Here is a 57,671-nt window from a genome sequence, read left to right as displayed (position 1 = left end):
TTTCAAAATTTAGCAAAAGAATTGGCAAAATCTTTTCAAGTAGTTTTACTAGATTTAAGAGGACATGGCTATTCAGATAAACCAAGGCAAATTGATTTCAAAGAATTTGCCGATGATATCATACAATTACTAGATTATTTGTATATTGATGAATCAGCATTAATAGGTCATGAAATGGGCGCAGCCATAATTGCGGATTTGGCAGAACGTTATCCTAATTATGTGTCATCCCTCATAATGGTAACACCAACATCTATTGAGGGTGAATTACCTGAAGAACGTTTATTCAGAAAATATTCACATAAAATTAGAAACTGGGATGACGAAAAACAAAATAAGTTTTTAGAAAAGCATCGTTATCATAAGCCGAGAAAAGTTAATAAGTTTTTAAAACATGTTGAGGATACGAATGCAATTTCTACAAAAGAGGAGACACAAGCGATTGAAGATGTGTTCAAAGAAACTGCGATTTCAAGCGTATTTGAACATGTAACGAAACCGACGTTAATTATTGCGGGAGAACATGGTGAGCGTATTACAACACTTGAATCTAAAGAAGTAGCCGATTTAGTTAAAGAGTCACAATTTGATGTGTATGCTCAATCAAGTTTATATCCTTTTGAGGAAGAGAAAGATAAGTTTATTGAAGATGTAACACCATTTATTAAGAAATATATGCCTGAACACTAATTGTTGTTAGGATATCTTCAGTCGTCATCCTGATTTGTTACATAAAATAACTTATTTTGTAATATTTTCGTAACAATACTGTTATTTTAGTAATAAATGGGGTATACTATGAATAAGCACAAGACGAGAAACGAGATAAAGGAGAGAGTGCTTATGAAAAAATTAGTAGCGGCATTTTTAGTCTCTGGACTAGTAATGACAGGAGTAGGCGTTAATCATGCTGAAGCAGCTAGCGGTAATACAATTCAAACAGTTCAACAATTAACTCAAGGTGAAAAATCATTAGAAAATATTACACTTGGCGAATCAATCAAAAATGTTTCAAACAAATATGGTACACCGATTTATTCTAAAAATCCAAGCAACAATGAAGGTTATTATGAGTATCGCACAAATAAAGGTTTATTAGTTGTAACTGCAGTAGGTAAAAAGAACCAAGGTTATGTTACTAGAATTTCTATGACTTATAATGAAGCTAATGGCCCAACTTATAATCAAGTTAAGAAAAATTTAGGCCAAAATGCAGTGGCACGAGTTCAATATAATAAAGTAAGCGGCAATTTTGGATATATTCAAAAAGGTAAAACAAGCTATCAATTTGGCTCAAATTCACCTCAAGATAAAAACTTAAAATTATATCGTATTGATCTTGCTAAATAATAAAAATAACAAATTTTATAATTTCATCACTAGGAGCATGACGTTAAATTCTAACTTTTGAATAACGTCATGCTCTTATTTTTCGTCATTAAACAGAAAATAATGTCAATGTATGATAAAATTTTAAATTGAACAATTAACAATCGTATAGATGTTATTAAACTATAGCAAAGGAGTAACTCATGAGAACCAACGATAAAGTGTTACTTGAAAATATTAACGATTACTTTAGCCACAAAGGGATGGCACCTAATTTAATCGATGATATAAAAGAAAATTTGCGCAATGATTTGAAAAGGTCTGAATCAAAAGATGAAGATTATTTAGATTATCGTGGCAAATCTCCAGCACAAATTATTTTGATTATTCAACGAAATTTATTCGGTTTACAAACGAATCCTGTTATTTTCTTTATTATGAATTTTATCTTAATATCATATCTTTATGATAAGCAATATGTGCCATTTCAAGCGGCTACAGCAATTTCTATATTCTATTGTATAATCATTTTTCCATTATCGATTTTTATTAATATTCGTATTGATAAGAAGAAGTTTCTATATAGCAATCGTTTTGAAATGATACTAGGATATATCGTTGCGATAATTGCACTAATTTTAATCATTATGCGTGCTTTTAATCTAAATTGGGGAATCATTCCCATCACTATTTATAGTCATCAAGTCGTTTTTTTTATAGGTATTATACTAAGCTTGATCGGTGTCTTTTTTAAAAAAATAGAGTACACAGCAATTGGTTTATTATTCTGTCAAAAGACGATTGATGCAGTAGTGACAAAACCTGAAATTGCACAAATCATTTCTCTTATTATATGGATCATGATAGTGGCATTGATCGTTTTTTATACAATTAAATTATCATCAAGGACGAGGGTGTAACGCTTAATTAACATAAGCTTGAAATAAATATTATTTGAGTTTACATTCCCAGTTCAAAATAGATAAGCAAATTAACTTGAGAGTAGGGCCTGGGACATAAGCAATGTCTCAGGAGTTATTATATTGGCAGTCATTGACTGAGTTAAAAAGCACTTGTAACAAGTGCTTTTTTAATTTAAAAAATATTTATATAATAATGATTTTAATAAAGTTAAGAACATTCATAGCGTAACTTTTAATGAAGTGGGTATAGTAACAATTAAGGGAGGTGCCAATATGAAAAAAATCGAAACGTTAAACCAAACAAAATTAGCTTATCAAGATGAAGGACATGGCAGCCCCGTTATCTTAATTCATGGCTTAGATGGTAATTCGGCAGCGTTTGATTTATTAAACAAACAACTCCAACAAAACTATAGAGTGATTGCGTATGATGTTCGAGGACATGGTAAATCGTCACGTCCAGATTCATATAACTTAGAAGATCATGTGAAAGATTTATATGTACTTATCAATAAATTAAACTTAAAGAAAGCGCATCTATTAGGTCATGATATGGGAGGGGTTATTGCTAGAGAATTTACCGAAAAACATGAAAATCATTTATTATCTTTAACAATTATCTCTTCAAAAGCTGAGGATATCGTTCATGGTTTTACGAAATTAATGATTGAGCACCAAGACGAAATTGCAGGGTTTAATAAATCTGAAGCATTACTTTTATTATTCCCGTATATCTATAAAGAACAAGAATCAGCAATGAAATGGATTCAACGGCAACGCTTATACAGTAAACAAAATTCCGAGGATAGTGCTATAGCAAGCAGAGCACTTTTAGATACGGCTTATGCGAATAAAGGGTACACACATTATGTTAAAGTTCCTACATTAATTATAAACGGACGCTATGATCCAATTATAAATGATAAGAATCATTATAAAATAGAAGAGCGTTATCAAAATGTTGAGAAGGTTTTATTTGAAGAATCTGGACATGCACCCTATGTTGAAGAAGAAGATAAGTTTCTAGTCTTATATTTAAGTTTTTTAGAAAATGTTGAACAGGTAACAGAAGTGAATCATTAAATGATATTAGTTATTTTTATAAGTGGATGCCTGTTTGATGAATCATGATATAAAGCTTTTACATTAATATATTAGATGGAAATATTATAATTTAAAATACATTTGTAATACGACATATGATATACAAAAAAGCCAGTAAGTGAAATTTACGGATTTCATTTATTGGCTTTGTTATTTAAAAATAATATCTCAGGGTTATAAATTCATATCGAAACGAATAGAATTAGAAAAGCCACAAAGAAATTATAATTCAGTTTCTTTGTTAGCTTCTTCGATACGAGTATTTACTTTATTTAATAATGAATCGATTTTTTTACGTTGTGTACTATTTACAAGAATTAATACAGTTCTTTCATCGTGTTCATTACGTTTTTTATCAAAATAATCTTCTTGAGATAAATTTTTCACTGCTTTAACTACTTGTGGTTGTTTGTAGTTTAAGTGATTAATGATATCTTTTAAATAATATGCCTCTTCTTTACTTTGACTAATATATGTTAAAACTGCGAATTCTTCAAAGCTAATTGAAAATTCTTTTTTGATGATGTTTTTTAATTTATCTGCGTATGTGATCATTGATAATAATTCGAAACAATCATTGATTTTTGAAATTGCCATTTTGAAACCTCCCCAACTAATTGTGCACTTTTTCTATTTTGCCCGTTAAATTATATATAACGTCTTATAATAGTTAAAATTACTTAAATAATTTAGATTAAAAGAATTTTATTAAATTAATTTAATGCTATATTATTTAGTTAATTATAACTAAATAAAATTAAGAAGTAAACAAAGAAGTACTTAATAAAACAATATTTTGATTATTATATTCTTTGTTTGAATTTCAAAGCAATTTATAAAAATCAATTAATTAAGAACAATTATTATTTCGCTCTATATAATAAATTTTAATATGAATATACAATTGCAAAAAATCACTGCTATTTTTGTAGAAGTGATGATGAAGGATGCACAATCACTTTATCTCCAATATTTAATCCATTGGATACCATAATATACCCATTTTTTTGACTTTTAGTATATTCTATTCTTCTTTTAATAATTTTGTTATTTTGTGTAATTAAAACATAATAATTTTCATAAATTGCACTTATAGGTAGTTCTATTTTAGAAGTTCCAACATCGATATCAAAGTGGCGTCCAAGAGGGTATTGATCTTGAGTCGAAATATCTACTTGATAAATTGATTCACCTTTTTCTACTTTATAAGGGATTTGAATGATAGAAAGAATTTTACCAGTAAATAATTTGGAGTGATTTCTTGTAACGTTTACATCTTGATTCGCTTTAATATGTTCCAATTGAGATTCAGTTATACTAGCACGAATAATATGTTTTTCGCTATTAATTTGCATTATTTTTGTATTTAATTTAGAAGGATGTGCTTCTAGGATAGTTACTTTTCCAGGAATAGGGGAATTAATGCGTGTTTGAAGTCGAGTTTGGAGTTCTAATATTTGGCTGTTTAGCGTTAACTGTTGACTAATTGATTGTTTCGGTGAATGGTTGATAAGTGAGGATAGGGCCTTCTTTTTATCTACAATAAGCTTTTCAAGGAGCGGATTATAATACTCTAATAAAGGTGTATCAGAATGGATGATTTCATCATTTTTGACAAGTAAGGAAGAAACATTTCCTAAAGATGGATTGAAATATAAAGTGAAACTTTCTTGAGGTTGTTGTTCGCCAATGAATGAAAGAGAGTATTGAGGTTTTGCAGTAATGGTTTCTATTTTAGATGTGTCAGGTTCTGTTGGAATTTTTGCATAAATATGACATACAAAGGATATGACGAGGAGGATAAGTGTGGCAATTAAAATTCTTAACGGGGTAAAAAATGTCTTCAATAAGATCACCTCTATAAAATTTTTATACAACTATTATACAATGGAGATATAACGAATAAGTGTAATATCGTATAAATAAAAAAATGTCTTCTCAATTACTAAGAAAAGAAGACATTTTAAATAAAGATATTAATATAGTGTTGTAAAAACTAAAAGAGGCGTAACAAAATAATTCCTATAGCTATGGCAATTAGCCCACTAAACTTGCGAAGTGTTATTGGATTCTTGCGAACGCCTAAACCGAAATGATCAATGATAACGCCCATTAACATTTGACCTAACATTGCGACGATAGTTGTCAGTGCTGCACCTAAAAACGGCATCAGAATTATATTTGATGTGACAAATACAACGCCTAGAACACCACCAATAAAATGTATTGGCTTGATTTTACCGATATCAGGATGTGTGATTTTAATTTTGAGACTTCTGTTAAATATTAACGTTAAAATGAATAATGCTAATGTACCAACAGTGAAAGATACGAGTGCGGCAAATAGCGAATTATGCATTTGCTGAGCTAGACCACTGTTAATTGTAGTTTGTAATGGTGGCGCAAACCCAAATATAAAGCCGATGATAAGCCAAACATAAAACATATGATTTGTTTTTTCTTGGAGTTTATTTTTAGGTATATAGTTCATTAATAAGATACCGAAGAATAGGATTATGATGCCTACTGCTTTTAGGAAAGTGAATGAATGATTGCTTGCGCCAAGTAGACCGAAAGTATCTATGAAGACCCCCATGATGATTTGACCAGCTACTGTCATGACAACAGTTAACGCTGCGCCTAAACGAGGCAGTAATAATAAGTTTCCTGTTAAGAAACAAACACCTAGTAGACCACCAACCCACCAATGATAGTCAATTGTATGTCCACTATAAAATGAAGCGTCAAATAATTTAGGATTAAAAATCATATTTAAAATAAATAAAAATAGTGTACCTACGAAAAATGAAATGGTAGATGCATAAAAAGATGATTCTGTATATCGTCCTAGGCGAGAATTGATTGAGGTTTGGATTGGGACCATCATACCAGCCACAATACCGAGTATAAATAAAAATGCCACGATAGACCCCCTATATTTTCTTTCATAACTAAAACATCATTATTATACGCATTTTAGTTTCCAATTTCAAAATACGAATATCAACGCATTTTACTAATGGTGGACTCAGAATATAAATTATTGAAGTATTAATTATAAAAAAAGAAGCTAGGACAGAATTCTTTTCGAATTCTTCATCCTAGCTTCGCAAGGTTGACTAGAAGTGAGAAAAGCTTGATTTAAGCGTCTTGTCAGCTTAGTCAACTATTACGAATATACGCAGTAGTCATGAAACATTTTTTGTCTCACACTCATTGAAACATCAGAATGTGTTATTTAGTTTCAAATAGAGTAGTACTCGTAACGTCTATTAATTTAGCATAAGTGGCTTTAATAGGTGTGCCAACTGTAGGTTGTAGAATATTAAGTTTAATAATATTATCCATAGCAGCTTTAGCATCAGCCTCAGACACAGCAACGTTAACTTGTGGGAATTGCAATTTAGCAGTTTTATTTAAATTTGTTTTAAAAGCAAGTTCTAAAGTCTTTGACATGTAGAATACCTCCTTTCTTAATTTTTAAGTTAAATTAGGCTAAAACTTGTGTTTTAACCACCTCAACTTTATCGAATGTTTCATTAATCAGATGTGCAATGATATTGACGAATGATCTGATTTCTGAATCTGTGGCTTTAGTGTTTAAGTTAGTAAAACGACGTTTTGTTTCTTTCGCTTTACCACTTGCGTCGTGAGTGATATGCGTGCAAACAACAGATAATTGTGAAATTTCATTCATATGTTTGTCACCTCCTTTCACTCTATATATCGAAATCCATTCATAAAAGGGACACATTTATATAAAGAAATTTGAGCAAAAACATTTAATGTTACTAAAATATGGTTTATCATTAAATAAGAAACTTTTATGAGGTGGATAAATGAATCAAGTTGAACCGATCAGAAATAAAGATGATATAAAAAAGATGTATGATGTATTAAAAAAGAAATCTGATAGAGATTATCTTTTATTTAAATTAGCTATACATACGGGTATACGTTTAACAGATTTATTAAATCTAAAAGTGAAAGACGTCAAAATGATTGATCAAGATGAAATAAAATCATCTTGGATTGAGTCGTGTGCGCCTGCAATCAAAATCTTGTTACCAAACGATTTACGTGAAGAGGTTAGAAGATTTATTGAATATAATAAGCTTATGGATGATCATTTATTATTCCAATCGATAAGAACACATAAAGAGTTATCTAGACAACAAGCTTACCGAATCATTCATCATGCCGCTGAAGAGTTAGGTTTGTGTCATATTGGATTGACCACTTTGCGAAAAACATTTGCTTATCATGCTTATCAATCGGGTATTTCTATTGCAATCATACAAAAATATTTAGGTCATCAGACAACTCAAGAAACGGTGAAATTTATCGGGTTGTCTGCCGATGATGAACTTCATACAATTATCGCTTTAAATTTATAATTGATTTTCACTGAAAAGGAGGCTTTTGATGAGCTTAGTATATTTACTAGGTGGACTAATAGTTATTATGTTAATCGTCTTAATGACGTTGTTTATTAAGCCATTGAGACGGTTCGCTGGATATATTGCTTTGTTAGCGCCTATTTTAGCTTCGGGATATTTCTTAGCCCAAATTCCTAATGTTCTACATGGAAAATTTGTAGAATTTAAAATTCCATGGATGCCCGCTATTGATGTTAATCTAGATTTTCGATTAGATGGTCTAGGATTAATGTTTGGATTAATTATCTCCATTATAGGGGTGGCAGTATTCTTTTATGCTACTCAGTATTTATCTGTTAATATAGATAACTTACCGCGTTTCTTCTTATATTTATTATTATTCATGTTTAGTATGTTGGGTATTGTAGTCTCAAATAATACTATCTTAATGTATGTTTCCTGGGAATTAACAAGTGTATCGTCATTCTTATTAATTTCATACTGGTATAGCAATGCCGAAAGTCAATTAGGCGCCATTCAATCATTTATTATCACTGTTTTAGGTGGTTTAGCCTTATTAACAGGATTCATTATGTTGTATATCATTACTGGTACAAATACGATTTCAGAATTACTTACTCAAAGTCATAGCATTAGTAAACATGCTCTATTTATACCAATGATGATAATGTTGTTAATAGGTGCATTTACGAAATCAGCCCAATTTCCATTCCATATTTGGCTACCTAAAGCCATGGCTGCACCAACCCCTGTAAGTGCCTATTTACACTCAGCTACTATGGTTAAAGCTGGTATCTTTTTACTATTTAAATTCACGCCTATCTTAGGTTTAAGTGATAGTTATATTTATATTGTTACTTTTGTAGGTTTGATTACAATGATATTTGGCTCTGTAACGGCCGTAAGACAATATGATTTAAAAGGTATCTTAGCGTATTCAACAATTAGCCAACTAGGAATGATTATGTCGATGGTTGGTCTAGGTGGAGGTGTTGCGCAACACTCATCAGGTCCAATGTCAGAGACGTATACATTAATTTTATTCGCCGGTTTATTCCATTTAATGAATCACGCAATATTTAAATGTGCTCTATTTATGGGTGTCGGAATCATTGATCATGAAGCTGGTACGAGAGATATTCGCCGACTAAGTGGAATGCGTAAATTCTTCCCGAAAATGAATTTAGTTATGACACTTGCTGCGTTATCAATGGCAGGTGTGCCGTTGTTAAATGGTTTCTTAAGTAAAGAGATGTTCTTCGATTCTTTAGTTAGCGCAATCGAACTTCAACAATTTGGTTTAACGTTAACGATTATTGTTGTAGCTATTGGTGTTATAGCAAGTATCTTTACTTTTGTGTATGCAGTTTACATGTTTAAAGAAACTTATTGGGGAGAATTTGATGAAAAGAAAGTGCCAAAGAAACATATTCATGAACCTTGGTTGTTCAGTTTACCTGCAATAATTTTAATGGTTATGATACCAATCATTTTCTTTATTCCCAACTTTTTCACTGAGCACTTAGTATTGCCGGCACTACGAAATGTTACCAATTTGGGTAGTAGCGTAGATGCAATAGCACCGCATGTTTCTCAATGGCATGGTGTTAATTTGCCACTCATTTTTAGTGTGATTGTTATTATAGTTGGTCTCATTGTAGCGTTAAAAGTAAACTGGAAAGCTATTACGCATCAAGTCATTAAATATGCTTCTATTACAAATTCTTATCGCAACGTGTATCGAGGATTTGAACGTTATTCAGGTCAAATGATTCGAGGTTTAATGAATAACAGATTAAACCATTATAATATTATAACGGTTCTTATTTTCTCTATATTAATTGCATATGGCATATTCCAAGTAGGTTTGCCAAAGTTACATCAAATAGAAGTTTCAGAATTTGGTCCATTGGAAGTTATTTTAGGCATTATGATTAGTGTTGTCGGTATAGCGTTAGTGTTTATTCGACAACGTTTAACAATGGTTATTTTAAATGGAATTATTGGTTACAGTGTTGCATTATTCTTCTTATTAATGAGAGCACCAGATTTAGCGTTAACTCAATTAGTAGTAGAAACAATTACGACCATTCTCTTTATTGTAAGTTTCTCTAGATTGCCAAATATCGCTCGTACAACAGCGAATATGAAAAAAGAAGCAATCAAAATTATCGTATCATTTATTATGGCTGGAGCCGTAGTAACGCTCATATTTATTGCGCAACAAGGTGATGGTCTAGAGTCAATTTCTAAATATTATACGAATGCCTATGAATTGACTGGTGGTAAAAACATTGTAAATGCTATTTTAGGAGATTTCAGAGCCTTAGATACAATGTTTGAAGGTATCGTCTTAATTATTGCCGGTTTAGGTATTTATACATTATTACATTACAAAGATAGGAGGGGCCAAGATGAAAGAAAATGATGTTGTGTTAAGAACCGTTACTAAAATCGTCGTATTTATTTTATTAACATTCGGCTTTTATGTTTTCTTTGCGGGACATAACAATCCTGGTGGCGGTTTTATAGGTGGTCTTATCTTTAGTTCGGCCTTTATCCTAATGTTCCTAGCTTTTGATGTACATGAAGTATTAGAAAGTTTACCTATTGATTTTAAAAAGTTAATGATTGTTGGTGCCATAATCTCAGCACTTACTGCAATCGTTCCGGTTTTCTTTGGTAAATCGTTCCTATACCAAAGTGAAGCATACATCCATTTTCCATTATTAGGTGAATTACATGTAACGACAATTACATTATTTGAATTAGGGATATTGTTAACGGTTGTCGGCGTCATCGTAACAATTATGTTGGCTTTGAGTGGTGGTAAATCATGAATTTAATATTATTACTTGTGATAGGATTTTTAGTATTTATAGGAACGTACATGATACTATCACTCAACTTAATTCGAATTGTTATAGGTATTTCGATTTATACGCATGCGGGAAATCTAATTATTATGAGTATGGGTCATTATAGTAATAAGATGACGGAACCTTTAATTCACGGTTCTAATACTAATTATGTGGATCCATTATTGCAGGCTATTGTTTTAACTGCAATCGTTATCGGATTTGCAATGACTGCCTTCTTACTAGTATTAGTTTATCGAACATACCGTGTTACTAAAGAAGCAAATATTGATGTATTAAGAGGAGAGGAGGATGAAAATGAACAGTAATTTATTAGTCCTTCCAATCCTATTACCATTGTTATGTGCATTAGTCCTTGTTTTTACTAAAGAAAAGAACAGGCTATCTAAAATTTTGTACATTGGAACAATGTCTGTTAATACAATTATTTCATTATGTTTATTGATATACGTCTTACAACATAAACCCATTACGCTTGATTTTGGTGGTTGGGCAGCACCTTATGGTATCCAATTCTTAGGTGATTCACTGAGTTTAGTTATGGTTACAGTGGCGTCATTTGTTGTGACACTCATTATGTCATACGGATTTGGTCGTGGGGAAGATCGTGTTAATCGATACTACTTGCCTACTTTTATCTTATTCTTAACAACAGGCGTTATTGGCTCTTTCTTAACATCTGATTTATTTAACCTGTATGTTATGTTTGAAATCATGTTACTAGCTTCATTTGTATTAGTAACGTTAGGACAATCTGTCGAACAATTAAGAGCAGCCATTATTTATGTTGTACTGAATATCGTAGGATCATGGTTATTCTTGTTAGGTATTGGTTTATTATACAAGATGGTTGGAACATTAAACTTCTCACAAGTTGCTTTACGTTTAGATCAAATCCATGATAATAAAGCGATTATTATTATTTCAATTGTATTTATAGTGGCCTTTGGTTCGAAAGCTGCCTTAGTACTATTTATGTGGTTGCCTAAAGCTTATGCAGTGCTTAACACTGAACTTGCCGCTTTATTTGCAGCGTTAATGACGAAGGTAGGTGCATATGCACTCATTCGTTTCTTTACACTTCTATTTGATCAACATACGGGTGTGACACATCCATTGTTAGTATTTATGTCATGTATCACAATGCTTATAGGCGCTTTCGGTGTTATTGCATATCGTGATATTAAGAAAGTGGCTTCATATCAAGTTATATTATCGATAGGTTTTGTCATTTTAGGTCTAGGTTCCAATACCTTTGCAGGTGTACATGGTGCTATCTTCTATCTAGCGAATGACATTATTGTGAAGACAATGTTGTTCTTTATTATAGGTAGTTTAGTTTATATGTCTGGTTACCGCGAATATAAATATTTATGTGGATTAGCTAAGAAAGAACCATTCTTTGGTGTTGCATTTGTTGTTATGATATTTGCGATTGGAGGCGTACCGCCATTTAGTGGTTTCCCAGGAAAAGTACTCATCTTCCAAGGTGCGATTGAAAATGGTAACTACATTGGCTTAGCGTTAATGATTATCACAAGTCTATTAGCAATGTATAGTCTGTTTAGAATTTTATTTATTATGTACTTTGGAGACAATGATGGTGAACAGGTTGATTTCAATCCACTACCTAAGCACCGTAAAACGATTCTGGGTATTTTAGTCGCAGTCGTACTTGCAATGGGTATTGCAGCGCCAGTTGTGATGAATGCTACTGAAAATGCAACAAAATTGAATATGGATGATAATTATTTCCATAGCATTGTCAATTCACATTTGAAGGAGGGGAATAAATGAGACAAGTTGTATTGAACATATTAATCGCATTTTTATGGGTACTGTTTCAAGATGAAGACTCATTTCAATTCTCTACCTTCGTATCTGGCTTCATCATTGGTTTAATCGTAATTTATATATTACATCGTTTCTTTGGGCAATCTTTTTATCCTAAGAAGATATGGATTGCTATAAAGTTCTTAGGTGTGTATTTATACCAATTAATTACTTCTAGTATTAGTATTATTAATTATATTCTATTTAAAACGAGACATATGAACCCTGGGTTATTAACATATGAAACGAATTTAAAAAATGATTGGGCAATTACGTTTTTAACTATTCTAATCATTATTACGCCTGGTTCAACAGTTATTCGTATTTCGAAGACTACCAATAAATTCTTTATACACAGTATAGATGTTTCAGAAAAAGAAAAAGAAAGTCTGCTTAAAAGCATAAAACAATATGAGAACTTGATTACGGAGGTGTCACAATGATTGAAACGCTCACGAATTTTTTTATTACAAGTGCATTAGTATTATTTGGCATAGCGTTCATAATTGGATTATTCCGTTTAATCAAAGGACCTACTACAGCTGATAGGGTTGTGGCATTCGATGCTTCCAGTGCTGTCATCATGTGCATTATAGGTATAGTTAGTGTTATTTATAATACTGTTTCGTTCCTTGATTCCATAATGCTTGTTGCAATTATTTCATTTGTAAGTTCTGTATCTATTTCTAGATTTATAGGGGGAGGTCGAGTATTCAATGGCACAAATAAACGAAATCATTGATTTGATTGCCGCTTTCCTCATATTTCTAGGCAGTATCATTGCCGTAATTAGTGCAATTGGAATTGTAAAATTTCAAGATGTCTTTTTACGAAGTCATGCATCTACCAAGAGTTCTACGCTATCTGTCTTACTAATATTAGTGGGTGTATTAATTTACTTTACGAATGAACAAAGCTTCTTTAGTGTTAGATTATTATTATCAATTGTTTTTATTAATTTAACATCACCGGTAGGTATGCATTTAGTTGCCAGAGCAGCATATCGGACAGGTGCATACATGTATCGCAAAGATGATGCACTAAGTCGATCTTCCATTTTATTAAGTTCTAAAGAATACAATTCTACAGAAGAACTTAAAAATCGAGCTCGAATTCGAGAAGAGCGTCGTGAAAAAATTTATTACGATGTTCAGAAGCAGCGACAGAAAGAAAAAGAAAAACAGCAAGAAGAAAAAATCGAAAGTTTATCAGAAACTAGAAGAGAAACTAAAGATTGATTAAATCAATGAGATTGAACAAGAATGAGTAATAGTTAAGACTACTACTTTGAAATGCTCAATCTCATTTTTTTAAATTTATATAAGAGACCAGTGTCATTAACACGGTCGATATACTTAAATAAATGTAAAGAAGTAGGAAAGGTATGGGGGATGTAGCGATTATAAAATGAATAACCAATAATAAAATTGGCGTTATTAAACTAAGTAATAAAAATAATAAGTCCATATAAGACCAGTGTTTCGTTGTAAAAAGATAAAAGATTTCTAAAAGCCATATAATCAGAAATAAAATTGGGTACGCAATTATAAATGGGACAAACACAACCATTTGTGCCAATGCATTCTCGCTTTCAAGTTCAGACAATGGTGGCAGAAATAATGTCCAAAAGAACAAGGTTGCAATCATTAGTACAAAAGACCATATAAGAAGAACTAATTTAAATTTATTCATAATAAATGACTTCTATTACTGAATTTTATTGTAATAGGGAATGAAAAATGTATGTATGGTTTAGAAGTGAATTATAGTGTCTTCAATTTAATTAAAATAGATTAGAAATGAATGCAAGTTAGTTAATTCATTGTAACTTTAATGGTAAAATTATAATTAACCGATTGTGAGTTTAAGATGTATTTTATCAGGATATAAATAGACATAAAACTTATTTTTATATTAGGCAAGTCTTATTTCTCCAATTAAATATGAAGTATAAAATGGGGTGGAAGTTTGGAAATATTTGAAACGATTCTCATATTTCTAGCAGTAGTTATTGTAAGCTCCTTTGTTCATACTTTTTTACCCAAAGTGCCTCTGGCATTCATTCAAATTGCTTTAGGAATGCTCCTCTTTTTAACGCCAGTACCTGTAGAATTTAACTTCGATTCAGAACTTTTTATGGTAGCAACGATTGCACCGTTACTTTTTGTGGAAGGTGTTAACGTTTCTAGAGCTCATTTACGTCGTTATATTAAACCAGTGATGTTAATGGCTTTAGGACTCGTTATTACAACTGTTATTGGTGTAGGTCTATTTATTCATTGGATTTGGCCGACACTTCCTATTGGTGCAGCTTTTGCCGTAGCCGCAATATTATGTCCAACTGATGCTGTGGCAGTGCAAGCTATTACAAAAGGTAAGGTTTTACCTAAAGGTGCTATGACTATCCTTGAAGGTGAATCGTTACTTAATGATGCAGCAGGTATCATCTCATTCAAAATAGCGGTAGGTGTTTTAATTACTGGTTCATTCTCATTATTTGAAGCGGTGCAACAATTTCTAATCGCGTCAATCGGTGGTGCGATTATTGGTTTGCTTATTGGTATTGCGCTTGTTAGATTCCGTTTAACACTTACAAGACGTGGCATAGAAAACATTAATATGTTTACTTTTTTACAACTATTAACGCCATTTGTTATTTATCTTGTTGCTGAAATGTTTCATGCGTCAGGTATTATTGCTGCCGTTGTAGCAGGTTTAGTACATGGTTTTGAACGTGATCGTATCGCTCAAACACGTACTCGACTTCAAATGAGTTACAATCACACTTGGAACATTCTAGGATATGCATTGAATGGTTTTGTTTTTTCAATATTAGGATTTTTAGTTCCAGAAGTAATTGGAAATATTGTAAAGACTGAACCACACAATTTATTGTTCTTAGTTGTGATAACAGCACTCGTCGCGTTAGCGGTATACTTATTTAGATTCATATGGGTGTATGTGCTCTATCCTCTATTCTATTTATCTGTCAGTCCTTTCCAAAAATTAATGAATGAAGAAGGAGAAGACAAGAAGAAAGAGAAGCCACCTAAACGAAGCATGTATGCGCTTATCATGACACTATGTGGCGTGCACGGAACTATTTCGTTAGCAATCGCATTAACATTACCATACTTTTTAGCAGATCATCATGCGTTTACATATCGTAATGATTTACTATTTATTTCATCAGGTATGGTTATTATAAGTCTTGTGATTGCACAAGTTGTATTGCCGTTTGTAACATCTAGTGCACCTAAGGCTAAGATTGGAAGTATGAATTTTAAAGAAGCTAGAATATATATTCTTGAACATGTCATAGATTACTTGAATCATCATTCATCATTTGAAACAAGTTATCGTTATGGTAATGTTATTAAAGAGTATCACGATAAATTAACGTTCTTGAAATCTGTTGAAAAGGATGATGAGAACTCAAAAGAACTCGAAAGATTACAGAGTTTAGCTTTTAAGGTTGAAACGAAAACGTTAGAACGACTTGCCGATGATGGTGAAATAACTGCGAGTGTATTAGAAAACTACATGCGTTATGCAGAACGTACACAAGTGTATCGTCAAGCGTCATTGATACGTCGTATGATTGTTGGTGCGAGAGCTGTACTATTAAAACGTCGTATACGTACACGTACCAATGCGGCATCATCATTAAGTGTTACTGATAACTTAATGGAACTTTCTAAAATCAATAAGATTGTTCATTATAATGTTGTGAGTCGTCTTGTAGATGAAGCGAATGAAGATAACAAATTAGAAGTTGGTATGATTTGTGACGGTTATCTTATGAGAATAGATAACTTATCGCCATCTAATTTCTTTAATACGCGTGCCGAAGATTCAATTACGAAGATAAAATTAAATGCTTTAAGAGAACAACGCCGTGTTTTATCTAATTTAACTGACGATGGAGAGATTACTGAAAGTACGGCATTGAAATTAAGAGAAGCGATAAACTATGATGAAATGGTTATCGTTGATAGCTTAACTGACTAACTTAATAAATATGATTGAAGATATAATAGAGTGTGGTCGGGATAATGAATTCAAATGGAATTCTATCCTAGCCTCACTTTTTTTATTAAGGTACGGTTTGTTTAAATAAGGTGAATAACATTCGTTATCAATTCATGATACAATAAAGTGAATGTATGGGTGAGGTGAAATGATGTTAACTGAAGAAAAAGAGGATTATCTAAAAGTAATATTAGCCAATGATGGGGATACATCCTTTGTCTCAAATAAAAAGTTATCTCAGTACTTAAATATAAAACCTCCTTCAGTTAGTGAAATGGTTGGACGCTTGGAAAAGGCTGGTTATGTTGAAACGAAACACTATAAAGGTGTGAAACTCTCAGATGAGGGCTTGAAACATACGTTGGATATCATTAAGCGTCACCGCCTGTTGGAGTTATTTTTAATAGAAGTTTTACAATATAATTGGGAAGAAGTCCATCAAGAAGCGGAAATTTTGGAACATCGCATTTCAGATTTATTTGTAGAACGCTTGGATAAGATACTTGATTATCCTGAAACATGTCCACACGGTGGTATTATTCCTAGAAATCAGCATTTTGAAGAGAAATTCACGGTATCTTTATTAGAATTTGAACCTGGTGATAAAGTGACGATTAAGCGAGTGCGTGATAAGACCGAACTTTTGGTATACCTTTCTAGCAAAAATATTTCAATTGGAAATGATGTTGAGATCGTAACTAAAGATGAAACAAATAAAGTAATGATTGTGAAACGAAATGATATTGTAACGATACTAAGTTATGATAATGCAATGAATATTTTCGTAGAGCATGTTTAAATCAGATAATAAAATCTCCAATAAAAGGTTCAATAATACCTTTTTATTGGAGATTTTTTGAATGAATTTATTAAATTGTAAAGATAAGCATTAAGTATATCGATAATATGTTAATCGCTATCCATAATGTACTGAATAAGGAAGTTGGTATGCGTGTAAGTTCTGTCAATGTGCGTCCATCCCAACTTGGAATTGGTCGCTGAAAAGTCAGTTTGAATATCGTACAACTTGATTGTAAAACTTCACCTAATAAGACACCTAGTATAAGGTGATAAATAAATGTGACTAGATAATAAAATAATAATTGATTATCATGTTGTACTAAGAAGTATAGAAGTGCAATAAATATAATTAGTACAATGATAGGTGATAGTTTGCGTGATGTAAGCATTAAAAAATAAATGAAAATGATGATATAAGCGCTTAAGAACAAACTAGGGTGACCATAATACGCAGCACTTAGACCAATTAAAAGCATTAATGGAGGCATAATATAGCCACCTAGAGTAGTAATGAATTGTCCAATGAGCCCCTTGGATTGGGTAATGGCATAGCCTTGTTGCATCGTTTGAAGTCGTTCCGAAGGCCGTGTGATGATGACTAAATCTTTTGCGCGTCCACCACTGATTTTATTGAATAATACATGACCGAATTCATGTGTAAGTACAGGAATATAGTTTAAATAAACATCTAAATATTGATTGAATTGACGATGTCTATTTTGATGAATCATAATATAGATAATTGCTATAATACAGATTAAATATATATTTAAATTAATAGTTGTAGTAAAAAAGTTTTCTAAATAGACCATAGTTGACCTCGTCGAGTGTAAGATTATAGTATTTATTATAAAGTAAATTTGATGATTTAGCGTTTAGACTTTAGATGTATCTTTTAATGAGAGAACTAAAAAAAGAAGATAAATCATTTGAAAATATATGTAGACAGCTACATAGTTATTTATTATGGTTCTATTTTCATATAATATATGCATATGAAAATTGTTTAGACAGTAAGGAGATTACTTAAATGCATGATCAAAAAGAGACAACAGCGACTAAAGTGGATATTTTAGGTGTTCAATTTAATAATGTAACCATGTTAGATATGATTGAACATGTCAAAACATTTTTCACACAAGAGACTGAGGATAATTTGTTTATCGTGACAGCTAATCCAGAAATCGTTGATTATGCGTCAGAGCATAGTACTTATAAACAGTTAATTAATAGTGCGGATTTTGTTGTCCCGGATGGCACAGGTGTTATTAAAGCATCAAATCGTCTGGGAACACCGTTGAAACGACGTGTGCCAGGCATTGAATTAATGGAACATTGTTTAAAGATTGCCCATACAAATTATCAAAAAGTATATTTACTTGGTGCCAAAAATGAAGTAGTCACACTAGCACATAAAAATTTACAACACAACTACCCTCAGGCGCAATTCGATTACCATCATGGTTATATAGATTTAAATGATGAGACGGTAATCAAGCGCATAAAACGTTTTAATCCTGATTATATATTTGTAGGAATGGGTTTCCCTAAACAAGAAGAGTGGATTCAAAAACATCGACACACCTTTAAAAGAACTGTAATGATGGGTGTGGGCGGCTCATTTGAAATATATAGTGGCACAAAAAAACGCGCCCCTAAACTATTTATTAAATTAAATATCGAATGGGTATATCGTTTATTAATCGATTGGAAACGTATTGGACGTATGCGTAGCATTCCTAAGTTTATGTTTAAAGTTTTTAAAGTACAACGAAAAATGAAAAAGCAAAAATAAGTAGCTAATTTGATACTAATTATTTTAAATATGAAGAAGGCGGATTCAAGTCGAGAGGACTGAATCCGCCTTTAAAATTTTTGTTTTAATTATCGCTATTTAACAATAAAGCGTTTTTCATCTAAACCTTTGCGAAATGCTTTTTGATCAGCTTTTGATTTTTTCTTAAAGTCCTTTAAGAATTGCTCATATTTAGGAAGAACCTCTTCTAAATCTCCGTATTCTTTGAGCTTTCCGCCTTCAATCCAGGCAATTTTAGTACAAAATTCACGGACTTGGCGAATATTATGACTAACGAAGAAAATCGTTTTATTCGCTTCTTTGAACTCATAAATTTTGTCTAAGCATTTTTGAGTGAAGGTTTGGTCACCAACAGATAATGCTTCGTCAATGACTAAGATATCAGGATTAATTGTAACATTAATCGAGAATCCTAATTTAGCACGCATACCACTTGAATAATTTTTAACAGGTTGATGGATAAATTCGCCGAGTTCACTAAATTCTATAACTTGAGGCATAAGTTGCTTGATTTCTTTTCTTTTGAATCCCATGCATAACATTTTAAATTCGATATTTTCTACACCAGTTAAACGACCATTCAGACCTGCATTGATTGCGATGACACTGACTTCACCATTACGTTCAATATTTCCAGAAGTTGGGGAAATAGAACCGCCAATCATATTACTTAATGTAGATTTACCTGAGCCGTTAATGCCGACTAAACCTATGACATCACCTTCGTGAGCTGTTATAGAGACATCATCTAAAGCGAAAAATGTATTGTTTTTATTTTTAGGGATTAAGGCATCTTTAATGCGTTCTTTATTATTACGATAAATGCGATATTCTTTTGTCACATTATTTATATTTACAGATACGCTCATGATATTTCCTTCCTTATAAATACTTATATAGATTATAATACATCATACAATAGTTGTTAAATTTATTAACCTAGTGTAAAGTGTATAAGAGATTTTGAATAACTTTTTGTAAACAATAAGTAGATTTTACTTTTTTTGGAAAATTAAGTCCATAGTTATGGTTCTTATTTTCTAGTAATCTTCTCTACAATATAAAATAATACTGTATGTACGTAATAATTATATTAAACTTTTGAGAAAACGTTATATATAATATAGTTATCCTAATTTTAAATAAAAAATGTAAATACATTGTGGATATTTAATTGAAAGTGTGGTTAATTTCAATGTCGGCAGTAGGATCTGTTTTTAAAGAACATATCAAGAATTTTTACTTAGTGCAAAGACTTGCACAATTTCAAATTAAAATAACAAATACGAATAACTATCTTGGTGTAGCATGGGAATTACTGAATCCAGCATTACAAATCATGGTTTACTGGTTTGTATTTGGTATGGGGATTAGAAGTAACCAACCTATTCATGGGATACCTTTTATTTATTGGCTACTTGTAGGGATTAGTATGTGGTTCTTCGTAAACCAAGGTATTCTTGAAGGTACTAAATCAGTATCTATGAAGTTTAATCAAGTGGCGAAGATGAATTTCCCACTTTCTATCATACCAACTTACACTGTAACCAGTCGTTTTTATGGTCATATAGGTTTATTGTTAATTATTATAGGAATTTGTATCGTTAATGGTATTTTTCCTTCAATTCATATTGTACAATTATTAATTTATGTACCATTGACATTTTTCTTTACAGCATCTGTTGCATTATTTACATCGACACTCGGCATTATTGTACGGGATACACAAATGATCATGCAGGCTTTGCTAAGAATTTTATTCTATATGTCTCCAATTCTATGGGTACCTAAAGATTCAGGTATTGGTGGAACAATTGGTGAAATTATTAAATTTAATCCAGTTTATTTCTTAGCTGAATCATATCGTGCAGCGATTTTATTCCACGAATGGTACTTTATAGAACATTGGAAATTATTAATTTATAACGTGATAGTTATTTTAATTTTCTTTGTTCTAGGTTCAATTTTACATCGAAGATATCGCGATCATTTCGCAGATTTCTTATAATTTAAAGTCCTTGATAAATGTTGATGCGTTTATCAAGGATTTTGTGTATACAGCATAATGACAATTTTTGATTTATAATTTTTATAATGAAAATATAAGGGGTAAATGTATGCGACTAATTATTAAAAAAGTATATATGTTGATGATTACATTATTGAATTTTATTTACAAAAGGAGACAAGTTGATAAAAAGCAAATTACGGTACTCATGACATTTCCTGAAGATGTCATGCCGATTATTAACGAATTAGACAATAAAGGTTACAAAATAACTGTAATTGCAAAATTTGAAGAACAATATAGGCTGAAACATCTTAACAACATTACTTTCATACCAGCAGGAAACAAATATATCGTCAAACATATAAAAGCATTAAGTAGTTCGAAAGTCATTTTAATCGATACGTATTATTTAATGCTAGGTGGTTATACTAAGAAGAAGACACAAACGATTATTCAAACGTGGCATGCATCTGGCGCACTGAAAAATTTTGGGCTGACTGATCATCAAGTTGATTTGACTAATGTAACCATGGTTAGACAATATCAACGCGTGTATCAAGCGACTGATTATTATCTTATTGGTGGTAAAGAGATGGGAACATGTTTTAAAGAGTCATTTGAAGCTACTGAAGAACAATTATTGCCAATCGGTTTACCACGTCTATCAAAATATTTAAAATTCAATCTTAAGGCCGAGCAAGAACGTTTGAAAAAGCATTATAATATTCATAAAAAATTGGTGGTCTATGTTCCTACTTATCGTGAAGGTTCTGAAAACAATAGACAAATAGATGTTGCTCGCTTTGAAGAAGCGCTACCCGAGTACACAATGATTAATCAATTACATCCATCTATTTCAAAAAGTCAATCTATAGCCACAACACAAGAATTGATGATTATGGCGGATGTGATTATTAGTGATTATAGTTCATTACCTATTGAGGCGAGTTTATTAGACAAACCAACATTATTTTATGTGTACGACGAGCATAAATATGATAAAATTCGTGGCTTAAACCAATTTTATAAAGCAATTCCACAACAATATAAAGTAACAACTGAAGAAGAATTAATTTTAAAAATTAGAAATGATATTGCCATGTTCAAACCTTTATTTAAAAATTGGCATAAGTATAATCGTGAAGATAGTGTTCGACGCGTTACAGAATTTATTGAAAAGATGGTGAAAAGATGAAAATAGCTATCATAATACCTGTATATAATGCAGAAAAGACAATACGTAGAGCAATCAAATCTATCGATACAACACATGAGGCTGAAATCATTTGTGTGAATGATGGTTCTACAGACCATTCGAGACATGAGCTCACTCAATTACAAAAAGAAGTTAAAAATATTATGATTTACAATCAAGATAATCAAGGTGCAGCTGCAAGTAGAAATTTTGGATTAGCTGCAATGTCTGATGATGTTGAAGCATTTATGTTTTTAGATGCAGATGATCAATTTTTACCGGGAAGACTAGATAAGATGATAGATTACTATGAACGTAATCAAGAGATTGATATCGTCATTGGTCAAATTGGTAGAGGTGTCCAAGGAGATTGGAAAATGGTACCGACACATGAAGAAATGAATCGTGAATCACTAGTATCTTTAGCTCAAGCGCCTGAAATTTTGCAATCTATTGGGCCTGGTGGAAAATTATTTAATTCTAAATTTAGTGCATTACGTTTTGATGAAAACGTTGTATTTTGTGAAGAGCATACCTTTGTCACACGAGCTTATTTAACAGCACGTGATATCCAATTACTACCACTCATTATATATGGCTATAATGAGCAAGAAGGTTCAATCACAGATAAACGAGCTGATACATTTATATCTTATATTGAAGATGCTCGAAGAGTACGTCAGCGCGTCATGGAGATGCTACTTTTAACAAATGAGAAAGCATACTATAGTTATCGAATGGATGATTTAATTGTTAGTTATCTTATCCAAGCTTACTTATTAAAATACAGTAAAGTTACACCTGAATTTATTGATAAGGTCACGCATTACATTAAAGATATGCAACATACCAACTACTCTGGCGATGCGTTGTTTAGAATCATTCAAGCAGTTGAGCAAGGTGCAACAAATTGGACACGTGACACTTACGAGAAGTGGCGTCAAACGCTTATCGATGTTGGTATTGGAAGACCAGGATATTTTCGTTTTCAAGCACAAGTTATGCCTAAAAAATTTGTCTTTAGCAGTAAACAGTTAGTTAAGCGTACTTTAAAGAGATAGTGTAGTATAACTTATAAAATTAATGGTATGTAAATTTTATTTATGCTAAATTAAGATTATGAAAAAATGTTAAAAACTATGTTAAGGAGATAGCGTTTATGAGAAGAGTTATTACTTATGGTACTTATGACTTATTACACTATGGTCATATTGAATTACTAAGAAGAGCGCGTGAAATGGGCGATTATTTAATAGTTGCTTTATCTTCAGATGAATTCAATCAAATTAAGAATAAAAAGTCATATTATGATTATGAAAAACGTAAAATGATGTTAGAATCAATTCGTTATGTTGATTTAGTTATTCCTGAGAATGATTGGGGTCAAAAAGAAATCGACGTGGATCGCTTTGAAGTAGATGTCTTTGTAATGGGACATGACTGGCAAGGTGAATTCGACTTCTTAAAAGATAAATGTGAAGTCGTATACTTAAAACGTACTGAAGGTATTTCAACAACTAAGATTAAACAAGAATTATATGGCAAAGACGCTAAATAATTAAAAATATAAGGTCTTAATCCTATTAAAAGAGCCAGCAAATGAACTTTTTGAATTCATTTGCTGGCTTCTTTGTTTAACTTAAGTTGCTTCGCGTTCCTGAGGTGACGTCTCTATAGCAGTTCTTTAAAGTGATTCTTAATTGTTTTACATTTTAGAATTTCTTACCTAAGTGATATAGCACTTAGGTTCTTTATATTAATACTGAAAGTAAAAGATATTGTTACTATATAGTCAAAGAGTTATCAATCACTTTATTTACGTTTAAATAATAAATGAATAATTGAACGTACAATAAGTATAATTGCAATTGCTAATAATGCTAATGCGACAAAGGTAACCACTGGATGCTCTTTCCACGTCGTTTGAGCAATGGTATTTGCTTTGTGCAATAGAGGTTTCGTTACTTCAACTTTTGGAGGTCCATCATCTTTTGTAAGAAATTGACGATTGTAGTCAAGATGAATTGAACCATCTTTAACGATAAATTTATAATCTTTTTTATTCATACCTTCAGGTACTACATCATATAAGGTGTCTTTGACATAGTATTTTTTGCCATTGATTTTATGTGTGCCTTTTGAAAGTACCTTTTTATAACTGTATTGATCGAAAGAACGGTTCATCATGGCATTTCCCATCATATTACGTTGCTTTTCTCCACCTAAATTCACGTAATCTCCTGCTCCCATAATAACTTGGTTAATGCGGAAGTTGTTACGTTTAGTTGTAATCGTATGATTATAATCTGCAACATCACTTGAGCCAGTCTTTAAACCATCTGTACCCGGCAAACTCATTTTGGCTCCTTCTAATGAATGATTGAATGTATAATATGTGACACCGTGTTGTGTAGGAGCAAGTTGTTTAGTGAAATGTAATATCTTAGGAGTCTCTTTGATGACATGGTGATCTAAAATTGCAAAATCTTTCGCAGTGGAAGTAGTATTGTCTTGGTTTTTATATTTTGATGGCGCAAATTCTTTTAATTGCTTGTTTTCAGCACCTGTTGGGTTTACGAAATGTGTGTTTGACATGCCTAATGCTTTAGCTTTCTTATTCATTAAATCAGTAAAATCATTCACATTTCCCGAAACCTCATCAGCTAAAATTAAAGCTGCAGCGTTACTTGAGTTAGAAACTGTAATTTGGAGTAGCTCGCTAATTGTATATGTTTCACCAGCATATAATTTCGTATTACTTAATTCTGGTAAAGTTGACATGCGATAATGCTTGTCCGTAATATGTACTTTGTCATTTAAAGAAAGCTCTCCTTTATTCACAGCTTCAAGTGTAAGATACATTGTCATTAGCTTCGTCATTGAAGCGGGGTACCATTTTTGGTTAGATTGATAGTCGTACAAAATTTGCCCGGTTTGACTTACATTTATGCTACCTTCAGGTTGATAGGCATCTGTTACATTCGGGTAACCATATTGTCTAGCAATTTCAGTAGGTGTTGGTTCATATTCGGAAGCGTAGGAGTTAGGTGCTATAATAACAATGGTTAAAAGTAGAGCAAAGGTAATTATTAAGCTTCGTTTCATTCTTATCTTTCCTTTTTCAAAATTTCAACTAAAATATTTTATCATATAAACTTGTTTATATGAATTTATTTGTTAAAGCTTTATACTTGGAAAATAATATAATTAAATTTTTAAAATGAATATAAAAAGAGGGCTAATTTATGAAAGGTCAAAATCCGTTATTTTTCTTATTTAAACGATTGTCGTGGCCATATGGACTGATTATTGCGGCAATCATTATTTCTTCGCTAGGGAGTATTAGTGGTCTGTTAATTCCTCTATTTACTGGACGATTAGTTGATAAATTCTCAACAAGTAGTATCAACTGGAATATCGTTCTTTTATTTGCAGGAATATTTATAGCTAATGCACTACTAAGTGGTATTGGTATTTATCTACTAAGTAAAATTGGTGAAAAAATGATTTACGATATTCGATCAATACTTTGGGAACATATCATTAAATTAAAAATGCCTTTTTTCGATAAGAATGAAAGTGGGCAGTTAATGAGTCGTTTGACAGACGATACTAAGGTTATAAATGAATTTATTTCACAGAAATTGCCACAATTACTTCCCGCAGTAATTACACTCATTGGATCCATAGTTATGTTGTTTATTATGGACTGGCAAATGACATTATTAACATTTATTGCAATTCCGATATTTATGGCAATAATGATTCCATTAGGTCGCAAAATGCAAAAGATATCAATGAACACACAAACTGAAATTGCTAACTTTAGTGGTTTGCTAGGTCGTGTGTTAACTGAAATGCGTTTAGTAAAAGTATCGAATACAGAAAGACAAGAATTAAACAACGCGCACAGTAATTTACGTGAGATTTATAATTTAGGTCTGCGACAAGCAAAAATTACAGCTGTCATTCAACCTATTTCAAGTGTGATTATGTTATTAATGATCGCAGTTATATTAGGTTTCGGTGCGATAAGGATAGCTACAGGTGCGATAACAGCTGGTGCGTTAATTGCGATGATTTTTTATGTGATGCAGTTATCGATGCCATTAATGAATCTTTCAACCTTAGTTACAGATTATAAAAAAGCAGTTGGTGCAAGTAGTAGAATCTTTGAAATCATGCAAGAACCTATTGAACCAATGGAAGATTTACAACCTATAGAAGATATCTCAATTAACGATGGTGAATTGTCATTTGAAAATGTTGATTTTAAATATGATATTAAAACGATTCTTAGTAACGTATCTTTCCGTATACCTCAAGGAGAGGTGAGCGCATTTGTTGGTCCGTCGGGTTCAGGAAAAAGTACAATTTTTAATTTGATTGAACGTATGTATGACATTGAATCTGGAGATATTAAATATGGAACGCAAAGTATTTATGATGTTCCAATTACAAATTGGCGAAACAAGATTGGTTATGTAATGCAATCGAATTCTATGATGAGTGGTACGATACGTGACAATATTTTATATGGTATAAACCGTGAAGTGTTGGATGAAGAATTGGTTAAGTATGCTAAGTTAGCGAATTGTCACGACTTTATTATGCAGTTTGATGATGGCTATGACACGTTAGTAGGTGAACGTGGTCTGAAGTTATCTGGCGGTCAAAGACAACGTATCGATATTGCACGCAGTTTTGTGAAAAATCCTGATATTTTATTATTAGATGAAGCTACCGCAAATTTAGATAGTGAGAGCGAACAAAAAATCCAAGAGGCATTAGAAATTCTTATGGAAGGAAGAACTACTATTGTTATTGCACATCGTCTCTCAACTATAAAAAAAGCAGGCCAAATCATATTCCTAGATCAAGGTAAGGTAACAGGTGAAGGTACACATGCTGAATTAATGAGAAATCACGAAAAATACCATCAGTTTGTTACTACTCAAAATTTAACCGAGTAATGAATATTAGGTAGTTGGGACTTATGTTAGTTCCAACTACTTTTTTAATAAGAAAAATGAAGGATATGTTTTGTCTTATGTAGTTAACTGTGAAATAATCATCAATAATTAAATGACGTATGTGAGTATACAGTCTCACACTTTAAAACTTAAGATGGGAGCATAATTATGTTATATACAATAACTTCCACTTTACCTCCTACACATGGTGGAAGAACAAAATCTTTGTTACATAGAGTAAAGTTTTTAGAAACTCAATTGGGAGAAACTTCTACAATTCTAACGACGAATTATAACGCTAATTATAAAAATGTATATCGAATTTTTAGGAATAAAGAATTAATAACTGAGAATACAAAATTAGACAACATATACGATTGGCTTGCGAATTATAATTTATTAGAGGAACCAGTTGAACCCAGATTATTTAGAAAGTTACCAATTCAAACTAAAGTTAAAATACGTGGGTTAGAGGCCATTCAAGAAGGCGATAACGTTAAATACTATAAAGATAATGTTTATGTGTTATTTCGCAAATATTATGCGAATAGACAGATTATGAAGTTTGAAGATACAATCAATCCTAATTCACAAAAGGTATCTAAACGTAAGGCATTCACGCTAAATGGCAGATTACATAAAATTGATTACTTTGATGATGTAACGGCAATCAAAACAATGGAAGAATATTATGATAAAAAGGGTAACGTGTACTTAAAGAAACATTTTACGAACGATGAAAAGAACAAATTGATTGATATTCAACATCTATCAATGCACGGTGAGACGCGCACCTTTAATAATGAAAAAGCGTTATTTACTTATTATTATAACCATGTTTTACCTAATGGAAGTGTTGTATTTAATGATGCACGCTTACTCGACAGACCATTGATTGATTGTGAAAATGACATTAAGCGCATATTAATGTTTCATAGCAATCATTTACAAGGGAATAAAGTTCGTCATTCATATAAATTAGCACTAGATAAACAAGAAATAATCGATAAATATATAGTTTTAACAGAATATCAAAAACATGATATTCAATCACAGTTTGGCATAGATGATAATAAAATAGATGTCATACCTCATTTTGTTAGCATAGCGCAATCAAATAGTCGAGATGATGTAGAAGATCAATTTTGCTTTATTGGTAGATTGGCTCAAGAAAAACAAATTGATCATATTATCAAAGCGTTTGATATTTATTTGAAAAAAGGTTATTCATCTAAGTTGCTTGTATATGGAAAAGATAAAGAGGGTAATTTAAACAAATTAAAGCAATTGGTTAAAACACTTCAACTTGAAGATAAAGTAATATTCAAAGGACACACTAATCATCCTAAAGAAGTCTTTTCAAAAGTGATAGCTTCACTATTGACAAGTCAGTATGAAGGCTTTGGGTTATCGATTATGGAAAGTATAAACAGCGGTTGCCCTGTTATCTCATATAATGTACGTTATGGACCGAGTGAGTTAATTACTAATCATGAAAATGGTATACTTGTGAAAAAAGATGACATCGAAGGGTTTGCGGATGCAATGGAAATGGCTAGAAATATTCATTTCAAAGATGTAAAATTAAGTGAAAAATTTAGTGTAGAACAAGCATCAAATAATTATCAATCACTCATCGATGACGTAACACATGCGGAGAATAAATAGAAAATTGGAGAGAAATATATTGAATAAATTATCGATTATTATTACGTATTTTAATAATGAAGATTATATTAGTGAGTGTATTCACAGTTTAAAAAGCCAGAGAAATCAAGATTTTGACATTATTGTTGTCGATGATGGTTCAACTGATCGCTCAACAGAAATCTTACAAGAAGCATTAAAATCATATGATAAAGACGTTCACTTCATTCAATTGCAAGAGAATACTGGACACGCACATGCACGAAATGTAGCTTTGAAACAAGCGCATGGTCAATACGTACTATTCCTAGATGCCGATGATCAATTGGCCTCATATGCTGTTGATTACTATCTTCAACATGTGAATGGTTTAGATACACTGATTGCACCAATTCATAAATTTAGAAGTCAACGACCACAGTATGTAGATAAAGATAAAGTACGTTTGCAATATGCTTCTCATCAAAAAAGTCCAAATGCAATTTTGAGAAAAGAATCAGCATGTAATATTTTATTTAAAAATGCCATTATTAAAGCGCATCAGATTCAATTTAATGAATCATTAGATATTTATGCAGATACGTCATTTGTGCTTGAGTATTTAAAATATGCGGAGCGTTTTGTTAGAATTACCAACTTCCCATTCTATTATCGTGGTGAGGTATACGATCCATTTTATGGTAATACATTAAGTGATCAAGATTTTACAAATAAATTTGAAGATCATGTTAATAGTTTCTTTGATGCTATGCAAAGAACGAATGATAAGCGAATTAAAAATTTCCTCATTCAACGAATGAAAAATGAAATTAAAAGTGGATTTGATCCTGCACTTAGAGATATAAAATCTCGATATGTGTCACTTGAAGATGCGCTTATTAAAATTGTTAAAGCTTTAAAATGGAACATCCTAAAAGATGGGAAAGTATTATACAATTTAGAAATATTATTCTTATCAATGGATGATGTTGAAAATGCCAAATATGTTAATGACTTACGAAATAAAACACGTTTAGTTAAAAATATTGTGTTAAATAGCAAGATGAAAGAACGTTCAAAATATCAACTGAGTGATAATGAAGACTTAGTTGACCCGAATACAATTGTATTTGAAGCGTTTGGTGGTAAAAATTATAGCGATAGTCCTAAATATATTTATGAATACATGCAAAAACATTATCCTCATTTAAATTATATTTGGGTCTTTTCAAAACCAGAAAATAACAATATTCCAGGTAATGCTACTAAAGTGAAAAAAGGATCTCAAGCTTATTATGATGCCTATGCTAAAGCGAAATATTGGGTTACAAACGCTAGATTACCTTTATATTTAAATAAAAAAGAGAATCAAATGTATATCCAAACTTGGCACGGAACACCATTAAAACGTTTAGCCAATGATATGAAAGTGGTTAGAATGCCTGGCACGACAACTGCAAACTATAAGAAGAACTTCTATGCTGAAGCATCACGTTGGGATCGTTTAGTATCACCAAATAGATACTCTTCTGATATTTTTAAATCAGCATTTTGGATGGATGAAGACCGTATTTGGGAGATTGGTTATCCGAGAAATGATGTATTAGTTAACCGTCAAAATGACACTGAATATATTGAACAAATTAAGCGTGACTTGAATTTACCTGCAGATAAGAAAGTTATCATGTATGCTCCAACTTGGAGAGACGATGAGTTTGTGAAAAAGGGACAATACTTATTTGATTTGAAAATTAATTTAGCTAATCTTCAAAAAGAAATAGGAGATGAGTATGTCATCTTATTAAGAATGCATTATCTAATTGCGAATGCTTTAGATTTACATGGATATGATGACTTTGCGATTGATGTATCAAATTATAATGACATTTCGGAATTATACTTAATTTCTGATGCATTAGTTACTGATTATTCTTCTGTTATGTTTGACTTTGGTATCTTGAAGCGTCCACAATTTTTCTTTGCATACGATATCGAAAAATATGATAAAGGACTTCGTGGTTTCTACATGGATTACATGAACGACCTACCAGGTGAAATTATTACAGACGAGTTTAAATTAGCTGAAGAGTTAAAACAAATTGATCAACATAAAGTGAAATATCAAGATAAGATAGAATCATTTTATAATGATTTTTGTTCTATAGAAAATGGAAAAGCATCTCAATATATTGGTGATTATATTTATAAAGATATTGAGAAAAAATCATAATTAAAATGAAAGTAGAAAGCACTAGAGCAGTAAATTTAACTCTAGTGCTTTCTATTGTACTAATTAAAAAATCTTTATTTTCTCGAACATTACCTCATGGTATAATTAAAAATATATTATTAACAGAACTTTTGGGGTTAATTAGTGAACAAAGTACGGTTCTGTTGTATAGACATGCTATGATATTAATGTCATAAAAAATTAATCAGGTAGGTGCCTTATGTTTTTATTGGTTAACATCATTGGGTTACTTGCATTTTTGGGAATTGCAGTTTTATTTTCAAGAGATCGCAAAAACATCCAATGGAAATCTATTTTAATTCTTGTAGTATTAAACTTGTTTTTAGCATGGTTCTTCGTCTATTTCCAAATCGGGAGAACGATTGTAGAAGGATTAGCTTCAGCAATTGCATGGGTAATTCAATCAGCGCATACTGGAACAGGCTTTGCATTCAGCAGTTTCACTAGCGGTAAACAGATGGATATGGCGATTAGCGCACTCTTCCCAATTCTGCTTGTAGTACCATTATTTGACGTATTAATGTATTTCAATATTTTACCTAAAATTATAGGTGGTATTGGTTGGGTGCTAGCGAAAATTACACGTCAGCCTAAATTTGAATCATTCTTTGGCATCGAAATGATGTTCTTAGGTAATACTGAAGCTTTAGCTGTATCAAACGAACAATTGAAACGTATGAATGAAATGCGTGTATTAACAGTGGCTATGATGTCAATGAGTTCAATCTCTGGAGCTATTGTTGGTGCATACGTTCAAATGATACCGGGTGATCTCGTATTAACAGCGATACCGCTAAATATTATTAATGCAATAATTGTATCTTCAATTTTGAATCCGGTCAGTGTTGAAGAACAAGAAGACATCATTTATAGCATCAAAAATAATGAAACGGTAGAACGTCAACCTTTCTTCTCATTTTTAGGTGATTCTGTACTTAATGCAGGTAAATTAGTATTAATCATCATTGCATTTGTAATTAGTTTTGTTGCTTTAGCAGACTTAATTGATCGCTTTATAAACTTAATTACAGGTCTAATCGGTGGATGGATAGGCGTAAAAGGAAGTTTCGGTTTAAATCAAATTTTAGGATTATTTATGTATCCATTTGCACTTTTACTTGGTTTGCCATGGGGAGAAGCATGGATTGTTGCTCAACAAATGGCTAAGAAGATTGTTACTAACGAATTTGTAGTTATGGGTGAAATTAGTAAAGTCGTTGATTCATATAGCCCTCACAGAAGAGCTGTTATTTCAACATTCTTAGTTTCATTTGCTAACTTCTCTACAATCGGAATGATTGTCGGAACATTAAAAGGGATTGTCGATCAAAAAACATCAGATTTTGTATCTAAATACGTACCAATGATGTTATTAGCAGGTATATTAGTATCATTACTTACTGCAGCGTTTGTCGGATTATTCGCTTGGTAAGAAGATAGATAACATGTTTGACAATTTAAAAGGAGCGTGGAACATCATTCAATTTGAATTTCGTTCCACGATTTTTTTGAATTATTTCAGTAGATTTTAGTTAACATGATAAAAACCAAGTATGTAGGGTGAGGAGACACTCTATATACTTGGTTTTTATGGGAAATGAATATTAATGTACTTGTAACGGTAAGGAGTAGGTACTGTCACAGTACTTCGAGCAAAATTTGTTTTGTTACTATAAACAACACAAAGGAGATAACTTCTCTTATTAAGAAGTTATACACATTATAGCAAATGTAATCGACAAAGTAAACAAAAAATTCAGAAAATTTATATTTGTTTTTAAATTAGTTCACTTAAATATGATGAAATAGAAATATACCTTGAAAATAATCTAGATATAGACTATTTCTAAAATGCATATTGTAGCTTCACTAGTGATTGTGATAACATTTTTAATGATATTACATTAAAAAGGGTTGTTGTATGTGAATAAAAATATTAAAGATTTACTTTTAGTTATACTAGGCTCTTTCATATTTTCAGCTGGAGTTAATGCATTCATTATCTCAGGTAATTTAGGAGAAGGTGGCGTAACAGGTATAGCCATTGTATTATATTATGCGTTTCACATTTCTCCAGCCATCACGAACTTTGTAGCAAATGCACTACTGATCATTGTAGGGTATAAATTTTTAAGTAAAAAAAGTATGTTATTAACTATTGTGGCAACTGTACTTATCTCAGCGTTTTTAAGTTTAACTGAGTCTTGGCACGTCGAAACTGGAAATATCATCATTAACGCTATATTTGGTGGCTCTTGTGTTGGGTTGGGCATTGGTATTATTGTTTTAGCTGGAGGTACAACTGCAGGGACAACGATACTAGCACAAATTGCTAATAAATATTTAGATGTAAGTACTGCATATGCGTTATTGTTTTTTGATTTGATTGTAGTACTCATATCATTAACTGTATTACCATTGCAGATGGCCTTAGTAACAGTTATATCATTATATATAGGTACCAAAGTTATGGAATATGTTATAGAAGGTTTAAATACTAAAAAAGCAATGACAATTATTTCAAGTAATCCTGACCAAGTAGCGAAAGCGATAGATGAACAAGTTGGACGAGGTCTCACAATATTAGATGGTCGAGGCTATTATAGTCGTGAAGAAAAAGATGTATTATATGTTGTCGTTGCAAAAACACAAGTGTCTCGAGCTAAGAAAATTATACGAAAGATTGATAATCAAGCCTTTTTAGTTGTGCATGATGTGAGAGATGTATATGGTAATGGCTTTTTAGCAGATGAATAATGAGAATGAATAAGGTTAGGTGTTTCAATATATTGGTGAAGGTGATATGACGACATCAATTAATGAAATACCTAACCTTTGTTTTGTCGATTACAAATAGTCAGTTATTTACAAAGATGTTATAATACCTCTATTGACTATGATAATTATTATCAATTGGCAAACTCAATCGTACATAAAGTTATTTATTATGAAAGTAGGGGAAACATGAATCGTTTAAAAGCGCAACAAGTGGAAATTGGATATGGGGATCATACGATTATTAACAATTTAGATGTAGAAATACCAGATGGCAAGGTTACGTCTATCATTGGGCCTAATGGTTGTGGGAAATCTACATTATTAAAAGCATTGTCACGCTTATTAACAATCAAAAATGGCGAAATTCAATTAGATGGTGAAAATATTCATACGCAATCAACTAAAGAAATTGCTAAAAAAATTGCTATATTACCACAAACACCAGAAGTAGCAGATGGTCTTACAGTTGGAGAATTAGTATCTTATGGTCGTTTTCCGCATCAAAAAGGGTTCGGCCGTCTATCTGCTGAAGATAAAAAAGAGATTGATTGGGCTTTAAATGTTACTGGCACATCTGAATTTAGACATCGTTCTATTAATGATTTAAGTGGTGGTCAGCGTCAACGAGTTTGGATTGCGATGGCATTGGCTCAAAAAACAGACATTATTTTCCTAGACGAACCCACAACATATTTAGATATCTCACATCAATTAGAAATTTTAGAATTAGTTCAACAATTAAATAAAGAACAAGGTTGTACCATCATAATGGTCTTACACGACATCAACCAGGCTATTCGTTTTTCTGATCATCTTATCGCTATGAAGAAAGGTGAAATCATTGCTTGTGGCGCTACTGAAGACGTGCTGACTAAAGATATTCTAGAAAAAGTGTTTAATATTGATGTCGTACTTAGTACGGACCCTCGTACAGGTAAACCATTGTTAGTGACCTATGACTTATTCGAACGTAATTATTCATAATATATAGATAAACTAAGAAAAGGGAATTTTTATCATGATGGAGAAAGATAAAAAAGTAAACATAGGTTTTATTGGCTATATTATTTTAGTCTTTGTGTTGTTAGTAGGCGCATTGCTTGTATCTATCTTGATAGGTGAAGCGAAAATTAGTTTTTCAACTATTGTGGATGCTATTTTTCATTATAATCCTAAAAATCAACAACATAATATTATTAGTGAGATACGTATACCGCGTGATTTAGGTGCGGTATTAGTTGGAATGGCATTATCAGTTGCTGGTGCTGTTATTCAAGGTGTAACTAAAAACGGACTTGCAGATCCAAGTTTAATAGGTTTAAACTCTGGGGCTTCATTTGCATTGGCGTTAACATTTGCTTTTTATCCAGTAGCACCATTCTTAATGCTCATGTGTGCAGGGTTTTTAGGTGCGATGTTGGGTGGCTTTATTGTCTTAACAATAGGTCGATCTAGACGTGATGGCTTCAATCCTATGAGAATCATTTTAGCAGGTGCTGCTGTAAGTGCACTTTTAACGGCTTTGAGTCAAGGTATTGCTTTAACATTTAAGCTGAATCAAACACTTACTTTCTGGACTGCTGGTGGTGTTTCAGGTACGACTTGGAAACAACTTATGTGGAGCGGACCTGTTATTATCATTGCTATTGTTATCATCATAACAATGAGTAAACAATTAACGATTTTAAATTTAGGAGAGACACTTGCTAAAGGCTTGGGACAAAATATCACGTTGATTCGTGGAGTAAGTTTGTTCTTAACAATGATATTAGCGGGGGTAGCCGTTTCAATGGTAGGACAAATTGCCTTTGTTGGCTTGATGATACCTCACATTGTCAGATTCTTAGTAGGCACAGACTACGCAAAGGTATTACCATTAACAGCTTTAACAGGCGGTTTACTTATGATTTTAGCTGATACTGTTGCACGAATGTTAGGTGAAGCGCCAGTGGGAGCGATTATTTCATTTATCGGTGTGCCTTATTTCTTATACTTAGTTAAAAGAGGGGGGCGCACAATATGATTCATCCTAAATTAAGACGAAAACAAATCGTTACTTTAGTAATTTTCTCAATATTATTATTAGTCGCATGTACATGGAGTGTGTCTTCAGGAGAATATAAAATTCCGGTTGATCATTTTTTAAAGACGCTCATAGGTCAAGGTGAATATTATGATCAATTAATCTTAATGGAATTTCGTTTTCCACGAATGTTAATTACTATTTTAGCAGGTGCTGCGTTAAGTTTAAGTGGTGCTATTATTCAAAGTGTCACTAAGAATCCAATTGCGGAGCCAGGTATTTTAGGTATTAATGCTGGCGGTGGTTTCGCCATAGCGCTATTTATTTCAATAGGACATATTAACCCTGATAATTTTGTTTATGTGTTACCAGTGATTAGTGTCATTGGTGGTGTAGCTACTGCAATTGTTATCTTTTTATTTAGTGTGAACAAGAGAGATGGCATTACACCTTCAAGTATGGTGCTAATTGGTGTAGGCATGCAGACAGTCTTATACGGTGGTTCTATTACGCTTATGTCTAAATTTAATGAAGATCAGTCAGAATTTATTGCTACTTGGTTTGCTGGTAATATCTGGGGCGATGACTTTACATTTGTAATTGCAACTATTCCATGGCTTATCATTATTATTCCATTTCTTTTATATAAATCTAATGTGCTGAACTTAATTAATACACATGAGCATATTGCAAAAGGACTTGGTGTTAAGATTGAACGTGAACGTGTAATTTTATTCTTTATTGCTGTTGTTTTATCATCAATTGCCGTGGCTGTTGCAGGTGCTATTACATTTATTGGTTTAATGGGACCACACATTGCAAAATCAATTATTGGACCGCGTCATCAATTATTTTTACCAATTTCAATTATTATAGGTGCCTTCTTACTTGTTTTATCAGATACCATTGGTAAGGTTATTCTTGAACCGACAGGGGTACCTGCTGGTATTGTAGTTGCTATTATAGGCGCACCTTATTTCATTTATTTAATGTATAAATCTAAAAGTATTTAAAAATTGGTGCATTGAATAGTGATGCTGATGGATAAAATATATGTAAGACATCGTTTCTAATTAGTTAAATATTAAACTTTTTACGATTGTAGTAATCTTCGTGGGAGTGGACAGACCTTATTAATGAATTTTACGCTGAAATTCTCTGTGTTTGGATAAGGACAAATTCTGTTCCATTTCCACTTTTTTATTAAAGTCGATTTATATGTAAATGATAGCGCATACATTGTGCTTGATTTATAATTAAATTGATAGGCCAAAGGAGGAGGTTACATATGAAAAAGCTAATAAAACAAAAAGAAAATTTTTTAAAAGATATGCTAGACGGTTTAAAAATAGCAAATAATGATATCGAAATCATTGCAGAAACTGTTGTCGTGCGACGTAAAAAGAAATCTAAAGGCGTAGCGATTGTTTCAGGTGGCGGTAGTGGACATGAACCGGCTCATGCAGGTTATGTTGCGCAAGGGATGCTTGATGCGGCGGTTTGCGGAGAAGTATTTACTTCACCAACACCTGATAAAGTGTTAGAAGCAATTAAGGCTGTCGATACTGGTGATGGTGTTTTATTAATTGTTAAAAATTATGCTGGTGATGTAATGAACTTTGAAATGGCGCAAGAAATGGCAGAAATGGAAGGTATTCAAGTAGAGATGGTTGTCGTTAAAGATGACATATCAGTGTCTGAAGAAATGCAAAGACGTGGTGTTGCAGGCACAGTATGCGTTCATAAATATGTAGGCTATTTAGCTGAACAAGGTTTAGCTCTACAGGATATTAAAGAAAAAGCGGAAACAATAGCTTCACAAATTAAAAGTATTGGTATGGCACTGACACCACCAATGGTTCCGACAACAGGCCAATATGGATTTGATATTAATGATAAGGATATAGAAATTGGGATAGGTATTCATGGGGAAAAAGGAATTGAACGAATACACTATGAAGAAATCGATAGTATCGTTGAACGGTTATTAAGTCGATTACTTAAAGAAAATCAAGAGCAATCATTAATCGTTATAGTTAATGGAATGGGTGGTACACCACTATCAGAGTTAAATATTGTGACTAAATATTGTTCACTTTATTTAGAAAAGCAAAATAGAGATGTAGCGCAATGGTTTGTTGGTGACTATATGACTTCATTAGATATGCAAGGTTTTTCAATCACACTACTTCCTAATAATGAAGAACTACTCAAAGCTTTACAAGCACCTACTACGTCTCGCTACTTTTAAAAAGAAAACTACATTCAACTGAGGTGATTAAAAATGGATGTTAAAGATATGAAACAACGATTATTAAATTTAGAGGCAGTGTTTTCAGAGAAAGAAACATTATTAACGGATTTAGATAGAGCAATTGGTGATGGCGATCATGGTGTCAATATGTTGCGTGGATTTAAAAGTTTGAAAGACAAGATAGATGATAGTAGTATGTCATCGCTATTTAAATCTACCGGTATGGCATTAATGTCAAATATTGGTGGTGCATCTGGTCCATTATATGGATTTAGCTTTGTTAAGATGGCTAATGTTGTTAATGATGAAATGAATAAAGAAAATTTAAAAGCTGTTGTTACTGAATTTGCTAATGCGATTGCTCAGAGAGGTAAAGTACAACGAGATGAGAAGACTATGTTTGATGTTGTAGATCGAGCGCGTGAAGCTTTAGAAAATGATGAAACAATCACATTAGAGATACTACAACAATTTGCTACTGATACGAAAGAGATAGAAGCTACAAAAGGACGTGCAGCATACTTTAAAAAGGATTCAATAGGTTATATCGATCCTGGTGCTCAAAGTATGGTTTACGTATTAAGTGCACTGATTGGAGATGAGATTGAATGACAACAATTATAATTATCAGCCATAGTGAAGACATTGCGAATGGTACTAAAGCATTACTTAATCAGATGGCGCAAGATGTTAACGTCATAGCTCACGGCGGTATTGATGGAGGCATAGGTACATCATTTGATGATATTCAAAATATTATCAATAACTTAGATGATGACGCATTGTGCTTTTATGATCTGGGTTCTTCTGAAATGAATTTAGATTTAGCAATTGAGATGTATGAAGGACCACATCATGTTAAGAAGATAGATGCACCAATAGTAGAAGGTAGTTTTACTGCCGCAGTGAAACTCTCAGTTGGCGGAACAACTGATGAAGCGATACAAGAAGTCGCTCAAACTTCATTTAAAGAAAATACATTTGACTAATGTTTAAATAATGTGCGTAAATATAATAATCAAATAAATGCGCAAAATAAATTTTATAATTAAGTAATTTATAAAATGAAAATGACAAATGATTGTGATAAAATAGATTATTATAGTAAAGCGAAAGAGTAGGTGGACAAGGTCATGCAAAGCAGCATCAAGGAATACGTTTTAAGTGGAGAATTTGAACAAGTTAGACAACTAATGACCAAAGCAGACTTTTTAGATTTTGAAGAAGCCTACATTTCATGTGCACATGAAAATGAAAGCATGATGTTTTATACTTGTATTTTAGATATGATTAAATTTGAAGAAACGTCTGAATTGCATGATTTAGCATTTCTATTACTTGTCTATCCCCTAAGTGAGATAGAAGGGGCATTGGATTCTGCTTATTACCATGCACAAGCGTCCATTCAGTTGACGAATGGTAAAGAAATTAAGAGTCTATTACAAATGTTATTATTACATGCCATTCCAGAACCTGTTATTACTGATACTGAAGCTTTCAAAGTTGCTAAACAAATTTTGAAATTAGATCCAAGTAATCATGTTGCAAGAAATGCACTTAAAGAAACAGCTAAACGTATGGATAATGTTGTTATTGATATTAATGAATTACAACAATATGGAAATTCTAATTAATCAGCATGTAAATGATTGCATCATTGTACAAATAATTACTTTCTAGATTTTATATATGGTAGTGGGACAGAAATAGTATTCTTCAAAATTTATTTCGTTGTATCCCCAACTTGTTTAGCTTGTAGAATTTCTTTAGGAAATTCTCTTTGCTGGGGCCCCGAACCCCAACTTGTTTAGCCTGTAGAATTTCTTTAGGAAATTCTCTTTGTTGGGGCCGCCTACCAGGCAAGGATGACTAGGTTTGAGAAAAATTGATTCAAGGTCAATTTCAAATCAGTCAGCTATTGCCAAATTGGTAAAATAGGCTGAGACATTTAATTTTGTCTCAGCCTTTTTAATTCAAGTCATTTTTAAATTTAATTATTTATTAAAAAAACTAATGACTAGTGCGATAATAGCCGATATTAAACCTGCAGTTACTCCTAAACTTATTTTTTACCTCCTCTATAATGATCGCCATTATCTGTTTGAAGATGTAGATATGATGTTCATCATTAATCTAAAATTAAATATGATTTACTAGTTACTTATTTATGAAAAATAAGATAATTATAATAATTTTTAAAGAATTTTAAATCCTTGACAAGTGTATATAGAATAGTGTTTATAGCCGATAAACGCCGGTTCGTAACCTTTATGCACTGTTGCATATTATTTGAAGTGCGTTATAATGCACAATGTGTCAAATTTAAGGAGGTTATATTTTCGCATGGGATTAAATAAAGAAGCTGTAAAAATTGGTTTCGCCTATGTCGGCATTGTAGTAGGTGCCGGATTCTCAACTGGACAAGAAGTTATGCAATTCTTTACACCATATGGTTTATGGTCTTATATTGGTGTACTTATTTCAGGTTTGATTCTTGGTTTTATAGGTAGACAAGTTGCTAAAATAGGTACAGCATTTGAAGCTACGAATCATGAGTCAACATTAAAATATTTATTCGGAGAAAAGTTTAGTAAAATCTTCGATTATATATTAGTATTCTTCTTATTTGGTATAGCAGTCACTATGATTGCAGGGTCAGGTTCAACATTCCAAGAGAGTTTTGGCATACCTACGTGGTTAGGTGCCTTAATTATGACTATTGTCATTTATTTAACATTATTATTAGACTTTAACAAAATCGTGAGGGCACTTGGTATCGTTACACCATTCTTAATAATTATGGTAATACTTATTGCCATTTACTACTTATTTGCAGGTAGCGTTCCTTTAAATGAGGTTAACAGTACTGTTGATAAAACAAGTGTATTTTGGGGTATAGTTAGAGGATTAATGTATGGTGGTCTAGCTTTTGCAGTGGGCTTTAGTACAGTTGTTGCAATTGGAGGCGACGCTTCTAAACGTAAAGTTTCAGGTGGAGGTGCAATGTTTGGCGGTGTGATTTACACTATCTTACTTGCTCTAATTAACTTTGCACTACAATCTGAATATCCTAAAATCAAAGATGTTGAAATTCCAACAATAACATTAGCTAATGCTATTCATCCATGGATTGGTCTTGTTTTAACTGTCATCATGTTAGCAGTTATGTACAATACAATCTTAGGGCTATGCTATTCATTCGCAGCACGTTTTACAGAACCATATAGTAAAAAGTATCACATCTTTATCATTGTTATGATGATTGCTGCATTTATTTTAAGCTTTGTAGGTTTCGCAGACTTAATTAACTTCTTATATAACATTATGGGTGTTGTTGGTCTGTTTATCGTAGTTGCAGTATTAATTAAATACTATGTACGTAAGAGTGATAATAAAGATCATATAGCATAGATTTAAAATAGCAATACTTTACAATTGAAAGTGAATGTTTTAATCTTAAAAGCAATTCGTATGATTATACGGGTTGCTTTTTCTATTAAATGAATAAGCAAACTTTCTATAATCAATTGAAAGGAACGTAGGGAATGAATACTCAGAAAAAATGGACGATCATCACAGGTGTCATTATAGTGATTGTGAGTGTTGTAGTTGCTTGGGGACTATACCACCATCAACAAGAGAGTGAGAAGAAAAAACAACAACATGAAAAAGTTCAAATTAATAATCCTAACGTCAAATTATTTCAAAATATTACCTATAATAATCATCTTCCTGAAAGCCAACTCGACATTATGATGCCTGACGATATAGACAAGGATACTAAATTGCCAGTTATCTTCTGGATGCATGGAGGGGGTTATGTTGCAGGTGATAAACAATATAAAAATCCATTGCTATCGCAAATTGTGGAACAAGGCTATGTAGTAGTGAATGTTAACTATGCTTTAGCACCTAATTATAAATATCCTACACCACTCATTCAATTTGATGATGCAATTCAATTTATTAAGCATAATAAAGACCGCTTCCCAATTGATTTAGATCAAGTTGTTATAGGCGGTGACTCTGCCGGTGCACAACTTACAAGTCAATATGTTGCTATGCAAACAAATAGTTCACTACGAAGTGAAATGGGATTTGAACAGCGTTTTACACCATCACAAATAAAAGGCGCTATCTTTTTCGGTGGTTTTTATGATATGAAGACAGTTAGAGAAACGGAATTCCCAAGAATTCAAATGTTTATGCATAGTTATACTGGTGCAACAAAATGGGAATCAGAATTTAAAAATATTTCTCAAATGTCAACAATTAATCAAGTGACTAAAGATTATCCTTCAACGTATCTATCAGTAGGTGATGCTGATCCTTTCTACAGTCAAAATATTGAATTTTACCGTAAGTTGAAGGAAGAAGGCATTCCTGCTAGTACATTGTTCTATAATGGTTCACATCATTTACATCATCAATATCAATTTCATTTAGAGAAGCCAGAATCTAAAGAGAATATGAAACGTGTACTCGCATTCTTAAGCAGAAATACTTCATCATCTGGTGTAGAACAAAATCAGCAATCTCCATTTGATGGTTCTACGAGTTCGGATAAAAGTTTCTCATTATCACCTTACTAACCACGATGAAGTGATAAAATTATCAAACTTTATTAGTGACAACACTATAGCTAAGAATAAAAGGCTTATTTCCTAAATGTTAAATCATTAAGGAAGTAAGCCTTTTTAATTTCTATTAATCTATGATAGTGCTATTTAATTACTATAGGTATATTGTTATTTAATCTAACATTTTAGTAATGTTGTTTAATATTATTGAGACTAGAGTATAATATAATGATAGTAAATTTAAATACTAAATAAGCAGTTTGACCATGACATATTTATTGAAGTATTGACCATTAATGTATAGCTTATCATTTAATTCGCCCTCAATATTAAATCCAGCAGCTTTAAAGAGTTCAACTGCGCGCGCGTTTTCAGGGACAACGGAAGCTTCGATACGCCTAATATCATGGTTGATTGACCAAGCTTCAGTCGCATTTACTAAGGCCATACCTATGCCATGTTTCTGATATAGTTGTCTAACACCAATTGTGATAACTGCTTCGTGACGTTTGCGCTCAAAATCTTCAGTTGTAATGAATGCGTAACCAACCAGTTGATCATCTTGCTCTGCAACATAAACAGTATTTCTTGGAGAAGTGATAATGCGTTCTAAACGATCACTAACACTTGAGATGCTGGGCGTATATTCACCCGGGTTATATAATGTATATTCAGATTCATCATAAATTTTACTTAATAATTTAATAAAGTCTTCAACGTCTTTTATACTAATTTCACGAATAATATGAGCCATAAGGCTTCCTCCCAAATTAATAAACTATTGTGTCTTACATGGTATTATAGCAATAAATCTTAGATATACATAAAATAAAAAACTTTTAAACTAAAGGGGTAATCTTAAATATGAAACCGAATGTACTATTAGCAGGTGGTAGTGGTTATATTGGTAAGTATATAAGTAGTGTTATTGAAAAAGATGCAAACATATATGCCCTATCAAAGTATCCAAATACTAAAAAAGAAGATAATGATCGAATTATTTGGTTGAAAAGAGATATTTATAATTATACTGATGTTGTAAAAGGTATGGAAGGTATGGATATTGCTGTTTTTTATTTAGATCCTAATAAGAATTCAGCAAAATTAACGCAAGCAACGGCACGAGATTTAAATTTGATTGCCGCAGATAACTTTGCCAGAGCAACAGCTCAACAAGGTGTGTCTAAAATAGTATATATAAGTGGTAGTCGATTTGATAGTGAGACAGTACAAAGGCTAGAGAATTACGGTGTTCCTGTGGAAAAGACAAACACACAAATTAAACGACCGCATATAAATGCTGAATTACAGATGTCTAAATATGATGATATAAGAACAGCGATGCGAATGATATTACCTAGGAAATGGACATTATCCTATTTAGTAGACTACTTTATGAAATGGCTTAATGATACACGTGGTACATTCATGCACACATATAAAGATAATGATAGATACATTGTTTATGCACGAAAAAAGTCTAAACCATTATTAATTATGGAAAAAGTTGAAAACGACTCGGGACTTATAACATTACACTTGATTTCAGGTTCAATGATAAAATCTAATCAAAAGAAACAAGGTAAATTAGAATTTAGGCAAATTAAAGGGACAAGATTGGTCATTGTTCATTTATATGATTATATTCCGAAATTACTATGGCCAATTTACTACTTCGTTCAAGCACCATTACAAGGTTTGATTATGCGAGGGTTTGAAATTGATTGCCGAATTAAACATTTTAACGGACGGGTTCAATCAGGGGAAAAAATGAAATATACAAAATAATAGGTGATAAAGTGATGCAAGTATTATTAGTAGAAGATGATCAAACACTCTTCCAAGAATTGAAAAAAGAATTAGAACATTGGGATTTCTTTGTGACAGGTATAGATGATTTTAGTGCAGTAATGGATATTTATGAAGAAACAAATCCTGAGATTGTTATTATGGATGTTCAATTACCTAAATACGATGGGTTTTATTGGTGCAGAAAGATTAGACAAGTATCTAATGTCCCCATCTTATTCTTATCATCACGTGATAATCCGATGGACCAAGTCATGAGCATGGAATTGGGAGCCGATGATTATATGCAAAAACCATTCCATACAAACGTCTTAATAGCTAAATTGCAAGCCATTTATCGACGTGTTTATGAATTTGGAGCAGAAGAAAAGAGAACATTGAATTGGCAAGATGCACTTGTGGATTTATCAAAAGATAGTATTCAAAAAGGTGATTCAGTTATCTATTTATCGAAGACTGAAATGATTATTTTAGAAATGTTAATTCAAAAGCAAAATCAAATTGTTACTAGAGATACCTTAATTACTGCGCTATGGGATGATGAAGCGTTTGTAAGTGATAATACGTTAACTGTTAACGTTAACCGTTTGCGTAAAAAATTATCTGATATCGGTATGGATACACAGATCGAAACTAAAGTAGGTAAAGGTTACATGGCACATGAGTAACTTGAAATGGTTTTGGTTATTCCTCAAAACGCGAAGTAACTGGATTTTTTGGATTGTGTTTCTACATGTGATTTTATTAGGTATGGCTTACATTGATTATGATATTTCCATCGAGAGTATAGGATTTATAGTAACTTTAAATCTCGGTCTTACAGCGATGTTTTTAATTTTTACTTTTTTAAAAGAAGTAAAGCTATATCAACATTTATATAATAATAAAGAAATTGAAGAAATTAAGCATAAAGATTTAGCGGAAGATCCGTTTCAAAAGGAAGTTGTTAATTATCTTTATCGCAAATTAACGAGTCAAAAGGAACGTGTTGTTGAACAACAATTACACATACAATCGACAGAACAATCTCTAACAGAATTTGTTCATGATATTAAAACACCTGTGACAGCGATGAAGTTGTTAATCGATCAAGAAGAAGAGGGGACACGTAAAAAGTCATTATTGTATGAATGGGCACGTATTAATGAGTTGTTAGATAAGCAACTTTATTTAACGCGTTTAGAGTCTAAAAATAGAGACATGTATTTTGAAGAGACATCACTGAAGCGTCTTGTGATTGATGAGATCCAATTAACACGTCACATTAGCCAAGCCAAAGGTATAGGCTATGATTTGGATTTAGAAACAAACTTAGATGTATACACGGATGTGAAGTGGTGTCGCATGATGATTCGCCAAATTTTATCTAACTCATTAAAATATTCTCAAGAACAAGATATTATTATTCGTTCTTATACAAATGATGGTCATGTAGCATTAGAAATTAAAGATTTTGGTAGAGGTATCAGTCACAAGGATTTACCACGTATATTTGAGCGTGGTTTCACTTCGACTGCGAATCGTAATGAGACAACTTCTTCAGGAATAGGGCTATATCTGGTTAACAGTGTAAAAGATCAATTAGGTATTAATGTTCAAGTAGAATCTACAGTGGGACAGGGGACTACTTTTGTATTAACTTTTCCAAAACAGAATGAATTGATGGCCCGTATGACCCAAGTGACAACAATGTTACCTTAAAACTTAGATTTGTTACTCCATCTTCATTTCATCAAAAGCGATAACTTTTATAATTAAACTGATTAAAGTAGTGAGATGTTTCTAAAGTAAACGCACATGCAGATAAAATGAATGGCGAGGTGAATAAAACCGTGGCAATATTACAGGCAAAGCAAATTGCCAAAACTTATGGAAATAAACAAACTGAACAAGAAGTTTTAAAAGATATAGATCTGTCAATTGAAGCGGGAGAGTTTGTAGCTATCATGGGGCCATCGGGATCAGGCAAGACAACGTTATTAAACGTGTTAAGTTCAATTGACTATTTAACACATGGTTCTATTATTTTAGATGGTCAACAATTAGAGAAATTATCTAATAAAGCGTTGTCTGAAATTAGAAAAAAAGATATTGGTTTTATTTTTCAAGAATATAATTTATTACATACGTTAACAGTTAAAGAAAACATCATGTTACCTTTATCAGTTCAAAAGTTAGATAAAAAAGAAATGAATGAACGCTATCAACGTATTACACAGGCTTTAAATATTTTTGAAATTAGTGATAAATATCCATCAGATATTTCTGGTGGACAGCGACAAAGAACATCCGCAGCGCGTGCATTTATTACGTATCCTAAGATTATTTTCGCGGATGAGCCAACAGGGGCACTTGATTCTAAAAATACTCGCGATTTATTACAACGTTTTCAAAAAATCAATGAACTTTATAACGCAACGATAGTAATGGTAACGCATGATCCTTTGGCAGCAAGCTTCTCAGAGCGTGTGATTATGTTAAAAGACGGGCAGATATTTACTGAAATTTATCAAGGTGAAGATGATAAAAATGTCTTTTACAAGGAGATCTTACGTGCGCAAAGTATATTAGGTGGCATGATGTATGAGTTTTAGTCAAATTATATGGAAGAACTTTCAACAGAATATAATTCATTACGCGATTTATATCTTTTCACTTGTATTAAGTATCGTGTTGTTTTTTAGTTTTATAACAATTAAGTATGTGCACCATTTAAATGTGCATCAATCGTTGTCAATGATACAACAAGGAACACAAGTGGGAAGTTATTTTTTATTTATCGTTATTGTTGTATTTATTATGTATACAAATATGTTGTTTATTAAACGACGTAGCTATGAATTCGGATTATTGCAAACGATTGGTTTAGGTAAAAAGAGTATTATTTATATGCTAATGCTTGAACAATTATTTATTTTTATTATAACCGCGATATTAGGTATGATTATCGGTATTTTAGGATCAAAAATACTATTAATGATTGTTTTAAAATTATTAGGTATACATACTTCTGTATCAATCATTTTTAGTTTTCAAGCGATTGCGCAAACTTTATTTATACTTGTCATTGCTTATATACTTATCATTATTCAAGCGTCTATTTATTTAAGTAAATCTTCAATTAAAAGTTTAATGGCCTCTCAAGACAGTAAAGAAGATAGTCACATCACACTTACATTAGGAGAAGTTATATTAGGTGTTTTAGGTATTGTATTGATATTAACAGGTTATTATTTATCGACACGTTTTGTCGAGATTGTAGATGATGTGATACTACCGTTTGTTATTCTAATTCTTACTGTTTTAGGAACTTACTTTTTCTTTCGAAGTACGATTTCTCTCATTTTAAAGACGATTAGATATCTTAAAGGTGGTAATGTTTCTGTAAATGATGTTATTTTTACATCATCACTCATGTTTCGAATTAGAAAAAATGCATTTTCATTAACTGTAATGGCAATCATTTCAGCAATAACTGTATCTGTATTGTGTTTCGCTGCGATTAGTAGGGGCTCTTTGACAAATGAAGTTCTATTAGAATCTCCTCATGAAGTTACACTGAAAGAAGAAAAATTAGCTAATGAATTAGGTTTTGAATTAAATCGGCATCATATTCCTTACCATTACGACTTTAAACAAGTTGTTTATTCTCAACTATACAAAGATCATTTATTTGATAAAAATCAGGTGCAACCATACGCGATTACTGTAACGAGTGAAAAATATTTCCCTAATGTTTCTATAGAGAAAGGTGAGGCTAATTTAATTATGCCTGAAGGGTTAATTCATGATTTATCGAATCATACGCCTCATGGTACGGCTTCTATAGGAACTAAAAAGCATCATGCAAATATTAAATTGAATAAAGTGATGGATAAAATTTATTTTAAACAGAGTATTGACTTAGGAGGTCCTACTTTAGTTTTAAATGATACAGATTATAACTATTTGAAAGCACATGCGAAAAATAAATATATCGTTTCACAATATGGTTTTGATTTAAAACATAACAGAGATATACCAAAACTTGAGAGTATAACAAAGGGTCTTGATGGTAATGTTGAAACGCGTAGTGAAGTGGTGAGCGAAGTATCAAGTTTGACTGGAATATTGTTATTTGTAACATCATTTTTAGGAATTGCATTTTTAATCGCTACAGGGTGTATTATTTACATTAAACAAATTGATGAAACAGAAGATGAGTTAGAAAGTTATTCTGTATTACGTAAATTAGGTTTTATTCAAAAAGACATGGCAAAAGGGTTAAAACTCAAAGTGGCATTTAATTTTGGTATACCACTGATTATTGCCTTACTACATTCTTACTTTGCGGCAGTGGTCTTTATGAAGGTTATAGGCTTTGATAATAAAGTTCCTATTTTCGTTGTAATGGGTATTTATACAATCATTTATAGTATTTTTGCAGTTATCGCCTATAATCACTCTAAAAGAACGATTAATCACTCAATTTAAGTCAATATTTATCTAATATTTCGTATTTGTAAAGAATTTGTAAATGTAATTGTGGTTATGTAAATTTTGTGATATTTTCAAATAGGGACAAATTCAGTAATGGAGTATTACGTGAATAACAGTAAAACATTATATTTACATAAAATTTACAAATAGTCAGAAAATAGACTCTTTGAATGTTCTTATTGTAAATGTATTCTTTATCTAAAGTTGTCTTACAATAATAAAAATTTACAAATGTGATTGGAAACGATCGCTATAATGGAGGCTTTATAATGTTTACTAAGAAAAAGGATAAGTTCATGGTTCAATTAGAGGAAATGGTATTTAATTTGGACCGTGCTGCAGTTGAATTCGGGAAAATGGATTTCAATACGCACTTAGATTTAAAAGCTTATTCTGACAATATCAAGACATATGAGTCACATGGTGACGAATTAATGCATCAAGTTATTGCGGATTTAAATCAAACATTTATTACGCCAATTGAACGTGAAGACATTCTATCTTTATGTAATGCAATTGATGACGTTCTTGACGCAATGGAAGAAACTTCAGCAATGTTTGAAATGTATTCAATTGAATATACAGATGAATACATGGCAGAATTCGTAGAAAATATCCAAAAAGCAGTAGCGGAAATGAAATTAGCTGTTGGTTTATTAGTTGAGAAGAAATTATCTCACATGCGTATTCATTCTATTAATATTAAAGAATTTGAAACAAATTGTGATGGCATTTTACGTCAATCTATTAAACACATTTTCAACAGTGAAACAGATCCAATCACACTAATTAAAATAAAAGATATTTATGAAAGCATGGAAGAAATAGCAGATAAATGTCAAGTTGTAGCAAATAATTTCGAAACGATTATTATGAAAAATAGCTAAGGGAGTTTTAATTTATGGAATATGTATTAATTATCACTATAGCTATCGTTATATTTTCTTTAATCTTTGACTTTATCAATGGATTCCATGATACAGCCAACGCGATTGCTACAGCAGTATCGACACGTGCATTGACGCCTAGAACTGCAATATTTTTAGCGGCAATTATGAACTTTATCGGTGCTTTAACATTTACTGGTGTTGCCGGTACAATCACAAAAGATATTGTTGATCCATTTAAATTACATAATGGTTTAGTAGTTGTATTAGCCGCTATTTTAGCAGCAATCATTTGGAATTTATTAACATGGTTTTATGGTATTCCAAGTTCATCATCTCACGCATTAATAGGTTCAATCGCTGGTGCAGCGATTGCAGCACAAGGATTTGGTGTACTTCACTATCAAGGTTTTACTAAGATTATTATTGTTTTAATCATTTCACCAATTATTGCATTTTGTGTTGGATTCATTATGTACACGATTGTTAAAATTATCTTTAAAAATGCTAACCTTACTCGAGCGAATCGTAATTTCCGATTCTTCCAAGTATTTACAGCAGCATTGCAATCGTTCTCACATGGTACGAACGATGCACAAAAATCAATGGGTATCATTACATTAGCTTTAATCGTTGCTAATATTCAAGATCCAACAAACGTTGAGCCGGCATTATGGGTAAAAGTTGCCTGTGCAACTGCAATGGGTCTAGGTACTGCAATGGGTGGATGGAAAATTATTAAAACAGTAGGCGGAAACATTATGAAAATTCGCCCAGCAAATGGTGCTGCTGCTGACTTATCATCAGCATTAACAATATTTGTAGCTTCATCATTACACTTCCCATTATCTACTACACACGTTGTATCATCATCAATTCTTGGTGTAGGTGCTTCTAACAGAGCTAAAGGTGTTAAATGGAACACTGCACAACGTATGATAATTACATGGGTTATTACATTACCAATCTCTGCGATTTTAGCAGCATTGATATTCTGGGTTATGAACATTTTCTTATAATATATTAAAGAAGGGCTAGCGATACATTGTCGCTAGCCCTTCTTTGTTAGATATGAAGTAAGACATAATAGAATTTAAATCATCTTTTGAATTCAAGTTGAAACAGTGGGAGGATTTATTAAATTGCATTATTTTAGTGCACAAAAAAGAGCAATCCAATTAAACTTAATTAGCTGCTCTTATACTCTCTATTTAATTTCTTAGTGAATGAAGTTGTAGCTTGAAACTACAGATGCAGGAATTGTTCTAGTATTAGTGTTATATGGTCCGTTAGCATAATTCATTTCTGAAATTAAGATACTACCATCAGCATTAACACGTTCAACATAAGCTACGTGTCCATAGTAGCCAGTAGTTGTTTGCATGATTGAACCTACAGTTGCGTTATGATCTACTGTATAACCATCTGCTGCTGCATTACCTGCCCAATATTTTGCATCTGACCAATAAGTACTAATTGGTTTACCAGCTTGAGCACGTCGGTCGAATACGTACCATGTACATTGACCAGCAGTATATAGATTTTGGTGACTAAATGTTGGACTAGAATAACCGCCACTTCCGCCTACATTATTGTTTGTACTAGGATTTGTTTTACTAGGTGTTGTAGTTGAACCATTAGGTATTTTTAATTTTTGATTTGGTGTAATTAAGTAACCTGATAAATTATTGGCTTTCATTAATGCATTGACAGTTACACCATTTTTACTAGCAATTGCATATAAAGAATCGCCAGCTTTTACAGTATATGTTGATGAAGAAGTTGTTGCATTTGAACTGGCATTGTTAGAGTTATTACTGCTGCCCCCAATAGTAATAACTTGACCAGGGAAAATCATATTGTTTGAAAGATTGTTGCTCTTCTTAATACTATCTACAGATGTATTATATTTACTAGCGATGCTCCAAAGCGACTCGCCAGCTTTTACAGTATGTTGAGTTGATGCTTCAGCATTGTGATTAGATAGTACTGCAACTGCTCCTGTTGCGACAGAAGCTGCGACTGCTAACTTTTTCAACTAAATGTCCTCCTTGAGAAAATTGATTTTATTTATAATTAATAAATCCCAAACTATTAATTTATCTTATATATTCATTTACATATATCACGTATTCATACTATCAAAAAAAAGACACAATTTGGGCATTGTTATTATCTTGTAATATTGTTAATATTTGTCTCTTATTATGTAAAAGCATCTAATTTATTGATATGACAGCATTCATTAAATATTTGACTGCACATTTTAGTAAAAAAATTAAGTGATTTGTAATATTTCTATTAGAAATAAAGATGAGTTGAGTGGAAAATTTAAGTTCCAAATGGCTTAACAATAGGCTTTAAGGTTGTGTTAAATTTAATTGTAGTTCATATTTTGCGGTCTAGTATTAATAACTAATGTAAATGTAATTGTATAAAACATATCATTCGTTAATGATTTATTTTTTGAAAAGTAGTTAGAATGCGATACAATCATGTTGAAAAAGTGATATCTGAAAAGGAGAGATTCATTGTATGTCTCAGTCGTATAACAACACACATCACATGAAGACAAAACATCGAGATAAAGATAGAACGCGTGATTACGCCAAGGTATGGCTATTTTTTATGTATTATTGGATTATATTTGGAATTGGATGTTACTTCGGACAATACTTACCTATGGAATGGAGACGCCCTTTATCTATAGCATTATTAGTACTTATTTTGGCAACATTATTTATTCAACGTGCGCGTAAGTATGGTTTGGTTATTTCGCATATTTACGCCATTATTGTAGGTCTTTTATCATACGCTACTTTTACAACTTATATGCAAAATTTAGGACCAGAGGTCTTCTATAAAAATGTCTTATTAGCAATTGGCGCATTTATAGTTTTCGGTATTTTAGGTTTTTTCATTATTAATGATGCTTCTAGTATTGGTAAATATTTATTTGTAACATTAATTGCATTAATTATTGCCGGATTGATTGGAATGTTCATTCATAATCCTATATATCACACTGCCATTACGGTTGTAGGTTTAATACTTTTTCTATTATATACATTGTATGATTTCAATCGTATGAAGCGAGGGAATTTTTCACCACGTGAAATGGGTTTTAATCTATTTATTAATTTGTTGAATATCATAAAAGATGTATTAAGACTTGCAAATCGCTTTAAAAATTAAATAAGAAAGAACATAATGAGAACCTATACATTTGAGATGTCTACGTGTTGCATTCAATGATTTTATTTTGTTTAGTAATTGTATGATTGATCGTATTACTATATACATGATTGAATTTGAAGCAATAACGGGACATTTTTTAACAAATTCATAACTTAAGTTAATAATAACAAGAAATTAATTTATAAAAAATTGTATTTTTGATTTGTTTATCATGTTGTGGTAAATTTACATTTAATCACTATGATAGTGCTAAGAAGCAAAAAGGAAATTAGTACAACATTTAGAAAGACTATCATGAATTAGAAAGAGGTTAATCAATGTCTAATACCAATATTCATATATTGACTAAGAATGAATACAAAATGACACGTTGCCAAGACGGTATTATTCTGTTGTTTCCGATAGAAGGTCAACTTAAACTTCAGCACTTTACTAAAACCGTTAACGTCGAAAATGACATTTACGTTATTAATAATACAGATATTTTTTCAATTCTAAAAAATAAAAAAACCATCATGCTTTATATCGCTAGTGATTGGTTTAGAGATCGCCATTTTGATTTCTTCAATTATAAATACTCAACTAATCTAGTTAAGTCCATTAACTCCATTAAACGTGCATTATTGCAACTTGCCCTAAACCATTTAAACGCAGACTCAGTTTCTGAAGATACTATATATATTACTTCTGTTGTTGATATTATTGGGAAAGAAGGCGCCATTGAGAAATCAATCGCAAATCATCAATATAACTTCTCTTTTTACGGTGAATTAAGCGAAATATTAGAATATATTAATCAAAATATTACTAAGAAATTAACGCTAACGGGTATAGCATCAAAGTTATTTACTTCTAAATCTAATCTTTCGGCACAGTTTAATCAATTGCTAAATATGGGTTTCAAGACATATGTAGATACTTTAAAAATTGCAAATTCATTTGAATGGCTATTAACAACGGAATACACGATAAGTTTAATAAGCGAAAAAGTAGGATTTAGCAATGATTCAAGTTATTCTAAAACGTTTAAAAATTATGTTGGCATGACTCCCAACGAGTACCGATACTGTGATAGATATGAAAAATCTATTGATATGGATTATGAAAATATAATCGAAGGAAATATTGACTACATTAATCAATTAATCAAGATTAAACAACAATATTATAACCAACACGATGAACATATAATCTACGCAGATTCAACAATTGGTTCTACTGTGAATCCGTATTATTTAGTGCTTCAAGTTAATACTATAGAAGAAATAAGATTATTATTTTTTCAAGATTTTGCACGACCTTTGTATTACGAACACTCAACATTGAAGTTTTATCTAAATATAGATATGCGTGATATTAAAGATCAAATGACAAAGTATGAGAGACAACGATTGTTTGAATACATCATTATTAATGAATTAAATGTAGTATTTAGACTGGAAGATTTAACGTTAACGGATTTTTTAGAGTCTAATTTTGAGGATGTAGCAAACTACTTCAGAGAACATCAACTTCCTACGAGTGGTAATCATAAATTAGGTCTTGTTTTTGATTTAGATGAAGTAAATTTGAAATCCATTTATCGAATTATTTTAAAAATACAGCATAAAACGCAACAATTTTCATTTGGGTTAGAAATAAGTAAGCTGCTAAACGACCCTGTATTGTTTAAAACATTAGAATCACAAATCAAACGCATTAATTTTGAATTTTTATATATTGATAATGCACAACTAAAAATGCCTTACTTAATTGAACAGAATGAACATTTACTGGTGAAAAATATATTACGATACCAAAATATTAGACAAATATTAAAGCAATTTGATCTAGAAGATCAGAAGATAATATTTTTAAATTTTGAAAACCACAAATTTTTAAATAGTAAATATAATGATTTGAATAATAGTGCACCTTTATTAATTGAGACATTTGTGAGAACAGCGTCATATTTTAACGGAATTGGCTTTAACTTCAAGCATAGTGGTAATCTGTTTAATGCACTTCACATATTCGATGAAAACGGGTTTAAGTCGATATTAGGAACGATTTTAGAGCAACTCATTGAAATTAGTATGAAACCCAAATTATTTAATGAAAATTACATCTTAATTGACGATGAAGACCAATATACTGTTCTAATTTACGATTGGCGTGTTTTAGAAAGTGAATCATTGCAAGTCAATTATGATCAGACATATATATTTATTGATTTTACAGATGATGTATTAAAAGATACCTATTTAGTTCAAATTCAACTCATCGATGACTATAACGGTAATATTAATCATCTTATTTCTCAGCGTATTAGAAAAAAACATAAATGGTCAAAACGATTTTTAAGAAAACTAGATTATTTAATCCATCCAACATTTCAAATGATAGAACATAACTTTAATAATGCACCTCTTCAAATTAAACTTAATTACAATGCGTTGTACATCGTTAAAATTTTAAAAAAATAAAATCTATTCAATTGTATTTTGTACAACTATATTTAACATTGTTAGTAAATTCGACAAAAATTTCTAAACAAAGTTATAGGACATACCTAAAAATATAAAGGATAATAGTAATTAAGTTGTCTGCTTATATTTGGAGGTGCAAAAATCATTGAATAATGACAAATTAAATAAATTACTAGAATTCTATAAACAACATAAAGCATTGTCAGAGTACATAGATAAACAATATAAGTTGACATTAAATGATTTGGCTTTGCTCAAACTTGCTCATGAACATATTGCTAAAGATCAAATGTTAATGCAAAAATTTCTAAAAATAGCAATTAGTGAGTTAGAGTTAAGTAGAACTAAATTATTAGTCTCAATTCGACGACTTATAGAAAAAGAAAGACTAAGTAAGGTTCGATCAACTGAAGATGAGAGAAAAATTTTTATCTATATGGATGAGAAGAATATTAAAAAATTCGATTCTTTATTCAATGATGTTGAAGAATTCTTAAATATTTAATTTAATATGTTGAACGAGAATACTGACAAAGACATTCTGTCAGTATTTTTTTTATGCTTATTTTTACTTCGTACAATGCGTTTATTTCCTTTTTAGACAATGCTTTATTAATGCTATATAATAAGGATTATTGAGTATGAAAGTGAGATGACATTATGGGACGTAAATGGAATAATATTAAAGAGAAAAAGGCCCAAAAAGATAAAAATACAAGTAGAATATATGCGAAATTTGGTAAAGAAATATATGTAGCAGCCAAATCTGGTGAACCAGATCCTGAATCTAACCAAGCATTAAGATTAGTACTTGAAAGAGCGAAGACGTATTCAGTACCTAATCATATTATTGATAGAGCAATTGACAAAGCTAAAGGTGCAGGTGATGAAAATTATGACCATCTACGTTACGAAGGCTTTGGACCAAGTGGTTCAATGCTTATCGTAGATGCATTAACTAATAATGTAAACCGTACGGCTTCAGATGTGAGAGCTGCTTTCGGTAAAAATGGCGGAAATATGGGTGTATCAGGTTCTGTAGCTTACATGTTTGATCACACGGCTACTTTCGGCATTGAAGGTAAATCAGCTGATGACATTTTAGAGGCATTAATGGAACAAGATGTTGATGTTAGAGATGTAATTGAAGATGGAGATCTTACAATCGTTTATGCTGAACCAGACCAATTTGCTCATGTACAAGATGCATTACGTCAAACAGGTGTAGAAGAATTTAAAGTTGCTGAGTTTGAAATGTTACCTCAAACTGATATTGAATTATCAGAGGATGACCAAGCAACATTTGAGAAATTAATTGATGCACTCGAAGACCTTGAAGATGTTCAAAATGTTTTCCATAATGTGGATTTAAAATAATGAAGAAAAATGCAGATTATTGGATTAAACAACTTGATCTAACACCTCATCCAGAAGGTGGGTATTATAAAGAAACAATTCGAGAAACAATAAATGAGGCACAACGTGCACCATTCAGTAGTATATACTTCTTGTTAAATACTGGTGATATTTCTCATTTTCATCGTATCGATGCGGATGAAGTATGGTATTATCATGCAGGTGAATCTTTGACCATTCATATGATTACACCTCAGGGGAACTATCAATCAGTACAATTAGGTGCTTCAATTGAAAATGGCGAAGTATTGCAGTATTTAGTGCCTAAAGGTACTATTTTTGCATCGAGTTTAACAGACAGAGAAGGCTATAGTTTGGTTGGATGTATGTGCCAACCAGCATTTGATTTTAATCATTTTGAATTATTCACACAAGATGCGTTGTACAGTATGTATCCTCAACACGAGGCAATTATTAAACAATATGCCTTATTAAACATAGACCAATAGACTTAAAGGAGTGGGACAGAAATAATATTTTCCAAAATTTATTTCGTTGTGTCCCCAGCTTGCTTAGCTTGTAGAATTTCTTAATGAAATTCTTGTTGCTGGGGCCCCGAACCCCAACTTGCGTAGCTTGTAGAATTTCTTTAAGAAATTCTCTTTG

Annotated in this window: 55 protein-coding genes (1 of these 55 running past the window's edge); 45 read left to right on the top strand and 10 right to left on the bottom strand. The window is 31.7% G+C overall.

What is annotated here, in order from left to right; all coding sequences use genetic code 11:
- The 4 genes from HMPREF2715_RS09720 to HMPREF2715_RS09705 form a co-directional block, all read left to right on the top strand.
- Positions 1-690, top strand: partial view of an alpha/beta fold hydrolase gene (locus tag HMPREF2715_RS09720; RefSeq protein ID WP_011276544.1) — the 3' portion only. 105 nt of this gene lie to the left of the window's left edge; only the last 690 of its 795 coding nucleotides appear in the window; its start codon lies off the left edge, out of view; the stop codon is at positions 688-690.
- A 153-nt stretch (positions 691-843) separates the two neighbouring features.
- Positions 844-1,350 carry an SA0570 family protein gene (locus HMPREF2715_RS09715; protein WP_011276543.1) on the top strand — a complete coding sequence of 169 codons (507 nt, stop codon included), beginning with the start codon at positions 844-846 and terminating at the stop codon, positions 1,348-1,350.
- 182 nt (positions 1,351-1,532) lie between these two features.
- On the top strand, positions 1,533-2,249 hold the full coding sequence (locus HMPREF2715_RS09710) for a hypothetical protein (RefSeq protein WP_011276542.1): 717 nt from the start codon (positions 1,533-1,535) through the stop codon (positions 2,247-2,249).
- 276 nt (positions 2,250-2,525) lie between these two features.
- On the top strand, positions 2,526-3,335 hold the full coding sequence (locus tag HMPREF2715_RS09705; protein ID WP_053019395.1) for an alpha/beta fold hydrolase: 810 nt from the start codon (positions 2,526-2,528) through the stop codon (positions 3,333-3,335).
- Between the two features lie 243 nt (positions 3,336-3,578).
- Here HMPREF2715_RS09705 and sarA read toward each other — a convergent pair whose 3' ends face one another.
- The 5 genes from sarA to HMPREF2715_RS09680 form a co-directional block, all read right to left on the bottom strand.
- Positions 3,579-3,953: a global transcriptional regulator SarA gene (gene sarA, locus HMPREF2715_RS09700; protein ID WP_070441987.1), complete on the bottom strand. Its 375-nt coding sequence runs from the start codon at positions 3,951-3,953 to the stop codon at positions 3,579-3,581.
- 323 nt (positions 3,954-4,276) lie between these two features.
- Positions 4,277-5,212: an efflux RND transporter periplasmic adaptor subunit gene (locus tag HMPREF2715_RS09695; protein WP_256262278.1), complete on the bottom strand. Its 936-nt coding sequence runs from the start codon at positions 5,210-5,212 to the stop codon at positions 4,277-4,279.
- A gap of 140 nt (positions 5,213-5,352) precedes the next feature.
- Entirely contained in the window at positions 5,353-6,279 is a 927-nt protein-coding gene (locus HMPREF2715_RS09690; RefSeq protein ID WP_016930893.1) for a DMT family transporter, read from the bottom strand.
- Between the two features lie 311 nt (positions 6,280-6,590).
- Positions 6,591-6,812: a DUF2922 domain-containing protein gene (locus tag HMPREF2715_RS09685; protein ID WP_016930894.1), complete on the bottom strand. Its 222-nt coding sequence runs from the start codon at positions 6,810-6,812 to the stop codon at positions 6,591-6,593.
- A gap of 34 nt (positions 6,813-6,846) precedes the next feature.
- Positions 6,847-7,053: a sigS mRNA-stabilizing protein SroA gene (locus HMPREF2715_RS09680; protein WP_011276536.1), complete on the bottom strand. Its 207-nt coding sequence runs from the start codon at positions 7,051-7,053 to the stop codon at positions 6,847-6,849.
- Positions 7,054-7,195: 142 nt separating this feature from the next.
- Between HMPREF2715_RS09680 and HMPREF2715_RS09675 the strand changes: the two genes are divergently transcribed.
- The 10 genes from HMPREF2715_RS09675 to HMPREF2715_RS09625 all read left to right on the top strand — a co-directional run bounded on the left by HMPREF2715_RS09675 (position 7,196) and on the right by HMPREF2715_RS09625 (position 17,299).
- Positions 7,196-7,753 (top strand): tyrosine-type recombinase/integrase, encoded by a 558-nt coding sequence (locus HMPREF2715_RS09675; protein ID WP_011276535.1) that lies wholly within the window; start codon positions 7,196-7,198, stop codon positions 7,751-7,753.
- 28 nt (positions 7,754-7,781) lie between these two features.
- The gene (locus HMPREF2715_RS09670; protein WP_070839932.1) at positions 7,782-10,184 is read left to right on the top strand and encodes a DUF4040 family protein; all 2,403 of its coding nucleotides are present in this window, start codon (positions 7,782-7,784) and stop codon (positions 10,182-10,184) included.
- Positions 10,171-10,596: a Na+/H+ antiporter Mnh2 subunit B gene (gene mnhB2 / locus HMPREF2715_RS09665; RefSeq protein ID WP_011276533.1), complete on the top strand. Its 426-nt coding sequence runs from the start codon at positions 10,171-10,173 to the stop codon at positions 10,594-10,596. Before HMPREF2715_RS09670 ends, mnhB2 begins: the two co-directional genes overlap by 14 nt.
- Positions 10,593-10,943, top strand: coding sequence for a Na+/H+ antiporter Mnh2 subunit C (mnhC2, locus tag HMPREF2715_RS09660; protein ID WP_011276532.1), 351 nt, complete (start codon positions 10,593-10,595; stop codon positions 10,941-10,943). The genes mnhB2 and mnhC2 overlap by 4 nt, the downstream gene beginning before the upstream one ends.
- Positions 10,933-12,432, top strand: a complete 1,500-nt coding sequence (mnhD2, locus tag HMPREF2715_RS09655; RefSeq protein ID WP_037548242.1) for a Na+/H+ antiporter Mnh2 subunit D — start codon at positions 10,933-10,935, stop codon at positions 12,430-12,432. The genes mnhC2 and mnhD2 overlap by 11 nt, the downstream gene beginning before the upstream one ends.
- On the top strand, positions 12,429-12,911 hold the full coding sequence (gene mnhE2, locus HMPREF2715_RS09650; protein WP_070441982.1) for a Na+/H+ antiporter Mnh2 subunit E: 483 nt from the start codon (positions 12,429-12,431) through the stop codon (positions 12,909-12,911). The genes mnhD2 and mnhE2 overlap by 4 nt, the downstream gene beginning before the upstream one ends.
- Positions 12,908-13,210, top strand: a complete 303-nt coding sequence (gene mnhF2, locus HMPREF2715_RS09645; RefSeq protein WP_011276529.1) for a Na+/H+ antiporter Mnh2 subunit F — start codon at positions 12,908-12,910, stop codon at positions 13,208-13,210. The genes mnhE2 and mnhF2 overlap by 4 nt, the downstream gene beginning before the upstream one ends.
- Positions 13,185-13,706, top strand: a complete 522-nt coding sequence (locus tag HMPREF2715_RS09640) for a Na+/H+ antiporter subunit G (protein ID WP_070839929.1) — start codon at positions 13,185-13,187, stop codon at positions 13,704-13,706. Before mnhF2 ends, HMPREF2715_RS09640 begins: the two co-directional genes overlap by 26 nt.
- A gap of 730 nt (positions 13,707-14,436) precedes the next feature.
- Entirely contained in the window at positions 14,437-16,479 is a 2,043-nt protein-coding gene (locus HMPREF2715_RS09630) for a cation:proton antiporter (protein WP_070581147.1), read from the top strand.
- A gap of 172 nt (positions 16,480-16,651) precedes the next feature.
- Positions 16,652-17,299, top strand: a complete 648-nt coding sequence (locus HMPREF2715_RS09625; protein ID WP_070839926.1) for a metal-dependent transcriptional regulator — start codon at positions 16,652-16,654, stop codon at positions 17,297-17,299.
- 70 nt (positions 17,300-17,369) lie between these two features.
- On the opposite strand, the gene HMPREF2715_RS09620 is transcribed toward HMPREF2715_RS09625, so the two are convergent.
- Complete coding sequence (locus tag HMPREF2715_RS09620) at positions 17,370-18,113, bottom strand: M50 family metallopeptidase (protein ID WP_070581146.1); 744 nt, start codon at positions 18,111-18,113, stop codon at positions 17,370-17,372.
- 218 nt (positions 18,114-18,331) lie between these two features.
- Between HMPREF2715_RS09620 and tarA the strand changes: the two genes are divergently transcribed.
- Positions 18,332-19,096: an N-acetylglucosaminyldiphosphoundecaprenol N-acetyl-beta-D-mannosaminyltransferase TarA gene (gene tarA, locus HMPREF2715_RS09615; RefSeq protein ID WP_070678772.1), complete on the top strand. Its 765-nt coding sequence runs from the start codon at positions 18,332-18,334 to the stop codon at positions 19,094-19,096.
- Positions 19,097-19,191: 95 nt separating this feature from the next.
- Here tarA and tagH read toward each other — a convergent pair whose 3' ends face one another.
- Positions 19,192-19,986, bottom strand: coding sequence for a teichoic acids export ABC transporter ATP-binding subunit TagH (tagH, locus tag HMPREF2715_RS09610; RefSeq protein WP_011276519.1), 795 nt, complete (start codon positions 19,984-19,986; stop codon positions 19,192-19,194).
- A gap of 326 nt (positions 19,987-20,312) precedes the next feature.
- Between tagH and HMPREF2715_RS09605 the strand changes: the two genes are divergently transcribed.
- The 4 genes from HMPREF2715_RS09605 (at position 20,313) to tagD (ending at position 23,881) form a co-directional block, all read left to right on the top strand.
- Positions 20,313-21,125 (top strand): ABC transporter permease, encoded by an 813-nt coding sequence (locus HMPREF2715_RS09605; protein WP_070581144.1) that lies wholly within the window; start codon positions 20,313-20,315, stop codon positions 21,123-21,125.
- A 109-nt stretch (positions 21,126-21,234) separates the two neighbouring features.
- Positions 21,235-22,323, top strand: a complete 1,089-nt coding sequence (gene tarB, locus HMPREF2715_RS09600) for a teichoic acid glycerol-phosphate primase TarB (protein ID WP_070581143.1) — start codon at positions 21,235-21,237, stop codon at positions 22,321-22,323.
- Positions 22,320-23,384, top strand: a complete 1,065-nt coding sequence (locus tag HMPREF2715_RS09595) for a glycosyltransferase family 2 protein (RefSeq protein ID WP_070839923.1) — start codon at positions 22,320-22,322, stop codon at positions 23,382-23,384. Before tarB ends, HMPREF2715_RS09595 begins: the two co-directional genes overlap by 4 nt.
- Positions 23,385-23,482: 98 nt before the next feature.
- Positions 23,483-23,881 (top strand): glycerol-3-phosphate cytidylyltransferase, encoded by a 399-nt coding sequence (gene tagD / locus HMPREF2715_RS09590; protein ID WP_070581141.1) that lies wholly within the window; start codon positions 23,483-23,485, stop codon positions 23,879-23,881.
- Between the two features lie 254 nt (positions 23,882-24,135).
- Here tagD and pbp4 read toward each other — a convergent pair whose 3' ends face one another.
- Positions 24,136-25,428, bottom strand: coding sequence for a penicillin-binding protein PBP4 (pbp4, locus tag HMPREF2715_RS09585; protein ID WP_070581140.1), 1,293 nt, complete (start codon positions 25,426-25,428; stop codon positions 24,136-24,138).
- A gap of 140 nt (positions 25,429-25,568) precedes the next feature.
- Here pbp4 and HMPREF2715_RS09580 point away from each other — a divergent pair, with 140 nt between their 5' ends.
- The 14 genes from HMPREF2715_RS09580 to HMPREF2715_RS09515 all read left to right on the top strand — a co-directional run bounded on the left by HMPREF2715_RS09580 (position 25,569) and on the right by HMPREF2715_RS09515 (position 42,820).
- Positions 25,569-27,296 carry an ABC transporter ATP-binding protein gene (locus HMPREF2715_RS09580; RefSeq protein ID WP_070441964.1) on the top strand — a complete coding sequence of 576 codons (1,728 nt, stop codon included), beginning with the start codon at positions 25,569-25,571 and terminating at the stop codon, positions 27,294-27,296.
- Positions 27,297-27,464: 168 nt separating this feature from the next.
- The gene (locus HMPREF2715_RS09575) at positions 27,465-28,964 is read left to right on the top strand and encodes a glycosyltransferase (protein ID WP_070441962.1); all 1,500 of its coding nucleotides are present in this window, start codon (positions 27,465-27,467) and stop codon (positions 28,962-28,964) included.
- A gap of 19 nt (positions 28,965-28,983) precedes the next feature.
- Entirely contained in the window at positions 28,984-31,152 is a 2,169-nt protein-coding gene (locus HMPREF2715_RS11730; RefSeq protein ID WP_076742287.1) for a bifunctional glycosyltransferase/CDP-glycerol:glycerophosphate glycerophosphotransferase, read from the top strand.
- Between the two features lie 220 nt (positions 31,153-31,372).
- Positions 31,373-32,605 carry a NupC/NupG family nucleoside CNT transporter gene (locus HMPREF2715_RS09565; RefSeq protein WP_070441960.1) on the top strand — a complete coding sequence of 411 codons (1,233 nt, stop codon included), beginning with the start codon at positions 31,373-31,375 and terminating at the stop codon, positions 32,603-32,605.
- A 491-nt stretch (positions 32,606-33,096) separates the two neighbouring features.
- Positions 33,097-33,930 (top strand): YitT family protein, encoded by an 834-nt coding sequence (locus HMPREF2715_RS09560; RefSeq protein WP_070581139.1) that lies wholly within the window; start codon positions 33,097-33,099, stop codon positions 33,928-33,930.
- A 207-nt stretch (positions 33,931-34,137) separates the two neighbouring features.
- On the top strand, positions 34,138-34,935 hold the full coding sequence (locus tag HMPREF2715_RS09555) for an ABC transporter ATP-binding protein (protein ID WP_053017195.1): 798 nt from the start codon (positions 34,138-34,140) through the stop codon (positions 34,933-34,935).
- Positions 34,936-34,969: 34 nt separating this feature from the next.
- Positions 34,970-35,974 carry a FecCD family ABC transporter permease gene (locus HMPREF2715_RS09550; protein WP_070839921.1) on the top strand — a complete coding sequence of 335 codons (1,005 nt, stop codon included), beginning with the start codon at positions 34,970-34,972 and terminating at the stop codon, positions 35,972-35,974.
- A complete protein-coding gene (locus HMPREF2715_RS09545) occupies positions 35,971-36,987 on the top strand; it encodes a FecCD family ABC transporter permease (RefSeq protein ID WP_070581137.1) in 1,017 nt (338 codons plus the stop codon). Before HMPREF2715_RS09550 ends, HMPREF2715_RS09545 begins: the two co-directional genes overlap by 4 nt.
- 275 nt (positions 36,988-37,262) lie before the next feature.
- On the top strand, positions 37,263-38,225 hold the full coding sequence (gene dhaK / locus HMPREF2715_RS09540) for a dihydroxyacetone kinase subunit DhaK (protein WP_070581136.1): 963 nt from the start codon (positions 37,263-37,265) through the stop codon (positions 38,223-38,225).
- Positions 38,226-38,258: 33 nt separating this feature from the next.
- On the top strand, positions 38,259-38,840 hold the full coding sequence (dhaL, locus tag HMPREF2715_RS09535) for a dihydroxyacetone kinase subunit DhaL (RefSeq protein WP_070678775.1): 582 nt from the start codon (positions 38,259-38,261) through the stop codon (positions 38,838-38,840).
- Positions 38,837-39,217, top strand: a complete 381-nt coding sequence (gene dhaM / locus HMPREF2715_RS09530; protein ID WP_070581134.1) for a dihydroxyacetone kinase phosphoryl donor subunit DhaM — start codon at positions 38,837-38,839, stop codon at positions 39,215-39,217. Before dhaL ends, dhaM begins: the two co-directional genes overlap by 4 nt.
- Positions 39,218-39,361: 144 nt before the next feature.
- Positions 39,362-39,862, top strand: coding sequence for a hypothetical protein (locus HMPREF2715_RS09525; protein ID WP_070441946.1), 501 nt, complete (start codon positions 39,362-39,364; stop codon positions 39,860-39,862).
- Positions 39,863-40,571: 709 nt separating this feature from the next.
- Positions 40,572-41,639 carry a YkvI family membrane protein gene (locus HMPREF2715_RS09520; RefSeq protein WP_070441943.1) on the top strand — a complete coding sequence of 356 codons (1,068 nt, stop codon included), beginning with the start codon at positions 40,572-40,574 and terminating at the stop codon, positions 41,637-41,639.
- Positions 41,640-41,773: 134 nt separating this feature from the next.
- A complete protein-coding gene (locus HMPREF2715_RS09515; protein WP_070839918.1) occupies positions 41,774-42,820 on the top strand; it encodes an alpha/beta hydrolase in 1,047 nt (348 codons plus the stop codon).
- A gap of 235 nt (positions 42,821-43,055) precedes the next feature.
- Here the strand turns inward: HMPREF2715_RS09515 and HMPREF2715_RS09510 are convergent, their stop codons facing one another.
- Positions 43,056-43,562, bottom strand: a complete 507-nt coding sequence (locus HMPREF2715_RS09510) for a GNAT family N-acetyltransferase (RefSeq protein WP_070839914.1) — start codon at positions 43,560-43,562, stop codon at positions 43,056-43,058.
- Positions 43,563-43,672: 110 nt separating this feature from the next.
- Here HMPREF2715_RS09510 and HMPREF2715_RS09505 point away from each other — a divergent pair, with 110 nt between their 5' ends.
- From HMPREF2715_RS09505 to HMPREF2715_RS09475, 7 genes are all read left to right on the top strand, one after another.
- Positions 43,673-44,596, top strand: coding sequence for an NAD-dependent epimerase/dehydratase family protein (locus tag HMPREF2715_RS09505; RefSeq protein WP_070581133.1), 924 nt, complete (start codon positions 43,673-43,675; stop codon positions 44,594-44,596).
- Between the two features lie 14 nt (positions 44,597-44,610).
- A complete protein-coding gene (gene graR / locus HMPREF2715_RS09500) occupies positions 44,611-45,285 on the top strand; it encodes a response regulator transcription factor GraR/ApsR (protein WP_011276495.1) in 675 nt (224 codons plus the stop codon).
- Positions 45,278-46,318 carry a HAMP domain-containing histidine kinase gene (locus tag HMPREF2715_RS09495; RefSeq protein WP_070581132.1) on the top strand — a complete coding sequence of 347 codons (1,041 nt, stop codon included), beginning with the start codon at positions 45,278-45,280 and terminating at the stop codon, positions 46,316-46,318. Before graR ends, HMPREF2715_RS09495 begins: the two co-directional genes overlap by 8 nt.
- 131 nt (positions 46,319-46,449) lie before the next feature.
- On the top strand, positions 46,450-47,211 hold the full coding sequence (locus HMPREF2715_RS09490; protein WP_070581131.1) for an ABC transporter ATP-binding protein: 762 nt from the start codon (positions 46,450-46,452) through the stop codon (positions 47,209-47,211).
- Complete coding sequence (locus tag HMPREF2715_RS09485) at positions 47,201-49,090, top strand: ABC transporter permease (protein ID WP_070839908.1); 1,890 nt, start codon at positions 47,201-47,203, stop codon at positions 49,088-49,090. The genes HMPREF2715_RS09490 and HMPREF2715_RS09485 overlap by 11 nt, the downstream gene beginning before the upstream one ends.
- A 275-nt stretch (positions 49,091-49,365) precedes the next feature.
- Positions 49,366-49,983 (top strand): DUF47 domain-containing protein, encoded by a 618-nt coding sequence (locus HMPREF2715_RS09480; protein ID WP_070581129.1) that lies wholly within the window; start codon positions 49,366-49,368, stop codon positions 49,981-49,983.
- 14 nt (positions 49,984-49,997) lie between these two features.
- A complete protein-coding gene (locus tag HMPREF2715_RS09475; protein WP_070581128.1) occupies positions 49,998-51,002 on the top strand; it encodes an inorganic phosphate transporter in 1,005 nt (334 codons plus the stop codon).
- A 200-nt stretch (positions 51,003-51,202) separates the two neighbouring features.
- Here the strand turns inward: HMPREF2715_RS09475 and HMPREF2715_RS09470 are convergent, their stop codons facing one another.
- The gene (locus tag HMPREF2715_RS09470; RefSeq protein ID WP_070581127.1) at positions 51,203-52,021 is read right to left on the bottom strand and encodes a LysM peptidoglycan-binding domain-containing protein; all 819 of its coding nucleotides are present in this window, start codon (positions 52,019-52,021) and stop codon (positions 51,203-51,205) included.
- Positions 52,022-52,518: 497 nt separating this feature from the next.
- Here HMPREF2715_RS09470 and HMPREF2715_RS09465 point away from each other — a divergent pair, with 497 nt between their 5' ends.
- The 5 genes from HMPREF2715_RS09465 (at position 52,519) to HMPREF2715_RS09445 (ending at position 57,514) form a co-directional block, all read left to right on the top strand.
- Complete coding sequence (locus tag HMPREF2715_RS09465; protein WP_037536498.1) at positions 52,519-53,178, top strand: Bax inhibitor-1/YccA family protein; 660 nt, start codon at positions 52,519-52,521, stop codon at positions 53,176-53,178.
- 320 nt (positions 53,179-53,498) lie between these two features.
- Positions 53,499-55,646 carry a helix-turn-helix transcriptional regulator gene (locus tag HMPREF2715_RS09460; RefSeq protein WP_070581126.1) on the top strand — a complete coding sequence of 716 codons (2,148 nt, stop codon included), beginning with the start codon at positions 53,499-53,501 and terminating at the stop codon, positions 55,644-55,646.
- A 148-nt stretch (positions 55,647-55,794) separates the two neighbouring features.
- Positions 55,795-56,154, top strand: coding sequence for a transcriptional regulator, SarA/Rot family (locus HMPREF2715_RS09455; protein ID WP_070441922.1), 360 nt, complete (start codon positions 55,795-55,797; stop codon positions 56,152-56,154).
- A 155-nt stretch (positions 56,155-56,309) separates the two neighbouring features.
- Complete coding sequence (locus HMPREF2715_RS09450) at positions 56,310-57,026, top strand: YebC/PmpR family DNA-binding transcriptional regulator (protein WP_011276485.1); 717 nt, start codon at positions 56,310-56,312, stop codon at positions 57,024-57,026.
- The gene (locus tag HMPREF2715_RS09445) at positions 57,026-57,514 is read left to right on the top strand and encodes a cupin domain-containing protein (protein ID WP_070441919.1); all 489 of its coding nucleotides are present in this window, start codon (positions 57,026-57,028) and stop codon (positions 57,512-57,514) included. Before HMPREF2715_RS09450 ends, HMPREF2715_RS09445 begins: the two co-directional genes overlap by 1 nt.
- The last annotated feature ends 157 nt before the right edge of the window (positions 57,515-57,671 follow it).

It is taken from the genome of Staphylococcus sp. HMSC062A01, from assembly GCF_001836805.1.
GTDB classification, from domain to species: domain Bacteria; phylum Bacillota; class Bacilli; order Staphylococcales; family Staphylococcaceae; genus Staphylococcus; species Staphylococcus haemolyticus.
Note: the sequence above shows the minus strand (reverse complement) of the source record. Positions and strands in the feature narration are given on the sequence as shown.

Bases quoted from the DNA above. Each gene is read 5' to 3' on its own strand.
- HMPREF2715_RS09575 (WP_070441962.1), top strand. From the start codon at position 27,465: ATGTTATATACAATAACTTCCACTTTACCTCCTACACATGGTGGAAGA.
- HMPREF2715_RS09670 (WP_070839932.1), top strand. From the start codon at position 7,782: ATGAGCTTAGTATATTTACTAGGTGGACTAATAGTTATTATGTTAATC.
- HMPREF2715_RS09485 (WP_070839908.1), top strand. From the start codon at position 47,201: ATGAGTTTTAGTCAAATTATATGGAAGAACTTTCAACAGAATATAATT.
- pbp4 (WP_070581140.1), bottom strand. From the start codon at position 25,428: ATGAAACGAAGCTTAATAATTACCTTTGCTCTACTTTTAACCATTGTT.
- HMPREF2715_RS09680 (WP_011276536.1), bottom strand. From the start codon at position 7,053: ATGAATGAAATTTCACAATTATCTGTTGTTTGCACGCATATCACTCAC.
- mnhC2 (WP_011276532.1), top strand. From the start codon at position 10,593: ATGAATTTAATATTATTACTTGTGATAGGATTTTTAGTATTTATAGGA.
- dhaK (WP_070581136.1), top strand. From the start codon at position 37,263: ATGAAAAAGCTAATAAAACAAAAAGAAAATTTTTTAAAAGATATGCTA.
- HMPREF2715_RS09605 (WP_070581144.1), top strand. From the start codon at position 20,313: ATGTCGGCAGTAGGATCTGTTTTTAAAGAACATATCAAGAATTTTTAC.
- HMPREF2715_RS09520 (WP_070441943.1), top strand. From the start codon at position 40,572: ATGGGATTAAATAAAGAAGCTGTAAAAATTGGTTTCGCCTATGTCGGC.
- tagD (WP_070581141.1), top strand. From the start codon at position 23,483: ATGAGAAGAGTTATTACTTATGGTACTTATGACTTATTACACTATGGT.
- HMPREF2715_RS09620 (WP_070581146.1), bottom strand. From the start codon at position 18,113: ATGGTCTATTTAGAAAACTTTTTTACTACAACTATTAATTTAAATATA.
- HMPREF2715_RS09640 (WP_070839929.1), top strand. From the start codon at position 13,185: ATGGCACAAATAAACGAAATCATTGATTTGATTGCCGCTTTCCTCATA.
- HMPREF2715_RS09555 (WP_053017195.1), top strand. From the start codon at position 34,138: ATGAATCGTTTAAAAGCGCAACAAGTGGAAATTGGATATGGGGATCAT.
- HMPREF2715_RS09450 (WP_011276485.1), top strand. From the start codon at position 56,310: ATGGGACGTAAATGGAATAATATTAAAGAGAAAAAGGCCCAAAAAGAT.
- HMPREF2715_RS09545 (WP_070581137.1), top strand. From the start codon at position 35,971: ATGATTCATCCTAAATTAAGACGAAAACAAATCGTTACTTTAGTAATT.
- mnhD2 (WP_037548242.1), top strand. From the start codon at position 10,933: ATGAACAGTAATTTATTAGTCCTTCCAATCCTATTACCATTGTTATGT.
- HMPREF2715_RS09505 (WP_070581133.1), top strand. From the start codon at position 43,673: ATGAAACCGAATGTACTATTAGCAGGTGGTAGTGGTTATATTGGTAAG.
- sarA (WP_070441987.1), bottom strand. From the start codon at position 3,953: ATGGCAATTTCAAAAATCAATGATTGTTTCGAATTATTATCAATGATC.
- tarB (WP_070581143.1), top strand. From the start codon at position 21,235: ATGCGACTAATTATTAAAAAAGTATATATGTTGATGATTACATTATTG.
- HMPREF2715_RS09580 (WP_070441964.1), top strand. From the start codon at position 25,569: ATGAAAGGTCAAAATCCGTTATTTTTCTTATTTAAACGATTGTCGTGG.
- HMPREF2715_RS09445 (WP_070441919.1), top strand. From the start codon at position 57,026: ATGAAGAAAAATGCAGATTATTGGATTAAACAACTTGATCTAACACCT.
- HMPREF2715_RS09710 (WP_011276542.1), top strand. From the start codon at position 1,533: ATGAGAACCAACGATAAAGTGTTACTTGAAAATATTAACGATTACTTT.
- HMPREF2715_RS09595 (WP_070839923.1), top strand. From the start codon at position 22,320: ATGAAAATAGCTATCATAATACCTGTATATAATGCAGAAAAGACAATA.
- HMPREF2715_RS09465 (WP_037536498.1), top strand. From the start codon at position 52,519: ATGTCTCAGTCGTATAACAACACACATCACATGAAGACAAAACATCGA.
- dhaL (WP_070678775.1), top strand. From the start codon at position 38,259: ATGGATGTTAAAGATATGAAACAACGATTATTAAATTTAGAGGCAGTG.
- HMPREF2715_RS09510 (WP_070839914.1), bottom strand. From the start codon at position 43,562: ATGGCTCATATTATTCGTGAAATTAGTATAAAAGACGTTGAAGACTTT.
- HMPREF2715_RS09705 (WP_053019395.1), top strand. From the start codon at position 2,526: ATGAAAAAAATCGAAACGTTAAACCAAACAAAATTAGCTTATCAAGAT.
- HMPREF2715_RS09480 (WP_070581129.1), top strand. From the start codon at position 49,366: ATGTTTACTAAGAAAAAGGATAAGTTCATGGTTCAATTAGAGGAAATG.
- HMPREF2715_RS09550 (WP_070839921.1), top strand. From the start codon at position 34,970: ATGATGGAGAAAGATAAAAAAGTAAACATAGGTTTTATTGGCTATATT.
- HMPREF2715_RS09685 (WP_016930894.1), bottom strand. From the start codon at position 6,812: ATGTCAAAGACTTTAGAACTTGCTTTTAAAACAAATTTAAATAAAACT.
- HMPREF2715_RS09525 (WP_070441946.1), top strand. From the start codon at position 39,362: ATGCAAAGCAGCATCAAGGAATACGTTTTAAGTGGAGAATTTGAACAA.
- tarA (WP_070678772.1), top strand. From the start codon at position 18,332: ATGCATGATCAAAAAGAGACAACAGCGACTAAAGTGGATATTTTAGGT.
- graR (WP_011276495.1), top strand. From the start codon at position 44,611: ATGCAAGTATTATTAGTAGAAGATGATCAAACACTCTTCCAAGAATTG.
- HMPREF2715_RS09625 (WP_070839926.1), top strand. From the start codon at position 16,652: ATGTTAACTGAAGAAAAAGAGGATTATCTAAAAGTAATATTAGCCAAT.
- tagH (WP_011276519.1), bottom strand. From the start codon at position 19,986: ATGAGCGTATCTGTAAATATAAATAATGTGACAAAAGAATATCGCATT.
- HMPREF2715_RS09475 (WP_070581128.1), top strand. From the start codon at position 49,998: ATGGAATATGTATTAATTATCACTATAGCTATCGTTATATTTTCTTTA.
- mnhB2 (WP_011276533.1), top strand. From the start codon at position 10,171: ATGAAAGAAAATGATGTTGTGTTAAGAACCGTTACTAAAATCGTCGTA.
- mnhE2 (WP_070441982.1), top strand. From the start codon at position 12,429: ATGAGACAAGTTGTATTGAACATATTAATCGCATTTTTATGGGTACTG.
- HMPREF2715_RS09715 (WP_011276543.1), top strand. From the start codon at position 844: ATGAAAAAATTAGTAGCGGCATTTTTAGTCTCTGGACTAGTAATGACA.
- HMPREF2715_RS09675 (WP_011276535.1), top strand. From the start codon at position 7,196: ATGAATCAAGTTGAACCGATCAGAAATAAAGATGATATAAAAAAGATG.
- HMPREF2715_RS09495 (WP_070581132.1), top strand. From the start codon at position 45,278: ATGAGTAACTTGAAATGGTTTTGGTTATTCCTCAAAACGCGAAGTAAC.
- HMPREF2715_RS09515 (WP_070839918.1), top strand. From the start codon at position 41,774: ATGAATACTCAGAAAAAATGGACGATCATCACAGGTGTCATTATAGTG.
- HMPREF2715_RS09460 (WP_070581126.1), top strand. From the start codon at position 53,499: ATGTCTAATACCAATATTCATATATTGACTAAGAATGAATACAAAATG.
- HMPREF2715_RS09565 (WP_070441960.1), top strand. From the start codon at position 31,373: ATGTTTTTATTGGTTAACATCATTGGGTTACTTGCATTTTTGGGAATT.
- mnhF2 (WP_011276529.1), top strand. From the start codon at position 12,908: ATGATTGAAACGCTCACGAATTTTTTTATTACAAGTGCATTAGTATTA.
- dhaM (WP_070581134.1), top strand. From the start codon at position 38,837: ATGACAACAATTATAATTATCAGCCATAGTGAAGACATTGCGAATGGT.